This is a genomic window from Scandinavium sp., from assembly GCF_051650185.1.
Taxonomy (GTDB): Bacteria; Pseudomonadota; Gammaproteobacteria; order Enterobacterales; family Enterobacteriaceae; genus Scandinavium.
Window position 1 is genome coordinate 1 of record NZ_JBOFIN010000061.1, and the last position, 57,671, is coordinate 57,671.

51 protein-coding genes and 1 pseudogene (1 of these 52 running past the window's edge) are annotated in these 57,671 nt (G+C 55.3%); 27 read left to right on the plus strand and 25 right to left on the minus strand.

Annotated elements, in window-relative coordinates; translation table 11 throughout:
- Positions 1–155 precede the first annotated feature (155 nt).
- The 4 genes from ttcA to nifJ form a co-directional block, all read right to left on the minus strand.
- Positions 156–1,091, minus strand: coding sequence for a tRNA 2-thiocytidine(32) synthetase TtcA (ttcA, locus tag ACRCWW_RS07395; RefSeq protein WP_438681830.1), 936 nt, complete (start codon positions 1,089–1,091; stop codon positions 156–158).
- A 170-nt stretch (positions 1,092–1,261) separates the two neighbouring features.
- Positions 1,262–1,429, minus strand: a complete 168-nt coding sequence (locus ACRCWW_RS07400) for a hypothetical protein (RefSeq protein WP_438681831.1) — start codon at positions 1,427–1,429, stop codon at positions 1,262–1,264.
- Between the two features lie 195 nt (positions 1,430–1,624).
- The gene (gene ompC / locus ACRCWW_RS07405; protein WP_438681832.1) at positions 1,625–2,740 is read right to left on the minus strand and encodes a porin OmpC; all 1,116 of its coding nucleotides are present in this window, start codon (positions 2,738–2,740) and stop codon (positions 1,625–1,627) included.
- A 357-nt stretch (positions 2,741–3,097) separates the two neighbouring features.
- The gene (nifJ, locus tag ACRCWW_RS07410) at positions 3,098–6,625 is read right to left on the minus strand and encodes a pyruvate:ferredoxin (flavodoxin) oxidoreductase (protein WP_438681833.1); all 3,528 of its coding nucleotides are present in this window, start codon (positions 6,623–6,625) and stop codon (positions 3,098–3,100) included.
- A 274-nt stretch (positions 6,626–6,899) separates the two neighbouring features.
- Between nifJ and ACRCWW_RS07415 the strand changes: the two genes are divergently transcribed.
- Positions 6,900–7,166: a putative hemolysin gene (locus tag ACRCWW_RS07415; protein ID WP_330981810.1), complete on the plus strand. Its 267-nt coding sequence runs from the start codon at positions 6,900–6,902 to the stop codon at positions 7,164–7,166.
- A gap of 5 nt (positions 7,167–7,171) precedes the next feature.
- Here the strand turns inward: ACRCWW_RS07415 and hslJ are convergent, their stop codons facing one another.
- Both hslJ and ACRCWW_RS07425 read right to left on the minus strand, forming a co-directional pair.
- Positions 7,172–7,591: a heat shock protein HslJ gene (gene hslJ, locus ACRCWW_RS07420; RefSeq protein ID WP_438681881.1), complete on the minus strand. Its 420-nt coding sequence runs from the start codon at positions 7,589–7,591 to the stop codon at positions 7,172–7,174.
- Between the two features lie 116 nt (positions 7,592–7,707).
- Positions 7,708–8,697, minus strand: coding sequence for a 2-hydroxyacid dehydrogenase (locus ACRCWW_RS07425; RefSeq protein WP_438681834.1), 990 nt, complete (start codon positions 8,695–8,697; stop codon positions 7,708–7,710).
- A gap of 257 nt (positions 8,698–8,954) precedes the next feature.
- Between ACRCWW_RS07425 and ACRCWW_RS07430 the strand changes: the two genes are divergently transcribed.
- From ACRCWW_RS07430 to ACRCWW_RS07440, 3 genes are read left to right on the plus strand one after another with little or no spacing between them, the layout of a single operon-like run.
- Positions 8,955–11,594 (plus strand): YdbH family protein, encoded by a 2,640-nt coding sequence (locus ACRCWW_RS07430; protein WP_438681835.1) that lies wholly within the window; start codon positions 8,955–8,957, stop codon positions 11,592–11,594.
- A complete protein-coding gene (locus ACRCWW_RS07435) occupies positions 11,594–11,785 on the plus strand; it encodes a YnbE family lipoprotein (protein ID WP_438681836.1) in 192 nt (63 codons plus the stop codon). The genes ACRCWW_RS07430 and ACRCWW_RS07435 overlap by 1 nt, the downstream gene beginning before the upstream one ends.
- Before the next feature lie 7 nt (positions 11,786–11,792).
- The gene (locus ACRCWW_RS07440) at positions 11,793–12,116 is read left to right on the plus strand and encodes a YdbL family protein (protein WP_438681837.1); all 324 of its coding nucleotides are present in this window, start codon (positions 11,793–11,795) and stop codon (positions 12,114–12,116) included.
- 79 nt (positions 12,117–12,195) lie between these two features.
- On the opposite strand, the gene feaR is transcribed toward ACRCWW_RS07440, so the two are convergent.
- Complete coding sequence (gene feaR / locus ACRCWW_RS07445) at positions 12,196–13,107, minus strand: transcriptional regulator FeaR (RefSeq protein WP_438681838.1); 912 nt, start codon at positions 13,105–13,107, stop codon at positions 12,196–12,198.
- Between the two features lie 231 nt (positions 13,108–13,338).
- Here feaR and ACRCWW_RS07450 point away from each other — a divergent pair, with 231 nt between their 5' ends.
- Positions 13,339–14,838 (plus strand): aldehyde dehydrogenase family protein, encoded by a 1,500-nt coding sequence (locus tag ACRCWW_RS07450; protein ID WP_438681839.1) that lies wholly within the window; start codon positions 13,339–13,341, stop codon positions 14,836–14,838.
- 40 nt (positions 14,839–14,878) lie between these two features.
- Here ACRCWW_RS07450 and nadS read toward each other — a convergent pair whose 3' ends face one another.
- From nadS to ACRCWW_RS07475, 5 genes are all read right to left on the minus strand, one after another.
- Positions 14,879–15,163 carry a NadS family protein gene (gene nadS, locus ACRCWW_RS07455; RefSeq protein WP_438681840.1) on the minus strand — a complete coding sequence of 95 codons (285 nt, stop codon included), beginning with the start codon at positions 15,161–15,163 and terminating at the stop codon, positions 14,879–14,881.
- Between the two features lies 1 nt (position 15,164).
- Positions 15,165–15,497, minus strand: a complete 333-nt coding sequence (locus ACRCWW_RS07460) for a type II toxin-antitoxin system RelE/ParE family toxin (RefSeq protein WP_438681841.1) — start codon at positions 15,495–15,497, stop codon at positions 15,165–15,167.
- A gap of 178 nt (positions 15,498–15,675) precedes the next feature.
- Positions 15,676–16,296 carry a helix-turn-helix domain-containing protein gene (locus ACRCWW_RS07465; protein WP_438681842.1) on the minus strand — a complete coding sequence of 207 codons (621 nt, stop codon included), beginning with the start codon at positions 16,294–16,296 and terminating at the stop codon, positions 15,676–15,678.
- Positions 16,297–16,385: 89 nt separating this feature from the next.
- Complete coding sequence (dgcJ, locus tag ACRCWW_RS07470; protein WP_438681843.1) at positions 16,386–17,894, minus strand: diguanylate cyclase DgcJ; 1,509 nt, start codon at positions 17,892–17,894, stop codon at positions 16,386–16,388.
- Positions 17,895–17,950: 56 nt separating this feature from the next.
- Positions 17,951–18,832: a nickel/cobalt efflux protein RcnA gene (locus tag ACRCWW_RS07475; protein ID WP_438681844.1), complete on the minus strand. Its 882-nt coding sequence runs from the start codon at positions 18,830–18,832 to the stop codon at positions 17,951–17,953.
- A gap of 122 nt (positions 18,833–18,954) precedes the next feature.
- Between ACRCWW_RS07475 and rcnR the strand changes: the two genes are divergently transcribed.
- Positions 18,955–19,227, plus strand: a complete 273-nt coding sequence (gene rcnR, locus ACRCWW_RS07480) for a Ni(II)/Co(II)-binding transcriptional repressor RcnR (RefSeq protein ID WP_438681845.1) — start codon at positions 18,955–18,957, stop codon at positions 19,225–19,227.
- Positions 19,228–19,296: 69 nt separating this feature from the next.
- Here rcnR and ACRCWW_RS07485 read toward each other — a convergent pair whose 3' ends face one another.
- The 4 genes from ACRCWW_RS07485 to paaZ all read right to left on the minus strand — a co-directional run bounded on the left by ACRCWW_RS07485 (position 19,297) and on the right by paaZ (position 25,226).
- Positions 19,297–19,731 carry a hypothetical protein gene (locus tag ACRCWW_RS07485; protein WP_438681846.1) on the minus strand — a complete coding sequence of 145 codons (435 nt, stop codon included), beginning with the start codon at positions 19,729–19,731 and terminating at the stop codon, positions 19,297–19,299.
- 324 nt (positions 19,732–20,055) lie between these two features.
- Positions 20,056–20,538 carry a cold-shock protein gene (locus ACRCWW_RS07490; RefSeq protein ID WP_438681882.1) on the minus strand — a complete coding sequence of 161 codons (483 nt, stop codon included), beginning with the start codon at positions 20,536–20,538 and terminating at the stop codon, positions 20,056–20,058.
- A 215-nt stretch (positions 20,539–20,753) separates the two neighbouring features.
- Entirely contained in the window at positions 20,754–23,021 is a 2,268-nt protein-coding gene (gene tynA, locus ACRCWW_RS07495) for a primary-amine oxidase (protein ID WP_438681847.1), read from the minus strand.
- A gap of 165 nt (positions 23,022–23,186) precedes the next feature.
- A complete protein-coding gene (gene paaZ / locus ACRCWW_RS07500) occupies positions 23,187–25,226 on the minus strand; it encodes a phenylacetic acid degradation bifunctional protein PaaZ (protein ID WP_438681848.1) in 2,040 nt (679 codons plus the stop codon).
- A gap of 288 nt (positions 25,227–25,514) precedes the next feature.
- Here paaZ and paaA point away from each other — a divergent pair, with 288 nt between their 5' ends.
- The 13 genes from paaA (at position 25,515) to paaY (ending at position 36,694) form a co-directional block, all read left to right on the plus strand.
- A complete protein-coding gene (gene paaA / locus ACRCWW_RS07505; RefSeq protein ID WP_438681849.1) occupies positions 25,515–26,444 on the plus strand; it encodes a 1,2-phenylacetyl-CoA epoxidase subunit PaaA in 930 nt (309 codons plus the stop codon).
- An 11-nt stretch (positions 26,445–26,455) separates the two neighbouring features.
- On the plus strand, positions 26,456–26,743 hold the full coding sequence (paaB, locus tag ACRCWW_RS07510) for a 1,2-phenylacetyl-CoA epoxidase subunit PaaB (RefSeq protein WP_438681850.1): 288 nt from the start codon (positions 26,456–26,458) through the stop codon (positions 26,741–26,743).
- Between the two features lie 8 nt (positions 26,744–26,751).
- A complete protein-coding gene (gene paaC / locus ACRCWW_RS07515; protein WP_438681851.1) occupies positions 26,752–27,504 on the plus strand; it encodes a 1,2-phenylacetyl-CoA epoxidase subunit PaaC in 753 nt (250 codons plus the stop codon).
- 11 nt (positions 27,505–27,515) lie between these two features.
- The gene (paaD, locus tag ACRCWW_RS07520) at positions 27,516–28,013 is read left to right on the plus strand and encodes a 1,2-phenylacetyl-CoA epoxidase subunit PaaD (protein WP_438681852.1); all 498 of its coding nucleotides are present in this window, start codon (positions 27,516–27,518) and stop codon (positions 28,011–28,013) included.
- A gap of 7 nt (positions 28,014–28,020) precedes the next feature.
- Positions 28,021–29,091 carry a 1,2-phenylacetyl-CoA epoxidase subunit PaaE gene (gene paaE / locus ACRCWW_RS07525; RefSeq protein ID WP_438681853.1) on the plus strand — a complete coding sequence of 357 codons (1,071 nt, stop codon included), beginning with the start codon at positions 28,021–28,023 and terminating at the stop codon, positions 29,089–29,091.
- On the plus strand, positions 29,088–29,855 hold the full coding sequence (gene paaF / locus ACRCWW_RS07530) for a 2,3-dehydroadipyl-CoA hydratase PaaF (protein WP_438681854.1): 768 nt from the start codon (positions 29,088–29,090) through the stop codon (positions 29,853–29,855). The genes paaE and paaF overlap by 4 nt, the downstream gene beginning before the upstream one ends.
- Positions 29,856–29,857: 2 nt before the next feature.
- Positions 29,858–30,646, plus strand: a complete 789-nt coding sequence (gene paaG, locus ACRCWW_RS07535) for a 2-(1,2-epoxy-1,2-dihydrophenyl)acetyl-CoA isomerase PaaG (RefSeq protein WP_438681855.1) — start codon at positions 29,858–29,860, stop codon at positions 30,644–30,646.
- 2 nt (positions 30,647–30,648) lie between these two features.
- Entirely contained in the window at positions 30,649–32,073 is a 1,425-nt protein-coding gene (gene paaH, locus ACRCWW_RS07540; RefSeq protein WP_438681856.1) for a 3-hydroxyacyl-CoA dehydrogenase PaaH, read from the plus strand.
- Positions 32,063–32,488 carry a hydroxyphenylacetyl-CoA thioesterase PaaI gene (gene paaI, locus ACRCWW_RS07545; RefSeq protein ID WP_438681857.1) on the plus strand — a complete coding sequence of 142 codons (426 nt, stop codon included), beginning with the start codon at positions 32,063–32,065 and terminating at the stop codon, positions 32,486–32,488. Before paaH ends, paaI begins: the two co-directional genes overlap by 11 nt.
- Entirely contained in the window at positions 32,488–33,693 is a 1,206-nt protein-coding gene (gene pcaF / locus ACRCWW_RS07550; protein WP_438681858.1) for a 3-oxoadipyl-CoA thiolase, read from the plus strand. Before paaI ends, pcaF begins: the two co-directional genes overlap by 1 nt.
- 26 nt (positions 33,694–33,719) lie before the next feature.
- On the plus strand, positions 33,720–35,033 hold the full coding sequence (gene paaK / locus ACRCWW_RS07555) for a phenylacetate--CoA ligase PaaK (protein WP_438681859.1): 1,314 nt from the start codon (positions 33,720–33,722) through the stop codon (positions 35,031–35,033).
- 119 nt (positions 35,034–35,152) lie between these two features.
- Entirely contained in the window at positions 35,153–36,088 is a 936-nt protein-coding gene (gene paaX, locus ACRCWW_RS07560; protein WP_438681860.1) for a phenylacetic acid degradation operon negative regulatory protein PaaX, read from the plus strand.
- Between the two features lie 9 nt (positions 36,089–36,097).
- Positions 36,098–36,694 (plus strand): phenylacetic acid degradation protein PaaY, encoded by a 597-nt coding sequence (gene paaY / locus ACRCWW_RS07565; RefSeq protein WP_438681861.1) that lies wholly within the window; start codon positions 36,098–36,100, stop codon positions 36,692–36,694.
- Positions 36,695–36,717: 23 nt separating this feature from the next.
- On the opposite strand, the pseudogene ACRCWW_RS07570 reads toward paaY, so the two are convergent.
- Positions 36,718–36,783 (minus strand): annotated as a pseudogene (locus ACRCWW_RS07570) (Hok/Gef family protein); the annotation flags it as partial.
- 295 nt (positions 36,784–37,078) lie between these two features.
- The gene (gene azoR / locus ACRCWW_RS07575; protein WP_438681862.1) at positions 37,079–37,684 is read right to left on the minus strand and encodes an FMN-dependent NADH-azoreductase; all 606 of its coding nucleotides are present in this window, start codon (positions 37,682–37,684) and stop codon (positions 37,079–37,081) included.
- Between the two features lie 201 nt (positions 37,685–37,885).
- Between azoR and hrpA the strand changes: the two genes are divergently transcribed.
- Positions 37,886–41,788 (plus strand): ATP-dependent RNA helicase HrpA, encoded by a 3,903-nt coding sequence (gene hrpA / locus ACRCWW_RS07580; RefSeq protein WP_438681863.1) that lies wholly within the window; start codon positions 37,886–37,888, stop codon positions 41,786–41,788.
- Between the two features lie 201 nt (positions 41,789–41,989).
- Here the strand turns inward: hrpA and ACRCWW_RS07585 are convergent, their stop codons facing one another.
- The 3 genes from ACRCWW_RS07585 to ACRCWW_RS07595 are packed head-to-tail and all read right to left on the minus strand — an operon-like array spanning position 41,990 to position 46,114.
- Positions 41,990–43,357, minus strand: a complete 1,368-nt coding sequence (locus ACRCWW_RS07585) for an efflux transporter outer membrane subunit (RefSeq protein WP_438681864.1) — start codon at positions 43,355–43,357, stop codon at positions 41,990–41,992.
- Positions 43,354–44,436, minus strand: a complete 1,083-nt coding sequence (locus ACRCWW_RS07590; protein ID WP_438681865.1) for an HlyD family secretion protein — start codon at positions 44,434–44,436, stop codon at positions 43,354–43,356. Before ACRCWW_RS07590 ends, ACRCWW_RS07585 begins: the two co-directional genes overlap by 4 nt.
- 25 nt (positions 44,437–44,461) lie before the next feature.
- A complete protein-coding gene (locus ACRCWW_RS07595; RefSeq protein ID WP_438681866.1) occupies positions 44,462–46,114 on the minus strand; it encodes an MFS transporter in 1,653 nt (550 codons plus the stop codon).
- Between the two features lie 225 nt (positions 46,115–46,339).
- Here ACRCWW_RS07595 and ACRCWW_RS07600 point away from each other — a divergent pair, with 225 nt between their 5' ends.
- From ACRCWW_RS07600 to ACRCWW_RS07615, 4 genes are all read left to right on the plus strand, one after another.
- A complete protein-coding gene (locus ACRCWW_RS07600; RefSeq protein ID WP_438681867.1) occupies positions 46,340–47,155 on the plus strand; it encodes a YdcF family protein in 816 nt (271 codons plus the stop codon).
- Positions 47,156–47,365: 210 nt separating this feature from the next.
- Positions 47,366–48,805, plus strand: coding sequence for an aldehyde dehydrogenase (gene aldA, locus ACRCWW_RS07605; RefSeq protein WP_438681868.1), 1,440 nt, complete (start codon positions 47,366–47,368; stop codon positions 48,803–48,805).
- A 133-nt stretch (positions 48,806–48,938) separates the two neighbouring features.
- Complete coding sequence (locus ACRCWW_RS07610) at positions 48,939–49,349, plus strand: GFA family protein (RefSeq protein ID WP_438681869.1); 411 nt, start codon at positions 48,939–48,941, stop codon at positions 49,347–49,349.
- 94 nt (positions 49,350–49,443) lie between these two features.
- Positions 49,444–50,598, plus strand: a complete 1,155-nt coding sequence (locus tag ACRCWW_RS07615; protein WP_438681870.1) for an acyltransferase family protein — start codon at positions 49,444–49,446, stop codon at positions 50,596–50,598.
- An 85-nt stretch (positions 50,599–50,683) separates the two neighbouring features.
- Here the strand turns inward: ACRCWW_RS07615 and gap are convergent, their stop codons facing one another.
- Entirely contained in the window at positions 50,684–51,685 is a 1,002-nt protein-coding gene (gene gap, locus ACRCWW_RS07620; protein ID WP_438681871.1) for a type I glyceraldehyde-3-phosphate dehydrogenase, read from the minus strand.
- 192 nt (positions 51,686–51,877) lie between these two features.
- Here gap and cybB point away from each other — a divergent pair, with 192 nt between their 5' ends.
- Positions 51,878–52,408 carry a cytochrome b561 gene (gene cybB, locus ACRCWW_RS07625; protein ID WP_438681883.1) on the plus strand — a complete coding sequence of 177 codons (531 nt, stop codon included), beginning with the start codon at positions 51,878–51,880 and terminating at the stop codon, positions 52,406–52,408.
- Positions 52,409–52,497: 89 nt separating this feature from the next.
- Here the strand turns inward: cybB and ACRCWW_RS07630 are convergent, their stop codons facing one another.
- From ACRCWW_RS07630 to pcaH, 3 genes are all read right to left on the minus strand, one after another.
- On the minus strand, positions 52,498–53,424 hold the full coding sequence (locus ACRCWW_RS07630; RefSeq protein ID WP_438681872.1) for a LysR substrate-binding domain-containing protein: 927 nt from the start codon (positions 53,422–53,424) through the stop codon (positions 52,498–52,500).
- Positions 53,425–53,583: 159 nt separating this feature from the next.
- A complete protein-coding gene (gene pcaG, locus ACRCWW_RS07635) occupies positions 53,584–54,204 on the minus strand; it encodes a protocatechuate 3,4-dioxygenase subunit alpha (RefSeq protein WP_438681873.1) in 621 nt (206 codons plus the stop codon).
- Positions 54,201–54,941, minus strand: a complete 741-nt coding sequence (gene pcaH, locus ACRCWW_RS07640) for a protocatechuate 3,4-dioxygenase subunit beta (protein ID WP_438681874.1) — start codon at positions 54,939–54,941, stop codon at positions 54,201–54,203. Before pcaH ends, pcaG begins: the two co-directional genes overlap by 4 nt.
- A 252-nt stretch (positions 54,942–55,193) precedes the next feature.
- On the opposite strand from pcaH, the gene hglS reads away from it, so the two are divergent.
- Positions 55,194–56,537 (plus strand): 2-oxoadipate dioxygenase/decarboxylase HglS, encoded by a 1,344-nt coding sequence (hglS, locus tag ACRCWW_RS07645; RefSeq protein WP_438681875.1) that lies wholly within the window; start codon positions 55,194–55,196, stop codon positions 56,535–56,537.
- 43 nt (positions 56,538–56,580) lie between these two features.
- Positions 56,581–57,671, plus strand: partial view of a carboxylesterase/lipase family protein gene (locus ACRCWW_RS07650; protein WP_438681876.1) — the 5' portion only. It continues 418 nt past the right edge of the window; only the first 1,091 of its 1,509 coding nucleotides appear in the window; it begins with the start codon at positions 56,581–56,583; its stop codon lies beyond the right edge, outside the window.

Consider the following 57,671-nt stretch of genomic DNA (forward strand, 5'->3'; position numbering starts at 1 on the left):
CGGGTTCGGCCCAGGTTTGGGTATCGTCGAGCCAGGAAGAAAGCATAAAAAAGCCCCATCAGAAAATTGATGAGGCTATTGTCGTCTACCCGCCGGATCGTTCAACCGATCATTCTGCTTAACCGATCGGTGTTATCCATTCGGAGGGCTTCGCGTCATTTGATTTCGAGGATATCGAGCCGATTGGCGAGAATGTCGGTATCCTCGTCCTCTGGCTGCCAGCCTGCTGGCTGCAGCGGAATGTCTTCCCGGTCAAACGCCAGGTCGCCACCGTTTACGACTTCAGCGCCGTGAGTCAGGCCTTTGAAGTCGAACATTTCGGTGTCGCAGAGGTGAGAAGGGACAACGTTCTGCATCGCGCTGAACATCGTTTCGATGCGGCCAGGATAACGTTTGTCCCAGTCACGCAGCATATCGCCGATGACCTGACGTTGCAGGTTTGGCTGTGAACCACAGAGGTTGCACGGAATGATCGGGAACGCTTTTGCTTCGGCGAAACGCTCAATGTCTTTTTCACGGCAGTAAGCCAGTGGACGGATAACAATATGCTTGCCATCGTCGCTCATCAGCTTCGGTGGCATGCCTTTCATTTTGCCGCCGTAGAACATGTTCAGGAACAGCGTCTGCAGGATGTCGTCACGATGGTGACCGAGGGCGATTTTGGTCGCGCCCAGTTCTGTCGCTGTACGGTAAAGGATGCCGCGACGCAGGCGAGAGCAAAGAGAACAGGTGGTTTTACCTTCTGGAATTTTCTCTTTAACGATGCCGTAGGTGTTCTCTTCAACAATTTTGTATTCGACACCCAGCTCGTCAAGATAGGCCGGGAGAATATGCTCCGGGAAGCCAGGCTGCTTCTGGTCAAGGTTAACGGCAATCAGGCTGAAGTTAACCGGGGCGCTTTGTTGTAAATTGCGCAAAATTTCCAGCATCGTGTAGCTGTCTTTGCCGCCAGAGAGGCAAACCATAATGCGATCGCCTTCCTCAATCATATTGAAGTCAGCAATGGCTTCGCCCACGTTACGACGCAGACGCTTTTGCAATTTGTTAATGTTGTACTGTTCTTTCTTGCTAATATCTTGATTTTGCGACATTTAATGATGGCTCGGGTCGTTTGTAAATGGCAACCAGCGTCAGGGAAACTGACAAACATCGGGATTCACGACGGATTGTAGCAATAATCTGTGGCAGCCAGGACGATAATCTGGCGTGTATGGTACGGATTACGGTGACGAATGCCAGCCTGAATTATGTCGCAAGGTGTTTATCTGCCGGATTGCCGATCAGGGCTAATGGGCTGCATCAGCTCTTTCAGTAGCGCATAACGCTCGTCAGGGGTTAGCCAGAAGGGGGCTAATGCTTTGGCTGTGTCCGGCTCTTTCTGCCAAAAAGCGCGCATTGTCCTGAGGTAACTCTCGATGCTTTTGCTCATGATGTGATCTCCTGTAAGGGTGAGATAACTGTAGTGAACAAAAACCTGAAGAAAAAGGGATAGGTTGAAAGATAGACTTCCGGGTTTGTGCTGAGCGCTATTTATTTTTAGACATAAAAACAGAAAACTGCTGCATAAATAATAAACCCGCCACCAGGGCGGGTTATATTTACAACTTTTCCAATAATCGTCGACTTAGAACTGGTAAACCAGACCTGTCGCTACGATATTGTCAGTGCCGATACCGTTGTTTTGGTAGAAGCTGTCGTTGTTGTCCAGCAGGTTGATTTTGTAATCAACGTAGGTAGACATATTTTTGTTGAAGTAGTAGGTCGCGCCAATATCAACGTATTTAACCAGATCTTTGTCGCCATCTACGCCATTCACACCCAGATCCTGGCCTTTAGACTGCAGGTAGGAAATAGCCGGACGCAGACCGAAATCGAATTGATATTGTGCAGTCACTTCGAAGTTTTTGGTTTTATTTGCAATACCGTTGCCATCACCGTATGGGGTCATGTTACGGGTTTCAGAATACATGGTCGCCAGGTAGATGTTGTTCGCATCGTATTTCAGGCCAGCGGTCCATGCGTCAGCTTTCTCGCCCTGAGCGGTGCTGAGAGTCTGCTGGTCGTTAGTACGATCGGAAGACGCGTATGCCGCACCTGCGCTGAAGCCCATGCCCATGTCGTAGGTTGAGGAGATACCCCAGCCGTCGCCATTCGCATTACGGAATTTACGATCGCCGTTATTGGTCCCTTCACCCGTACCTGGGTTTTCGTTTTTACCCTGGTACTGAACAGCGAAGTTCAGACCGTCAACCAGACCGAAGAAATCGCTGTTACGGTAGGTCGCAACACCGTTAGTACGGCCAGTCATGAAGTTGTCAGTGTAGGTGTAGGAGTCGCCGCCGAATTCTGGCAGCACATCGGTCCAGGCTTCTACGTCGTACAGGACGCCGTAGTTACGACCGTAGTCGAATGAACCGTAGTCACCGAATTTCAGACCTGCGAAGGCCAGACGAGTCCATGCCTGATTACCGCTAGCGCTTTCAGCGTTGTTCGCCTGAACGTTGTATTCCCACTGGCCGTAACCGGTCAGCTGGTCGTTGATCTGAGTTTCGCCTTTGAAGCCCAGACGGATGTAAGACTGGTCGCCATCGGCGCTCTTATTGTCAGAGAAGTAGTGCAGACCGTCTACTTTACCGTAGAGATCCAGCTTGTTACCGTCTTTGTTATAAATTTCTGCTGCGTGAACAGCGCCTGCGGTTAATAACGCAGGGATCATCAGGGCCAGTACTTTTCTTTTCATTTAAATAATCCTTTAAGCTGTTTTTATACTTTTGCTTCCTTTGGGAAGTGCAGCAATCCTAATGTAGAGGTATCTAAAGAAGGTAAGTTTCAATTGTAACCATATGAGTAAAATCTCAATAAAATAATTCAGCTGAAATCATCATTCGCAAAATATATGAATGACGATTAACCATTCATGATAAAAATTATACAGTTTTGAAATATCCCGCTAGAATCAGACCGTTATATGCCTATATTGTCACACAAATTAAGCGTGTTGCTGTGTGTATTTGTTTAATTGTTATTTTGTCAATATTTAAAATGACAAGCCCGAACGGTTGTTCGGGCTTTTTTATTTAATTTTAAATCTTACATCTTATTCGTCGCTGGAGGCTTTCTCCGCTTTACCGGCCATTTGCGCGAGGAAGTCATACCGTTTTTGTAAATCCGCCGCAGCGTCCTGCCATAATTGCTCCGCGACTTCCGGCTGCTGTGCGTTCAGGCGACGGAAACGCTGCTCTTTCATCAATGTATCTGCGAGAGCATCAGAAGGTGGGCGTGAATCGAGCGCCAGCGGCAGTTTACCTTCATCTGCGCGACGTGGATCGAAGCGATAAAGCGGCCAGAAACCGGTGGCAGTAAGCTGGCGCATTTGATCATGACTTAACGCCAGATCGTAGCCGTGCTCTTCACAAGGGCTGTAGGCGATGATGAGTGACGGGCCAGGATAGGCTTCCGCTTCCTGAATCGCCTTCACGGTCTGATTAAGCTGTGCACCCAGCGAAATTTGCGCCACATAAACGTGACCATACATCATCATGCTGACGCCGAGGTCTTTACGCGCCTTACGTTTGCCGTGCTCACCAAACTTGGTGACCGCGCCCAATGGTGTCGCTTTTGAAGCCTGTCCACCAGTATTTGAATAACACTGGGTATCCAGCACCAGAATGTTGACGTTTTCGGTCAAGCTCAGGACATGATCGAGGCCACCAAAGCCGATGTCATAAGCCCAGCCATCGCCGCCAATCAGCCAGATGGACTTCTCGACCAAAGCGTCCGCATCGGTTAACAGTTCTTGCGCGCCTTCAACACCCTGTAAATGTTTACGCAAGGTGGCGACTTGCTCGCGACGAACGTCTGGCGTCGCGTCGGCATGCAACGCCTCATTGAGTTCAGCAGGCAGTTTATCCGCGAAGGTATCCAGCAGGCGCATGACTCGCTGGCGATGCTGGTCGACCGACAGGCGGAAGCCCAGACCAAATTCGGCGTTATCTTCAAACAGTGAGTTAGCCCAGGCCGGGCCACGGCCGTTGATATCCGTGGTGTATGGCGTTGAGGGCAGGTTGCCGCCATAAATAGAAGAACAGCCGGTGGCATTGGCAATCAGCATGCGATCGCCATAAAGCTGAGTCAGCAGCTTGATATAAGGGGTTTCACCACAGCCGGAGCAGGCACCAGAATATTCAAACAGCGGAGTGATGAGCTGCGAGGTGCGGATGTCGATACGTTCCAGTTTGCTGCGGTCGATCTCTGGCAGGTCGAGGAAGAAATCGTAATTCACTTTTTCTTCTTCCACATGCTCAAGACGCGACATCATGTTGATGGCCTTGATCTCAGGGTTCTGACGATCTTTCGCCGGGCAAACCTCTACGCACAGATTACAGCCAGTGCAGTCTTCCGGCGCAACCTGCAGCACGTATTTCTGGCCGCGCATGTCGCGAGATTTCACATCCAGAGAGTGCAGACTGGCTGGCGCGCTCTCCATATCTTCTGGAGAAACCACCTTGGCGCGGATCGCCGAATGTGGGCAAGCCGCCACGCAGTGGTTGCACTGGGTGCAAAGGTCTTCCTTCCAGATAGGGATCTCTTCAGCAATATTACGTTTTTCCCAGCGTGTCGTACCTACAGGCCAGGTGCCATCAGGTGGAAGGGCGGAAACCGGCAACGCGTCACCAAGTCCGGCAAGCATAGCCGCAGTGACTGTTTTAACGAAATCAGGCGCGGCATCAGAAACGACAGGCGGGCGGTTCGGGCTGTTGCCGTCGACAGGCTTTAGCGGCACTTCAGCCAGATTTTCACGTGCCATTGCCAGCGCCTGCCAGTTTCGCTCCACCAGCTCCTGGCCCTTACTGCTGTAGCTTTTCGCTATGGCCCCCTGAAGTTCTGCCAGTGCGCTGTCGCCGGGCAGGATTTGAGTCAACTGGAAAAACGCCATCTGCATGACGGTGTTGATACGAGCTGCAAGGCCACATTCACGGGCGATTTTGGCGGCATTCACCACATAGAACCGCGCTTTTTTCTGGTTCAGTACAGCCTGAACTTCCTGAGGCAGACGTGACCAGACTTCTGCAGCACTGTAAGGCGTGTTGAGCAGGAAAATCCCGCCAGGCTTCAGGCGTTCTGCCATCTGATACTTGTCGATAAACTGCAACTGGTGACAGCCGACAAAATCCGCCTGAGAAACCAGATACGCCGAACGAATGGGTTTCTCTGAGACACGCAAGTGGGAAACCGTCAGGCCACCCGCTTTTTTCGAGTCATAGACAAAATAGCCCTGCGCATACCACGGCGTGGAATTACCAATAATTTTGATGTTGTTCTTGGTGGCGGAAACGCTGCCATCGCTGCCAAGACCGTAAAACAGGGCTTCCAGCCGGGCCGTGGAAGGCAAGGTATTTTCTGGCAGCGGCAACGAAAGGTTGGTCACATCGTCGTAAATGCCCACGGTGAAACGTGGCTTCGGTTTTGCCGCGCTCAGTTCGTTGAAAATCGCCAGCACGCAGTCCGGGCCAAATTCTTTGGAAGACAAGCCATAACGTCCGCCAATGACTCGCGGTAAAAATTCACGCGTTCCGGCATTAAAGGCTTCGGCCAGGGCGCTCATTACGTCGAGATACAGCGGTTCTGCGTGTGCGCCAGGTTCTTTCGTGCGGTCGAGGACGGCAACGGTTTTTACCGATTGCGGGAGTTCAGCAATCAAATGTGCAGCGGAGAAAGGACGATACAGACGCACTTTAAGCACGCCGACTTTTTCCCCGCGCGTCAGTAATTCATCGACAACTTCTTCACAGGTTCCGATGGCCGATCCCATTAACACCACAACTCGTTCAGCCTGTGGGTGTCCGTAGTATTCAAACGGCTTGTACTGGCGGCCCGTGGCGGCGGCAAAATCATTCATTGCCTGTTCAACGTGTTGATACACGGCGTCGTACCACGGGTTGGTGGCTTCGCGAGACTGGAAATAAGTGTCCGGGTTGGCAGACGTTCCGCGTATAACCGGATGTTCCGGGTTTAACGCGCGTTCGCGATGAGCATCAATCTCCGCTTGTGGCAGCAAATTCTGAATAGTGTCATCTGCCAGCGGCACGATTTTGTTGATTTCGTGCGAGGTGCGGAAACCATCGAAAAAGTGAATGAAAGGCACGCGGCTTTTCAATGTGGCGATGTGGGAAATCAGCGCAAAGTCCTGCGCTTCCTGCACGCTGCCTGCACTTAACATCGCGCAACCGGTCTGGCGAATGGCCATCACGTCTGAATGATCGCCAAAAATGGAGAGGGCATGTGTTGCCACGGTGCGAGCTGCGACGTGTAACACAAAGGGAGTCAGTTGCCCGGCGAGCTTATACAGCGTCGGGATCATCAGCAGCAATCCCTGGGATGACGTAAACGACGTCGAGAGTGCGCCTGTTTGCAATGCGCCGTGCACGGCGGCGATCGCGCCCGCTTCTGACTGCATTTCAACCACCCGCGGCACGTCGCCCCAGATGTTTTTCAGCCCGTTACCCGCCCACGCATCAGCCAGTTCTGCCATGGTAGAACTCGGCGTAATGGGGTAGATGGCGATTACTTCACTGGCGCGAAACGCCACCGACGCGACAGCGCCATTACCATCAGTTGTAATCATGTGACACTCTTACATTGCGCAAGAAAAGGGACCCGTGATACGTCGACGAGTCCTGTAATTATCCTTTTATTTTAGCAAAGGGTCGGGAAGGCCATTTTTGCTTTTGTGTCCTTGGTGTTCTTTTGAGCAGAAGGGGGAGAAGGAGTTGGGCAGTAAAATTGCGAGAAATTGTTTCCAGGCCAGGATTTGCGCGTTTCGTCTCTCGACGGCAGGCCGCTTGCTGCCTATTATGAACAGGTTTTGCTAACGTTTTTGACAGGGGAGTGTAAAGAGAATGCGAGCAGCTTTTTGGGTAGGGTGCGCGGCACTGTTTTTATCCGCATGCAGCAGTGAACCAGAACAGCAGGCAACAGCGGCACATGTCACGCCAGGAATGCGTGCGGCGATGTCAGATTCCGGACAGGCCAACTGCGCGATGATTGGCGGCGCGTTGTCCGTTGCCCGTCAGCTTGATGGCTCAGCCATCGGGATGTGCGCATTACCCAATGGCAAGCGATGCAGCGAGCAGTCTCTTGCCACCGGGAGCTGCGGCAACTACTGAGCCACTCAGTTCACCAGATCGGCGAGGTTATACACCAACGAATCGTGAGATGTCGCGAGTGTTAGCTGATTGGCGGTCAAATCCACCTGAACGCCGTCATGCAGCATTGCGCTCAACAGGTTATCCAGTTGATTCATTTGTGGATCGGTGCAAAGCATGCGCGTCATTGCCAGGTTTTTCACCTTAAGCTCGCCGTCAGACAATTTCCCTTCGCCGGTGAAACGGTTGCACATGTTGCCGGAGACGTACATCTTCTCGCCAAAGCTTAACTCCAGTGGCTTATCGCTGGTGACATTCTTGCCATTGACGCTTTCCAGAACAAAACGATGATGCTGAAGCTGTTCAGGCTGGGTCGTGACATCACTGGTAGACACGCAGCCTGCCAGCAGCATTCCGGCCGCCAGCAGGGCGGCGCTCATTTTTATATGATTCATTAACTATTCACCAAATAAATAATACCAGACCAGAATGGCATTCTGGTACGGGGTGGGTTAATGGGGATTGTCCGAAAGTGCTCCCCGCGAACGGGGAGCAAAAAAGGTTAAACCAGAGCGTTCGGGCAGGTTTCGCCGTTGGCGATAAGACGCAGGTTTTCCAGCGTGGTTTCTGAAATACTGGTCAGCGCTTCGGCGGTCAGAAATGCCTGGTGGCCGGTAAACAGCACGTTATGGCAGGCGGAGAGGCGACGGAACACGTCATCCTGGATAACGTCATTGGACTTATCTTCAAAGAACAAATCGCGTTCGTTCTCATATACGTCCATCCCCAGCGCGCCGATTTTCTGGGTTTTCAGTGCTTCAATCGCGGCCTGCGAGTCGATAAGCCCACCCCGGCTGGTGTTAATCACCATCACACCATCTTTCATTTGCGAGAAAGCGGTGTGATTCAACAGGTGATAGTTCTCTTCGGTCAGCGGGCAATGCAGAGAAATCACGTCTGACTGAGAAAACAGCGTCGGCAGATCGACATATTCCACGCCCAGTTCAAGTGCTGCTTCGCTCGGATAGGGATCGAATGCCAGCAGCTTCATGCCAAAGCCTTTCAGGATACGCAGCGTAGCCACGCCGATTTTACCCGTACCGACGACACCCGCCGTTTTACCGTACAGGGTGAAACCGCAGAGGCCTTCCAGAGAGAAATTGGCGTCGCGGGTGCGCTGATAGGCGCGATGAATACGACGGTTCAGCGACATCATCAGACCAATGGCGTGTTCGGCGACGGCTTCAGGGGAGTAGGCCGGCACGCGTACCACTTTCAGCCCCAGCTCTTTTGCCGCGTCCAGATCAACGTTGTTAAAGCCAGCACAGCGCAGCGCGATATACTTAACACCATGATTTTTCAACTCTTCCAGAACAGGTCGGCTGCCGTCGTCGTTGACGAAAATACAGACCGCTTCACAGCCGTGAGCGGTTTTGGCTGTTTTTTCGCTTAAAAGGAAGTCAAAAAATTCAAGTTCAAAGCCAAATGCATCATTAACATCTTGCAGGTACTTTTTATCGTACTGCTTTGTGCTATAAACTGCGATTTTCATGAGACTTTTCTCCAGTGATTTTACCGTCACGGTAGCATATTTAAAATTATCCTACAAATATTAAACTTTACTTTAATCAGCGGGTTATATCAGTGAGTGTAGAGCATATTGGCGGGGTGATTTTGAGAAACGGCCTGCGCGTCAAAGCCGATCCTCTATGCTTATTACCTGACGGTGACTTTAACTGGTACGTTGAACATGCCACAATACGCGCCACTTCGGCTTTTAATCACAAAGAATCAGGATGTTAATCGCCCATGAAGGGTACCTGGAAAGCCGCGATTGCGCTACTGCTGTTGCTGATACTTCTGCCGCTTACGCTACTGCTAACGCTCACGCACTGGGTGCCGACGCTGGCGGGTATCTGGTTGCCTGCCGGTACGCGTATCGCTATCGATCATAGCCCGCGTTTCACACGTCATTCCATGCGCTTACCGGAACTGCGCTATCTGGTTGGGGATTGCCAGTTAGCGGTTCTCACCGACGCTGAGCTTTCGCATCCCAGCCGCTGGCGGCTTCACGTTGACAAACTGGACATTAACTCCGCGTGTCTGAGCAAGCTGCCAGAAAGCACACCCACCCCTGGCGCGCCGCGTACTCTTGCCGAATGGCAGTCCATGTTGCCCTACAGCTGGCTGACTATCGATCAGTTTCGCTTTTCGCCGTGGGAAAAATGGCAGGGCAAGCTGGCGGTGTCATTGACGCCAGCACAACAGGAACTGAGCTATAACGGGGACGCCGTCCATCTAAAAGCAAAATTACGCGGGCAGGCTCTGACCGTCAGCCAGTTTGAAGCTCAGGTTCAGGAAGACCGTCCGCCGATTAAGCTGGTCGGTGAGTTCACGATGCCGCTGGTGCCGGACGGACTGCCCGTAAATGGTCATCTGGTGTCGACGTTCCAGGTGCCTGAACCCGGCACGCTGGTGGATGCTGAACTGGAATGGCGTGAAAACCAGGGGCAGCTGGTGGTGATGGCGCGCGGAAACGATGATCCGCTGCTGGATTTACCCTGGGAACTGACGCGAGAAAGACTGACCATCAGCGACGGACGCTGGAACTGGCCGTGGCTCGAAGGCATTCCCTTGAGCGGCCGCGTGGGGCTGAAAATTGATAACTGGCAGCAGGGCATTGAGAAAATGCAGATTGCCGGGCGCCTGAACGTGCTGACGCAAGGCCAGGCAGGCAAGGGCAATGCCGTGCTGACCATCGGGCCGGGTACGCTGAGTATGGACAACAGCGCCATGCCGTTGCAGCTTACCGGCGAAGCCAAATATGACGACCTGGTGCTCTACGCTATTTTACCCGCCTCGCTAACGGGGCCGCTTACCGACCCACGCCTGAGCTTCGAGCCAGGTTCGCTGCTGCGCTCGCGCGGTCGTCTGATTGATACCCTGAATATTGATGAAGTGCGCTGGCCTCTGGCAGGCGTGCACGTCAGCAGCCAGGGCGTTGCCGGGCGTTTGCAGGCCATTTTGCGTGCGCACGAACAAGATACCGGCGATTTTGTCCTGCACCTCGACGGACAGGCCGACAACTTTTTGCCGGACAAAGGCAGCTGGCGCTGGCGCTACTGGGGCGACGGCAACTTTACCCCGATGCAGGCTCGCTGGGATGTGAAAGGGGATGGCGAATGGCGAGACAGTGCTATCGTGCTGAACAGCCTGTCGACAGGGTTCGATAAGCTGCAATACGGCACGATGACGGTCAGCCAGCCACGTCTGGTACTCGAACAGCCGATTCACTGGATCCGCGATGAACAGCATCCTTCCCTGACCGGCGCGTTATCGATGGATGCGGGCGAAACCCGTTTCAGTGGGGGCAGTGTGCTCCCGCCGTCAACGCTCAAGTTCAGCGTTGACGGGCGTGATCCCACCTGGTTCCAGTTTAAAGGCGATCTGCATGCGGCGAAAATTGGCCCCGTGCGGGTGAATGGCCGTTGGGACGGTGTACGCCTTCGCGGTGAAGCGTGGTGGCCGAAGCAGTCGCTGAGCGTCTTCCAGCCGCTGATCCCGCCTGACTGGAAAATGAATCTCCGTGATGGCGAGCTGTATGCGCAGGTGGCATTTTCTGCCGCCGCGGAGCAGGGCTTTGAAGCGGGTGGACACGGCGTGCTGAAAAATGGCAGCGCGTGGATGCCAGATAACCAAATCAACGGCGTGGATTTTGTCCTGCCGTTCCGCTTCCGGGAGGGCACATGGGATCTCGGCACGCGTGGCCCGGTGTCGCTGCGCATTGGCGAAATCGTCAACCAGGTGACAGCGAAAAACTTCACGGCGGATTTACAGGGCAGCTATCCCTGGAGTGAAGAAAATCCGCTGATCCTTAGCGATGTCAATCTGGATGTCATGGGCGGTAAGCTGTCGATGCTGCAACTGCGTATGCCGCAGCACGATCCGGCTTTGCTGCGGGTGCAGAATATCTCTACCAGCGAATTGATAAGCGCGGTCAACCCGAAACAGTTCACCATGTCCGGCCCGGTCAGCGGCGCGCTGCCGCTATGGCTCGACAACGAGAAATGGATAATCAAAGACGGCTGGTTGACCAACCCTGGCCCGATGACGCTGCGCATCGATAAAGACACAGCCGATGCGGTAGTGAAAGACAATATGGCGGCCGGGGCGGCCATCAACTGGTTACGCTACATGGAAATCACGCGTTCATGGACCAAAATCAATCTCGATAATCTTGGCGTGTTAACGCTGCAATCTACGGTGTCCGGCACCAGCCAGGCTGACGGCAAAACCGGCAAAGTGAATTTAAACTATACCCATGAAGAGAACGTGTTCGACCTGTGGCGCAGCCTGCGCTTTGGCGACAATCTTCAGGCGTGGCTTGAGCAAAATGCGGCCCTTCCGCAACCGAGTTGCCAGGCTGGCAAGGAATGTAAGGAGCAATAATGAAAACCACCGTCGCCCTGTTGGGCGGGATTGCCATATTGACGCTGAGCGGCTGCACGCCAAGGATCGAGGTGGCTGCACCGAAGGAGCCGATCACTATCAATATGAATGTCAAAATCGAACACGAAATTCATATCAAGGTCGATAAAGACGTCGAAGATTTACTGAAATCACGCAGCGATCTGTTCTGAGGCCATCATGAAGACATTACTGATTATGGTGGTGCTGAGTCTCAGCCTGATAAGCCAAAGCGCGTTCGCGCTGACGCTGGAGCAGGCTCGTTCCGAAGGGCTGGTCGGTGAAACGCTGAGCGGCTATCTGGCGCCACTCAGGCAAGATAAACAAACCCTGGCGCTGGTGAAGCAGATTAACGATGCGCGCAGTGAGAGCTATCAGCAACTGGCTGACAGCAACAATATTCCGGTGGATGAAGTCGCCAAAATGGCCGGACAAAAACTGGTGGCCCGTGCTCAGCCCGGTGAGTATGTGAAGGGCATCAACGGCAAGTGGCTGCGGAAATGACATTTTGCCTGGCGGCGCTGCGCTTGCACAGGCCTACATTCGGTGTCTGCCCGGTAAGCTTGCGCCACCGGGCGTTTTGTCAGCAACGATGACGCTTGCGGTATTCCCCTGGCGACACGCCAAAACGCTGGCGAAATGCGGTAGAGAAATGGCTGTGGTCGGTAAAGCCCCAGTTAAAACCAATACCCGCCAGCTTTTCGTCATCGGCGGCGCTGCGCAGGGCTTTGGCACACAGATCCAGCCGCCGGTTTTTAATGTATTGCGCCACCACCAGGCCTTTATCGGCAAACATGCGGTAAAGGCTTCTCACCGACATGCCTGTCTCATTCGCCAGCCATTCCGGACGCAAAAAGTCTGACTGAATATGGTCATCGATAAGCCGCACAATTTTGTCAAACTGCCGCTCACGCCGGGAGGGGTGCTGCTCCTGCTGCTGTAAGACCGGGCGCAGCAGGCAGACAATCGCCTCCAGCGCCGCTTCGCTTTCAATGCCAGAAAGCTCACGGTTGCTCATGCTCTCCTGTAACAACCGGTGGCTCATCTGCACCATTGGCAACGACTTCTCCAGACGCTGCACGCAGTGTCCTTCGCTGATCCGCAGTTGCTGCTCGACAAGGCTTCTTGGCAGTAATAAGGAGATTTGGCGTGAGGGCTGCTGCCACACTATTGAACAGGGGCGCGAAGCATCAACCAGGGTGATATCCCCCGGCTGAATCACTGTCTGACGTTCGTTTTGCTCAATGATGGCCTGGCCTTCCAGCTGAAAGACGGTATAGAACCAGCTGTCGTTGTAGCTTTTGATTTCGTTGGTGGTGCGGTACAGGTTGACGTTGGCGCTGGTGACGGTGCTGAGCTTCAGCGAACGGGTATAGCCGGTTTCCAGATGCCCTGAAAAGGTCCCTTCGAGTTGCCGTGCGGCAAAATTCCCGCATTCATGATTAATCTGCGCGAGCCACTGCTGGAACTGCTCTTCACCGGTTATCTGCGCCATAGTCAGCCTCAGTCAAAAAGTGCTATCACAATGTTGCATTTATGTTGCGCTAGCAAGGGTGTGCTGGTGACTATACGAAAGAACTATCACCGGCAACAGCAGCGAAGCCGACTATTGTCACTGTTTGCGAGGGCTGTCACAGGCGACAAAGCGAATGACAGAGAGACAAAAACAGAATCTGCGCTCCGGCTCTACACTGAAAAAAACCGTGAAGGGTAATAAGGAGCTGATATGTCTGATTCACAGGTCGCACTGCTTGAGAGCGTGCAACACTTTTTGGCGCGCCAGCACGGGCTTTATGTTGACGGCAAACAGCAGGCCTCGCTCAGCGACAAGCGCCTGACCGTCTGGGATCCGGCAACCGGAAAATCCATAGCGACAACCGCAGACGCCAACCGCGCGGATGTGGATGCTGCGGTTTCGTCTGCGTGGCGTGCCTTTGTCGATCGCCGCTGGGCAGGGCGTTTGCCTGCGGAACGCGAACGTATTTTGCTGCGTTTTGCTGATTTGGTTGAACAACATGCCGAAGAGCTCGCCCAGCTGGAAACCCTGGAGCAGGGCAAATCCATCAATATTTCCCGCGCGTTTGAAGTCGCCTGTACGTTGAACTGGATGCGCTATACCGCCGGGCTTGCCACCAAGATCACCGGGCAGACCCTGGATGTATCCATTCCATTGCCGGCAGGTGCACGCTATCAGGCGTGGACTCGCAAAGAGCCGGTGGGTGTCGTCGCGGGGATTGTGCCGTGGAACTTCCCGCTGATGATTGGCATGTGGAAAGTGATGCCCGCGCTGGCGGCAGGGTGCTCCATTGTTATCAAACCGTCAGAAACCACGCCGTTGACGCTGCTGCGAGTGGCAGAACTGGCGAGCGAAGCGGGCATACCGGACGGTGTGTTCAACGTCGTGACCGGAAGCGGGGCGGAATGTGGTGCTGCGCTGACTTCGCATCCTCAGGTCGCAAAAGTGAGCTTTACTGGTTCAACCCAGACGGGCAAACAGATTGCCCGCACGGCGGCAGACAGACTGACGCGTGTGACGCTGGAGCTCGGTGGCAAAAACCCGGCGATTGTGCTGAAAGATGCCGATCCGCAGTGGGTGATTGAAGGCCTGATGATGGGCAGTTTCCTTAATCAGGGGCAGGTGTGTGCCGCCAGCTCGCGTATTTATATCGAAGCACCGCTGTTTGACACCCTGGTCACCGGTTTTGAACAAGCAGTGAAATCGCTGAGCGTCGGGCCGGGGATGTCTGAAAGCGCACAGATTAACCCGCTGGCGTCTCGTGCACATTGCGACAAAGTGGCTGCGTTCCTGCATGAAGCCGAGCAGAATCATGCTGAACTGATTGGCGGTAATTCTGGGCCAGAAGGACAGGGTTACTACGTCCGCCCTACGCTGGTGGTCAATCCTGACGCGCGCTTGCGCCTGACCCGGGAAGAGGTGTTCGGCCCGGTAGTGAACCTCGTTCGCGTGGCAGACGGTGAAGAAGCGCTGAAACTGGCGAATGAGACTGAATATGGCCTGACCGCCAGCGTCTGGACGCAAAACATTTCGCAGGCATTGAGCTACACAGACCGCTTACAGGCGGGAACGGTGTGGGTCAACAGCCACACGCTTATCGACCCCAATCTGCCGTTTGGCGGCATGAAACAGTCCGGCACCGGACGTGATTTTGGCCCGGACTGGCTCGACGGCTGGTGCGAAACCAAATCGGTTTGCGTGCGTTATTAAAAGCTGGTGAGCTACCCCTCCCGTGCGGGAGGGGTAAGCCTCACAGGGCGGCAAGCTGATAAAAGAAGGCTGGGTTAAGTTGAATAGCGGCTAATACTTTGGCCGCGAGGCCCGTAGGATTGCGCCTTTTCGACTCCCAGCTTTTTATTGTATCTACGCTGGTTCCCAGCGCTCTGGCCATCTCGCTTTGAGAGACATTGAGCTGCTGACGAATCGCTTTGACATCAGCAATTTCATAGCGGGTGACGTGGGTGGGCGCTGCCTCACCGTTCTTTATCGCCACGGCCTGCTCCAGTGACGTTTTAAGCTCGTTATAAAAAGTCATATCACACCTCATCTTTCAGCCACGCAGTCAGTGTCTTCAACTGTGCTTTTTCTGCATCTGTTAGCGTTTCTTTTTTGGTTTTGGCGTAAGCCATGACCAGCCATACGCGTTCTCTGTTTGCCAGGAAGTAGATAACGCGGGCGCTTCCGCTTTTTCCTTGCGAGCCGGTCGCCATCCTGATTTTCCGCAACCCTCCGGTTTGGGGGATCAGATCGCCCCTTTCCGGGAACTGTATCAGTTCACGTTGCAGCTCTTTAAGTTCGTCATCCGTTGCCAGCTGTTTTATCTGTCGTGTAAACATCGGCGTTTCGATGAACTCGATGGCATGAAACATACGCGCTCTCCCTGAGCAGGTACATAGTACTCCTTTAAGGGGTACTATGTACATCGTTGTTGAGTAAATTTCCAACATGCTACGGGGATTTTTTATGTCGTGCCGATCTCGTTTACGCTTTTGCGTAGTGGCTCGTAAATGGCTGAAAGTCGAGGGCATCGTACGGCAGATGCCAGCGCTACTCGGGCAGGTTATTAATACGCAACTGATAGCCACCGCGAACAAAATCAATATGGCGATCTGTTTTAAGCGACGAAATAACATTGAGAATGCTGCTGCGCGAAAGCCCGGTACGCTCCTGGATAAAGCTCAGAATATTGACGCGCTCCCTGGTTTCTTCAGACAGGGCGCCGAGCTCCCGTAAGTAATGGCAAACAATAGGGTAAGTTCGCTGGTTAACGATTTGCAGATCGCGACAGATCATCGTGTGTGTATGAAAGGCCAGCAGCTCCGCCACATCCCGCCACAATCCCCGCTGCTCGATCGCCTCTTCGGCGACTTTGGCCTCCACCTGCGTCAGTACGCAAGGCGTTTCAGCCCGCAGCACGTTGCTTCTCATCTGATGAAACATTTCAGAGAAACCGAAAATATGAGGTTCGACGACGGTAGCCACAAGAAGCCCATCGGAGACGCGGGAAACGGACAGCTCACCCTGAAGGAAGAGATAGACCACCGGTGCTGCAATAGGCATCTGGGGCAGGCGTCTGCGGGCCGCAATGTCGACGGTTTTCCCCAGCGGCTGGAGTTCGGCAATCAGACGCTCGATAGCGCCCTTCGGCCTGACGGGATAAGTGATCATGAATTACCTGATTAAACGTATAACTGAGCGGTATTTTATAAGGAAAAAAACCGTCATGGGTAAACATCTAGGGCTATTGGCCGTCAGGTTCAGGTGCGGTATTTACTCTGTTTGTGTTCGTAAAGGCGTTCATCGGCCTTGATAAAGGCTGTTTCAAAGGTGTCCTGCTCCGTCATCTGATAGCTACCCCACGAAAAGGCGACCAGTCTGGTGCTATCGATCTCCTGCAGTTTATCTTCAATTCGCACAATGACTTCCCGGGCTTTAGTCAGATTCGCATCCACCAGAATGATAGTGAACTCATCACCGCCCAGCCGAATGCCGAAATCGCTTTTACGAACAGAGGACTCGATAGCCTTGCCCAGCAGCTTGATGGCTCTGTCGCCCATGGCGTGTCCGAGCGTATCGTTAATACGCTTCAGGCCATCACAATCGATGGCCACGACCGTGACGGCAATGTTTTTAGCCAGCAACGTTTTCGTACTCTCTTCCAGTTGACGGGACATAATTTTACGGTTAAACAGCCCGGTGAGCGGGTCGGTGACGTTATCGCGGGTCAGTGAAGCATGGCGATTGAGCTGATAGCGGGCGTACTGGCAAAGCAGAAGGGTTGCCACAATCCACAGCACGAGCAGCCAGAGATTGGTCAGCACAAAATAGAGAAAATCGAGGCTGGCATGAAGCGTGTAATAACGGGTGATCGCTTCCTGATGACCAATAAAATCAAAAGAGGCCACTTTCGGTTTGTGGAAATGGATAACCTTATGGCTGTTGTTATCCTCCACGTACATCGTTAAAAACGTCCATAAAATGGGGCGGTCGGGGGTATAAAACGAGGTAACCAGATCGCTGATGCTAAAATCGGTCACAATCACTCCGCGTATTTTCCCGTTGGAAAACACCGGATTAAGCATGCTGATGATATTTTTCTTCGTATAACCGTCGCGATAGATGTGCGACACAATACTGTTTCCGCTCTGTAAATCCTTCAGCGCATCCCGGTCGATATTGATAGAAATCGCACTGGTATCAATATCGATATCGCTGCTGCCTGCCACCAGCCAGTTCTGGAACGTGTAATGCCGGCTGTCGACCAGGCGGTTGATATAGATGTAGTTATGCACCAGGTCGATGTAATAGCGCTGGTTATTAAAGGCATAGCCGGTGTAATTCGAGAAGCTGTATTTCGGGGAAGGGCTGGCGTTGCTGTCGAGCAGTACCGCAAGTTCCGGCACATCATAAGCCCAGTCAAGGCAACGCGGATCGCGGGTTTGCAGCGTGCCGTTAAGCGCGGTAAAGGTTTGTCCGGCCAGGTTCAGGCCATAAACCCCATTAATATGTTCGACATGCTTGCAAACGGTATCCGGATCGTTGATGCCAGTTTTTCCCGGCATGGTAGCCGAGAACGCCGTTGACAAGCTGAAGGCAACGCGCTGGTTAATATACTCTTCATGAAACAGCGCGGATTTTCCGTTTTCCGCGATGTAGGCCATGTATTTTTTCAGCGCCTGATATTCCCGGTAGAGCAGGCCAGAGAACACCGCGGTGCTGAGAATGACGATCGCCGCAAAGGTGGCTGTCCGTTTGGGGTTAAACACGATGGGCTATTCCTTTCACTACCCTGATGCGGCGAATTATAGCATGTGTGAATACTTTAACCGATAAGGCCGGAAAGGCCATGGATCCCCATGTAAACCCCCACAATGGCGATCAGGGTGCCGGAAAGCCAGGGCGCTTTGCGGGCGAGGTTGTTGAATCCGCTCCAGCGTTTAGCCGCATGTCGCATGCTCAGTGCCGCAGCGGCCCCCACGCTCACAAGGGTGACCGCAAGTCCAATACTGAAACTGATCACCATCGTCGCACCCAGCGCCAGCGCTTTGAGCTGAATACAAATCAGCATCACGGTGACCGCAGCAGGACAGGGGATCAGGCCTCCCGTCAGGCCAAACAGGACGATCTGCCCATTGCTCACCTCCGTGCCGGTGAATTTGCGCTCTATTTCACTGGCATGGTAACGCTCATGGGCATCCTGATACTCCGGCGTACCTTGACCCAAGTGGGCCAGTTCACCATGCTGATGGTCATGGTCATGGTCATGGTCATGGTCATGGTCATGGTCGTGATGGTGGTCGTGGCCGTGATGATGATCGTGGTGGCTATCGTGATGATGCGACTGCATCTCCTGCATCCAGCCTTGTTCCCCTTTCCAGGTTCGTCTGAGCATCCAGAAGGCGGTCGCCAGAATAATGATCGCAGACACGATCTGTATCCACGGCTCTACCGACTCCGCCGTAAAGCGTTTACTGATATACATTCCGCCAAAGGCAATCAGCCAGACGATCAGTGTATGGCTTACGGTAGCCGCTAAACCCAGCATCACAGCCTGTTTCACCGTGCCGCGAATGGCCACGATAAACGCCGCCATCATGGTTTTGGAATGGCCCGGCTCAAGGCCGTGCAGGGCGCCCAGAAGTATGGCGCTGGGAATAAAGAACCAGGCATTTCCCTGATGAAACAGCGTGGTGAAATCCGTCATGGTGATGAACTCGTGAAAGGTGAAGTGGGCGAAATTCTACTCCCCCCCAGTACCAAATACTACCCCCCAGTAGAATGCCGGTGCTATGATCTTCGTTTCTGAACGCCGTGGAGGTTTAAGCCGTGTCCCATACCATTCGTGATAAACAGAAGCTGAAAGCCCGAAGCAACAAGATCCAGGGGCAGGTGGCTGCGCTGAACAGAATGCTCGATGAGCCGCACGAGTGCTCAGCTGTCCTGCAGCAAATTGCCGCCATTCGCGGCGCAGTCAATGGCTTAATGCGGGAAGTGATCAAGGGACATCTGACGGAGCATATTGTGCATCAGGAAGATGAGGCGCAGCGGGAAGCCGACCTGGACGTCATTTTGAAAGTGCTGGATTCGTATATCAAGTAACCCTCCATGCTCTGGAGTTTTTATAGAAAGCAATGGCCCCCTTCAGCAGGAAGGGGGAAGTTAGCACCATTACACCAGTTTGGCCGTCACCCACTGCGGGGCCTTCAAATCGGCGGCAAACATCCACACCAGCTCACACAGCAGCCCTTTCAGCGACATTTCCGTTTCCGGCAGCAGCGACTGCTGGCTCAGCACCTGGGTAAGGGACTGGCAATATTCACACAGCGCTTCTGAATCGGGTTCAAAATTCATCGGCGGATCGGGCAGCTTTTCGGCGGTGAAGCGGGCGACAAGATGGGCCGGAATGGGCTGACCGATCATCGGTCGCAGTAGCGCCAGACAGGTGCTGATGCGACCTAAAAGCGCCATTTTGTAGAGGGGCTCGTGGCTCTCGATCAAGTCCTGGGCGAAGAGGTCGCAGTAGTCGGCCAGCACGAAAAAATCCGTCGCGGCGTTAAAGGGAAGGGACAGTAAATCGCAGTCGGTATTGCGGATTGTTGTCATCAGACAGCCTCCACTAAGGGGAAAAATTCCGCCAGCGGAGAGGTCAATCTCACGGGTGGCGGATCCGGGCGAGGTTGACCTTACCGGCCTTAGTGGACACCGGCGCGTCTTGCGACGCCCCCGCCCGGTCCGCCATTGTAGCGTAGCCGTGCGCACGACACAAAAAAGGCGCTGACGCGCCGGTATGTCGTCACTAAGGTTTTTCAGGAGGTCAATCCCGGCACCTGATTTTGCAGGTGCCGGAAGAGAATACTGCGATTAGGCGGGCTGAAGAAGGTCTGTTTCCGGAAGGAGAATGACATTATGGAATGGTGCTGCCGGGCATCACTTCTTCAGCATCTTAATCGTGGCTTCAATATCAATCTCATCTTCCGAGAAGATGGATGTGGTGCCCTGGAACGTGGTGATCGCCAGTTTCTTCACCGAGCGCGTTTCGCCCGGTTTAACGCTCTCTTTTGGGCGAATGCTGTTCATCAGCAATCCAACAGAAAGCACCGCGTTTTCTTTGTCGATTTTGCTGTCGACCGGCTCGTCTTCACTGAACACGACATACGATTTGATGGCGGTGAGCTTCATGCGCTCGCCTGCGATGTAGATGTATTTGCTTTCAGGCAGCACTTTCACCGCGAAAGCTGACAGGCCTTTGTTGTTGGTGCCTGGCTCGAAAGTGACCGCTGCGTCTTTCTTGATAAGCTCGGGGTTGGCGACCTTAATCACATGAAAATAGCGGTTTTCACCGTTTTCATCTTTGATAAAGCCAAAACCTTTATCTTCAAACCAGGTTGTGATTGTTCCGTTCATCGCCAGTACCTTCTGAGTCATCTTTAAACAGCATCAAATTTTGCAGCGCGCAGTGTAATGCACAATGCCCGCTCAGGCCATCCTTTGAGTTTAGCTTAATGAGAGAATTGCCCGGCGGCACTGCGTTTGCGCGGGCCTACAAAGACGCAGTAGACCGGGTAAGCGCCAGCGCCACCCGGCAACAAAAACTAAAAAGAAAAGGGGCCGAAGCCCCTCAGGTATTACTGTTTCTTCTCGCCAAGCGTCGGCGTCTCATCGAAGAAGTTCCACGGCTTGAGCAGCGCGTGAACCCATTCGGTTGGCATAATCGGCCACTCTTCGGCGCGGGCGACGTGCGTCGTGCCTGTGGTTACCCAAACCACATCATCCTGATTATCGATGGACTCGTTGTCTTTGGAGTATTGCCCTAAACCGGTGTCGTGCGTTGAACGGTTCGGGTATTTCCCTTCCGGATAGCGTTCATCAGCCTTATAACGCGTCACCCACAGCTGTTTATCCATAAAGTTCAGACGATGGTAAATCCACTCGTCCGGCGCAAATTTCGCCCCGGTCGCCACCGGATGTGTGCCGCCTGCGTACGGGATAATCTGGTACGAAACCGGGTTCCCCATACGGTTCTCTTTGCTGGTGTTGCTCAGCAGGCGAATGGTGCCCGGGTCGAATTTCTGCGCGGCTTCCTGCTCGGTCTCAATCGTATGCTGGTCAATCTGCATGGTACTGGTACGCGGGCCGCCTGCGGTGTTGGGCTTCACATCAGGATCCATCGCCACCAGACGGTTGTTCTCGCCATCCACGTCCATATCGAGACGGAAGTTGTAGATATGCTGGTGGGTGGTGCCGACGATGTTGTGATCGATAAGTGTGCCGTATTTGGTGTCGTCTTTCGCGCTTGGGTCATGCATGGTTTTAGCCTGCACGCCTTTCACCGCTTCAATCCCTGTTGCGCCAGCATCGATGCCGATCACGCCGTTGTCGTGGAACACCCAGTCAAAGATGTAGTCGTAGTTACCCACTGTGCTTATCCAGCGCACGACCAGCTCGCGGCGCTCGGTGCTGACGTTCGGTTTACCCATTTCCTGATGCTTATACTCTGGCCCGGCGTAGCGCTCGAAAATGGCGATGGCGTGCGGAATGTCCATTGGGGCGCCGGTATAGTCGGCGATGGTTTCATCCAGCAGCACGGCGTTCGATGGCGCATCTTTGCCACGGGCAATCGAGGAGGTCAGGGTACCCATACCGTAGTCGCCAGAATCCAGATACGCTTTGAAGTACCAGCCCACATCCGGATCGCCGTAAGGCACAATCATGCCGCCGAGCGAGCCTTCATACATCACTTTGCGTTTGGTGCCGTTATCGTTATACGTCACGGTCGACAGAATCGGCCCGACGCGAGAATCCAGACGCAGATGGAAATCCCAGTTCTGCCAGTGGATCATGTCGCCGGTGATGGTGTAGTTCTTACCTTCCGGCTCGATGATATCCAGCGGTTTGATTTTCGGTGCGACGCGGTCACGACCGTCATACGGGCGTGGAGCCAGCGGCACAGGAATAACCGGGCCTTCTTCAATTTTGATGATTTTTTTCTGCTCTAAATCGACGACCGCCACCAGGTTCTCAATCGGGTGCGCCCAGTAGTTGCCGTCGCCGGTATCGAGATAGCTGACCACTTTCAGCAGGCGGTCTTCCTGCTTCAGGCCATCTTTGCCATCGAAATAACCGACGGTCAGCGGGGTGGTGATCACTTTAGTCGGGTCGGTAATGCCGTGTTTTTTCAGCGCATCGGCATACTCTTTGCTTGCGTTAATCACGTTCTGTACGGTGGAGAAATCGTCCAGCAGCACCATGCCGTGCGCGTCTTTAATCGGCTCCCAGTGCAGCACTTTCTTGCTCTGCAAATCGACCTGGCTCTCGATGATGTGTTTGCCATCCAGCATGGTGACATTCGCCATACGCGGTTCGTCCACGGCTTTACCGCTCATCACGAAATCCCACACTTTGGCTTTCTCAGGTTCGGCGAGGGCAATCTGGGTGAATCGGGTGTTCGGTTTGAAATCCGGGGAGGCTTTGACTATCTCCACGGCTTCTTTGATTTCTGCCGCTGTCAGCGCATTAAGCGGGTGTGGTTTCTTCTCAACCTGGAAAGTCTGATCCAGGCCGGACTGGAAAACGTCGTTGATAAAGGTATCGGAGATATAGGCTTTGTTGTGCTTCATCACCACCGGCACCTGAAGCGACAGGGTTTTGCCGTTCACCACTGCGGTTTTCGCGCCCGGTCTAACCTTCACGTAAGCGCCATCTTTGGCGATGGTGAACATCTGGGCATAATCATCCCACTGCACGTCAGCGCCAAAATCCTGCAACGTTTTGTCCATCGGCACCATGTGGGCTTCGCCGCCGTGGGCGAATACGGGTGCTTGCCAGCTACACATCAGGGCCACTGCCACAGCCAACGCCGTTTTACGGGCGGAGAAAGAAGTAAGGCTTGCCATTGTTAACCTCATCTTATTTATAGGTTTGGTGTTGTGTTGCGTCATGCTCACCCTAACAGCGGCAGACTCACGGTGTTTGTCTGCACCTGCCAGGTGTTTTGTCAGATTTGCCAGATTGTGTGTGAGGTTTAGTGCCGGGTGGAGCCGCCACCCGGCAATGCGGAATTAAAAATCCCCGTGTTGACGAGCGACCAGCGTCAGAATGGAATACAGCGCGACGGCCTGCTGGTGCTGGTTAAACACTTCCACCGCCCATTCGACCACGCCTGTGGCTTTGTCTTCGGCGGTTTTCTGGCGTTTGACGGTTTTGCGCTTCACCGTCAGACGCACCTGAAGCGTATCGCCCGGTTTCACAGGTTCGATAAAGCGCAGGTTTTCCATGCCGTAGTTAGCAATCACCGGGCCAACGCCCGCATCCACAAACAGACCCGCAGCGGCAGAAATCACAAAGTAACCGTGAACCACACGCTCTCCGAACATCGATTCGGCAGCGCCGATTTTGTCCATATGCGCGTAGAAGTGATCGCCACTCAGGCAGGCGAAGTTGACGATGTCGGCTTCGGTCATGGTGCGGCGAGCGGTCAGCAGGCTGTCGCCCGGTTGCAGCTCTTCGAAGTACTTGCGGAACGGGTGAACCCGATCTTCCTGCACCTTCGCACCGCGCACCCATTGTTTACTGATGCTGGCGAGCATCGTCGGGCTGCCCTGAACGGCGGTGCGTTGCAGATAGTGTTTCACCGCCCGCAGGCCGCCCAGCTCTTCGCCGCCACCCGCGCGACCCGGTCCACCGTGCAGCAGCTGCGGCAGAGGGGAACCGTGTCCGGTGGACTCTTTGGACGACTCTTCGTTGAGGATTTGAATACGCCCGTGCGCGCGTGCTGCACCCAGAATAAACTCGCGAGCGATGTCGGCGTCAGCGGTAACAAGTGTACCCGCGAGGCTGCCTTGTCCGGCACGCGCAAGCGTCAGCGCGTGTTCACGGTTCTGATAGGGCATCAGCGTGGCAACCGGACCAAAAGCTTCCGTGGCGTGAACGGCTGGCGTTTCATCAGGCTGTGGGCAGAACAGCAGAGTAGGTGGGAAGAACGCGCCAGCGGCCTGCAAATCTGCTTTGCCACCCAGACGCACTTCACAGCCAGCCGCAATCAGCGAATCCACTTTTTCCTGCACGTCGGCACGCTGTTCAGCGTTGACCAGTGCGCCCATCTTGACGCCTTCAACCACCGGATCGCCCACCTTCACGCCTTGCAGACGGGCAATCAGCGCTTCGCTGACCGCATCGATTTGCGCCTGCGGCACGATGATGCGGCGGATGGCGGTGCATTTCTGGCCCGCTTTGGTGGTCATCTCACGCACGACTTCACGAACAAACAGCGCGAACTCCGGCTGCTCAGGCATCACGTCTTCGCCCAGTACGCAGCAGTTGAGGGAGTCAGCTTCCATGGTGAACGGAATGGAATTTTTAACGATGTTCGGGTGAATACGCAGCAACTGGCCGGTTTGTGCCGAGCCGGTGAAGGTCACCACGTCCTGGAAATCGAGCTGATCCAGAAGGTCGCCCGCACCGCCGCAAATCAGGCTGATAGCGCCGTCTGGCACCAGGCCGCTGTCGACAATCGCTTTGACCATTGCCTGCGTCACCTGGGCGCTGGCGGTGGCGGGTTTGATGATTGCAGGCATTCCGGCAAGCCAGGTGGGAGCCAGTTTTTCCAGCATACCCCAGCAGGGGAAGTTAAAAGCGTTGATATGGACAGCCACGCCGGATTTGGCGGTCAGCACGTGGCGCGCTGCAAAGCCACCGTTTTTCGACAGCGGGATCAGCTCATCTTCAGGCCACAGCACATCATCAGGCAGCTCACGCGCACCCAGACCGGCATAAGTGAAGAGGGTGCCGATACCGCCTTCGATATCTACCCAACTGTCGGCACGGGTAGCGCCTGTTTGCGCGGAGAGGGCGTAGAAGTGCTCTTTCTGCTCCAGCAGATGTTTAGCGACAGCTTTCAGCATCGCGGCGCGTTCCACGAAGGTCATCTTGCCGAGCGCGGCGCCGCCGTGCTCAATCGCATAACGGCGAGCATCAGCCATATCCAGGCCTTCGCTGGTCACTTCAAAGAGGGTTTCACCGGTAATGGCGTGCTGGATGGTACGTGTGCGGCCCCGGCCTGACTGCCAGCTGCCGGATAAGAAACTGGTTAACTGCTGCATGGTTCTTCTCCGTAAAATGTTACGTCGTTTCGCTCTATATAGTTTGATTGTGAATCATAAAAAGCAATCCTCAATTTAATAATTTATTAACAATGCGATCGTGGTCTTCTTCGTTAAGCGGGTTATTACGTTGTTAAATAAGCTTTTGTTGATTTACTCTGCGACGACGCTCACAGAATACACAAACCGTTCTTGGGGTTTTAGTTAACCATTATGTAACTTCTCATAAACAATATGATTCACAATAAAGTTAAAAGTGAATCAAATGGGAATCATAAAGGTGACAATGTGACTGAAGAACAACGCTTTGAAGCGCGCATCGCCGAAGAGACGGCCATCGAGCCGCAGGACTGGATGCCCGAGGCGTATCGCAAAACCCTGATCCGCCAGATCGGTCAACACGCCCATTCCGAGATTGTCGGCATGCTGCCGGAAGGCAACTGGATCACCCGTGCGCCGACACTGCGCCGCAAGGCGATTCTGCTGGCGAAAGTGCAGGATGAAGCAGGCCATGGCCTCTATCTCTACAGCGCTGCGGAAACCCTCGGCTGCGCCCGCGAAGATATCTACCAGAAGATGCTCGACGGCCGCATGAAGTACTCCTCCATCTTTAACTATCCAACCCTGAACTGGGCCGACATCGGCGTGATTGGCTGGCTGGTCGACGGTGCCGCCATCGTTAACCAGGTGGCGCTGTGCCGAACTTCCTACGGCCCGTATGCCCGCGCGATGGTGAAAATCTGCAAAGAAGAGAGCTTCCATCAGCGCCAGGGGTTCGAAGCCTGCATGGCGCTGTCTCAGGGCAGCGAAGAGCAGCGTGCGATGTTGCAGGACGCGATCAACCGCTTTTGGTGGCCTGCGCTGATGATGTTTGGCCCGAACGATGACAGCTCTCCGAACAGCGCCCAGAGCCTGGCGTGGAAAATCAAACGTTTTGGTAACGACGAGCTGCGTCAGCGTTTTGTCGACAACACCGTGCCGCAGGTGGAAATGCTCGGCATGACGGTGCCGGATGAAGATCTGCATCGGGACGAAGCCACCGGGCAGTACCGTTTCGGTGAAATCGACTGGCATGAATTCAATGAAGTGATTAACGGGCGTGGCATCTGTAACCACGAACGTCTGGCCGCGAAACGCAAGGCCTGGGAAGAGGGCGAGTGGGTGCGGGAAGCTGCACTGGCGCACGCTGAGAAACAACAGGCCCGCAAAGTGGCGTAAGGAGAATAACGATGAGCAATGTCTACTGGCCTTTATACGAAGTATTTGTTCGCAGCAAACAGGGGTTATCCCACCGTCATGTGGGCAGCCTGCATGCCGCAGACGAGCGCATGGCGCTGGAAAACGCCCGTGATGCCTACACCCGTCGCAGCGAAGGTTGCTCCATCTGGGTGGTGAAAGCGAGTGAAATCGTGGCGTCACAGCCGGAAGAGCGCGGTGAGTTTTTCGACCCGGCAGAAAGCAAAGTCTATCGCCATCCGACGTTCTACAACCTGCCTGACGGCATCGAGCATATGTGAGGCAGAAGATGAATCAGGATCCAATCGCCACTTATGCCCTGCGTCTGGGCGACAACTGCCTGGTGCTGGCGCAGCGTCTGTCAGCCTGGTGCGGTCACGCGCCGGAGCTGGAAATCGACCTGGCGCTCGCCAATATCGGCCTCGACTTACTCGGGCAGGCCCGCAATTTCCTTAGCTATGCCGCAGAGCGTCAGGGCAAAGGCGATGAAGACACGCTGGCATTCCACCGTGACGAACGCGAGTTTCGCAACGTGCTTTTAGTCGAACAGCCGAACGGGAACTTTGCCGACACGATCGCCCGCCAGTTGCTGATGGACGCGTGGCACGTCGCACTGTTCAGCCGTCTGGTGAATAGCCAGGACGCACAGCTTGCAGCCATCGCCGCAAAATCGATTAAAGAAGCGCGTTATCACCTCCGTTTCAGCCGTGGCTGGACGGAACGTCTGGGAGGTGGCACCGAGCTTTCCGCTAAACGCATGCAAACGGCCATTAACAACGTGTGGCGCTTCACCGCTGAACTGTTCCATGCCGATGACCTGGAAATCCAGCTCAGCGAGCAGGGCATTGCGGTCGACCCGCGCGAACTGCACGAAGGCTGGCTCGCAGAGATCACCAGCGCGCTGACAGCCGCAGAGCTCAGCGTGCCGCAGGAACAGCCTTACCGCACTGGCGGTAAAGATGGTCTGCACACCGAACATCTGGGGCCGATGCTGGCAGAAATGCAGTATTTGCAACGCGCTTACCCCGGTCAGCAGTGGTAACGGAGGTCGCTATGCAACGTCTCGCTGAAATCGCTCCGGCAGAAGTTCACCAGATTTGGGCGCTGTTAAGTCAGATCCCCGACCCGGAAGTGCCGGTGCTGACAATCACCGATCTGGGCATGGTCCGCAGCGTTACGCCACAGGGCGAAGGCTGGGTGGTGGGCTTTACGCCAACCTATTCAGGCTGCCCGGCGACGGAGCACCTGATTGGCGAAATCCGCAACGTGATGACGGAGCATGGCTTCAGCCCGGTGCATATCGTTCTGCAACTCGACCCGGCCTGGACAACAGACTGGATGACGCCGGATGCCCGTGAGCGCCTGCGTCAGTACGGCATCAGCCCGCCGCAGGCACACGCCTGCCACGCCGGATTGCCGACAGACGTTGCCTGCCCGCGCTGCGGAAGCACGCACACCACCATGATCAGTGAATTCGGCTCCACGGCCTGCAAAGCGCTTTATCGCTGCGACAGCTGCCGGGAACCCTTTGATTACTTTAAATGCATTTGAGGTTGCCATGACGACGTTTCATTCGCTAACGGTGGCAAAAGTAGAACCGGAAACCCGCGATGCCGTGACCATCACCTTCGCGGTCCCTTCAGAATTACAAACGGCGTATGCCTTCCGTCCGGGTCAGCATTTAACGCTGAAAGCCCGGCTGGCAGGCGAAGAGCTGCGCCGCTGTTACTCCATTTGTCGCCGTGCCGTTCCCGGCGAAATCAGCGTGGCGGTGAAAGCCATCGAAGGCGGGCGCTTCTCCCGCTATGCCCGCGACGAAATCAAAGCCGGGATGAACCTGGAAGTCATGATCCCTCAGGGGAATTTTGGCTATCAGGCACAACCTGAACGCAACGGTCACTACCTGGCGATTGCCGCCGGTTCGGGCATCACGCCGATGCTGGCGATTGTGGAAACGACTCTGGAAGCAGAGCCGCAGAGTGAGTTCACCGTTATCTACGGTAACCGCAGCAGCCAGAGCATGATGTTCCGCCAGTTGCTGGCTGATCTGAAAGACAAGTACCCGACACGCCTGCAGCTGCTGAGCATCTTCAGCCAGGAAACGCTGGACAGCGCGCTGCTGCATGGGCGTATCGATGGCGAAAAACTGAAAGCCCTTGGTCAGTCTCTGCTGAACTTCAGCCAGTTTGACGAAGCCTTTATCTGCGGCCCGGCAGCAATGATGGATGAGGCTGAAACCGCGCTGGTTGATCTGGGCATGCCAGCGAGAGCGATTCATCTGGAACGCTTTAACACGCCGGGCAGCACCGTTCGCCACGCCTCCAGCGTTCAGGCTGAAGGGCAAACCGTCACCATTCGTCAGGACGGACGCGACCGCGCGATCACGCTTTCCGGTGAAGACGAAAGCATTCTCGACGCGGCGCTGCGTCAGGGCGCGGATCTGCCGTATGCCTGCAAAGGCGGCGTGTGCGCCACCTGCAAATGCAAAGTGCTGCGTGGGGAAGTGTCGATGGCGACCAACTACAGCCTGGAGCCCGACGAACTGGCAGCGGGCTATGTGCTGAGCTGCCAGGCGCTGCCAACCACGCCAGACGTGATCGTCGATTTCGACGCGAAGGGGATGGCATGAGCGAGTTGACTTTAAGCCAGCACGGTCGCGTGCTGCTGCTGACGCTGAATCGCCCACAGGCGCGAAATGCGTTGAATAACGCGCTGCTGACCCAGTTTGCCGAAGCGCTGGAAAATGCCCAGCAGGACAGCAGCATCGGGGCAGTGGTGATCACTGGCAACGAACGTTTCTTCGCGGCAGGGGCGGATTTGCAGGAGATGGCGGAGAAAGATTTACCCGCCACGCTCAACGACATTCGCCCGCGTTTATGGGCGCGCATAGATGCGTTCACTAAACCGCTGATTGCGGCAGTTAATGGCTACGCGCTGGGCGCTGGTTGTGAACTGGCCCTGCTTTGTGACGTGGTGATTGCGGGGGATAACGCATCCTTCGGTTTACCTGAGATCACGCTGGGCATTATGCCGGGTGCGGGCGGGACTCAGCGTTTGATTCGCTGTGTCGGCAAATCTCTCGCCACGCAAATGGTGCTTACGGGCAAAGCCATTGACGCACCGCGCGCGCAGCTCGCCGGGCTGGTGAGCGACATTCATCCGGTTGGTCTGACCGTTGAATACAGCCTGAAGCTCGCGGCTGCGATGGCGGAGCACTCCCCACTGGCATTGCAGGCGGCAAAACAGGCGCTGCGTCAGTCGCAGGAAGTCACGCTGTCGGCGGGCTTAGCTCAGGAACGCCAGCTCTTTAGCCTGCTCAGCGCCACCGACGATCGCCGCGAAGGCATCGCCGCGTTTCTGGCGAAACGTCAACCCGACTTCAAAGGACGCTAATCATGGAAGCCTTCATTCTCAGCCACGTTGAACACGGGGTGATGACCCTGACGCTGAACCGCCCGGAGCGACTGAACAGCTTTAACGACGTGATGCATCAACAGCTTTCGGAATGCCTGAAACAAGCCGAGCGCGATGAAACCATTCGTTGCCTGCTGATAACCGGTGCAGGGCGTGGTTTTTGCGCCGGCCAGGATCTGAATGACCGCAACGTTGACCCGAACGGGCCAGCGCCGGATCTCGGTTACTCCGTTGAAACGTTTTACAACCCGCTGGTACGCCGCCTGGCGAAACTGCCAAAACCGGTTATCTGTGCGGTGAACGGTGTGGCAGCAGGGGCTGGAGCCACTCTGGCACTTGGGTGTGACATTGTGATTGCTGCCCGATCGGCCAATTTCGTGATGGCCTTCAGCAAGCTCGGCCTGATCCCTGACTGTGGCGGCACCTGGCTGCTGCCGCGTGTTGCCGGGAAAACGCGTGCCATGGCGCTGGCGCTGCTGGGCGATAAGCTCAGCGCGGAGCAGGCGCAGCAGTGGGGCATGATCTGGCAGGTCGTTGACGACGCACAGCTCAGCGATACCGCCGGACAACTGGCGCGTCATCTGGCGACGCAACCCACTTACGGATTGGGGCTGATCAAGCAGGCCATCAACGCAGCGGAAACCAATACGCTGGATGCGCAGTTAGATCTGGAGCGCGATTACCAGCGTATGGCGGGACGCAGCGCCGATTATCGCGAAGGCGTCAGCGCCTTCATGAACAAACGCCAACCACAGTTCAGCGGGAAATAACCATGAGCCAACAGATTCGAACCGTGGCAGTGATTGGCAGTGGCACCATGGGCGCTGGCATTGCCGAAGTGGCGGCGATGGCGGGCCAGCAGGTGCTGTTGCACGACATCTCTGCCGAAGCGATGAGCCGTGCGATTGCCGCCTTGCGCAGCCGCCTGGAAGCGCGAGTGGCGAAGGGCAAACTCAGCGCTGAAGCCTGCGAGCGTGGACTGGCGCGGATTGTGCCCGTCACCGACATCGCCGCACTTGCCGCCGCTGATTTAGTGATTGAAGCGGCTGCTGAAAATCTCGACATCAAAAAAGCGCTGTTCATCCAGCTCGGTGAGATTTGCCAGCCTCAGGCGCTGCTGACCAGCAACACCTCATCCATTTCGATTACGGCCATTGCGGCAGGGGTGAAGCACCCGGAACGCGTGGCGGGGCTGCACTTCTTTAACCCGGCACCGGTGATGAAGCTGGTGGAAGTGGTGAGCGGCGTCGCGACATCAGACGAAGTGGTGACTCAGCTCAGCCAGTGTGTACTGGCGTGGGGCAAACAGCCGGTTCACTGCCAGTCTACGCCGGGGTTTATCGTCAACCGCGTGGCGCGTCCTTTCTACGCCGAAGCGTGGCGTGCGCTGGAAGAGCAGGTGGCTGCCCCGGAAGTGATTGATACCGCGTTACGCGAAGCGGGCCGTTTCCCGATGGGGCCGCTGGCGCTGACCGACCTGATTGGTCAGGACGTTAACTTCGCGGTGACCTGTTCCGTCTTCAATGCCTTCTGGCAGGAACGGCGTTTTCTGCCTTCGCTGGTGCAGCAGGAGCTGGTGCTGGCGGGGCGTTACGGCAAGAAAACCGGGCAGGGCGTTTATCGCTGGCCAGAAGGGGCTGCGGAAGTGGCTTTCTACCCGGACGTTCCTGCACATTGCAAGGCCTCACAGACTAACAAAGAGCGTGACGTTGTCACTCTTGATGAGGTGCTGTTACTCGAAACCACTGGCGAAACCGCGCAGGCTGCTGCCACGCGCTTACAACGTCCTGTTGTGGTGATGGACCGTAGCGAGAGCGACGTGGTGGTGATTGCTGCCGCCGCAAGCAACCGTCTGGAAGAGAGTGAAAAAGCCATTCACTGGCTGCAACAACAGGGGAAAAAAGTGCTGCTGGTCGCGGATTATCCGGGGCTGCTGGTGTGGCGCACCGTGGCGATGCTGGTTAACGAAGCGCTGGATGCGCTGCAAAAAGGCGTTGCCAGCGAAGCGGACATCAATATCGCGATGCGTCTTGGCGTGAATTACCCGCGTGGGCCGCTGCAATGGGGCGAACTGCTGGGCTGGCAGCGCGTGCTTGAAGTGCTGGAAAACCTGCAACGTCATTATGGTGAAGAGCGCTATCGCCCTTGTTCCCTGCTGCGCCAGCGTGCGCTTCTGGAGAGTAGCTATGAGTCATAACAGCGCCTGGCATAACGCCCGCGTGATGTACGAGAAAGATACCTGTGCGCAGGCGCTCGGCATCGACATCATTGAAATGGACGAAGGGTTTGCGGTGCTGACCATGACTGTCACACCGCAGATGCTCAATGGCCATCAAACCTGCCACGGCGGGCAGCTGTTCTCGCTGGCTGATACGGCTTTTGCTTATGCCTGCAACAGCCAAGGGCTGGCGGCGGTTGCTTCTGCCTGCAATATCGATTTTCTGCGTCCGGGCTTTGCCGGGGACAAGCTCACTGCCACCGCGCGGGTGAAGCATCAGGGCAAACTGACCGGCGTGTATGACATTGAAATCGTTAACCAACAACAAAAAACTGTCGCCCTGTTTCGCGGGAAATCACACCGCATCGGCGGCAGCGTAACAGGAGAAGCCTGATGCGTGACGCATTTATCTGTGAAGGTGTTCGTACCCCGATGGGTCGCTACGGCGGCGCGTTGTCCAGCGTCAGGGCGGACGATCTGGCGGCTGTGCCTTTGCGCGCGCTGCTGGCTCGCCTGCCGCAACTGGATGCGGAACGTATCGATGATGTGATTTTCGGCTGTGCTAACCAGGCGGGTGAAGATAACCGCAACGTGGCACGTATGGCGGCGTTGCTGGCAGGACTGCCGCAGTCGGTTTCAGGCACCACCATTAACCGTTTGTGCGGTTCCGGGCTGGATGCGATTGGCTTTGCGGCTCGTGCTATCAAAGCGGGCGATGCCGATTTACTGATTGCCGGCGGTGTGGAATCTATGTCCCGTGCGCCATTTGTGATGGGCAAAGCCACTACGCCTTTCCAGCGTCAGGCCGAGATGTTCGATACCACTATCGGCTGGCGTTTTGTGAACCCGCTCATGCAGCAACAATTTGGTACTGACAGCATGCCGGAAACGGCGGAGAATGTAGCTGAATTGTTAAAAATAAGCCGGGCCGATCAGGATGCGTTTGCGCTCCGTAGCCAGCAGCGCACGGCAATCGCTCAGCAGAACGGCATTCTGGCGCAGGAAATTGTGCCGGTCAGCGTGAAGGGCAAAAAGGGTGCCGTGACGGAAGTTTCAGAAGATGAACATCCCCGCGCGGACACCACCCTGGAGCAGCTTGCCGCCCTGAAAGCGCCATTTCGTGCGAACGGCGTGATCACTGCGGGTAATGCTTCCGGCGTCAATGACGGCGCTGCCGCTGTGATTATCGCCAGCGCTGAGATGGCTAAACAGCAAGGCTTAACGCCGCGTGCTCGCATCGTGGCAATGGCAACCGCAGGCGTGGAACCACGTCTGATGGGCCTTGGCCCGGTGCCCGCTACCCGCAAAGTGCTGGAGCGTGCCGGCCTGAGCATTAACGATATGGATGTCATCGAGCTGAACGAGGCGTTTGCTGCCCAGGCGCTCGGTGTCCTGAGACAACTGGGGTTACCGGATGATGCCCCGCATGTAAACCCCAACGGTGGGGCCATCGCCTTAGGCCATCCGTTGGGCATGAGTGGTGCCCGACTGGCGCTTGCCGCCAGTAATGAACTGCACCGTCGCGGCGGGCGTTATGCCCTCTGTACGATGTGTATCGGTGTGGGTCAGGGCATTGCCATGATCCTGGAGCGCGTGTGAGCTGATTAACCTGCGAGTACCCTACAATGACAACAACAAAATTAGACCCAATCGAAACCGCGTCCGTTGATGAACTTCAGGCTCTGCAAACCCAACGCCTGAAATGGACGCTGAAACACGCTTACGACAATGTACCCATGTACCGCCGCAAGTTTGACGAGGCAGGCGTACACCCTGACGATTTTAAAGAGCTGAGCGATCTCCAGAAATTCCCGTGCACCACCAAGCAGGATTTGCGTGATAACTATCCTTTCGACACGTTTGCCGTGCCGATGGAGCAAGTCGTACGCATTCATGCCTCATCGGGCACAACCGGCAAGCCAACCGTGGTCGGGTATACCCAGAATGATATTGATACCTGGGCCAATATTGTTGCGCGTTCTCTGCGTGCGGCGGGCGGCAGTGCGAAAGACAAAATTCACGTGGCGTACGGTTACGGCCTGTTTACGGGCGGTCTCGGCGCACACTACGGCGCAGAGCGTTTAGGCGCGACGGTTATCCCGATGTCAGGTGGGCAAACCGAGAAGCAAGCTCAGCTGATTCGTGATTTTAAACCTGACATGATCATGGTCACGCCATCTTATTGCCTGAATCTGATTGAAGAACTGGAACGCCAGATGGGCGGCGACGCCAGCCAGTGCTCGCTGCGTGTCGGCGTCTTCGGCGCAGAGCCGTGGACCATGGCGATGCGTAAGGAAATTGAGCGTCGTCTGGGCATTACCGCGCTGGATATCTACGGTCTGTCTGAGGTCATGGGGCCGGGCGTGGCGATGGAATGTATCGAAACCGCTGACGGCCCAACCATCTGGGAAGACCATTTCTATCCGGAAATCGTTAACCCGAACGATGGCACACCGCTGGCGGACGGCGAGCAGGGCGAACTGCTGTTCACCACGCTGACCAAAGAAGCGCTGCCGGTTATTCGCTATCGCACCCGCGATCTGACGCGCCTGCTGCCAGGTACCGCGCGTACCATGCGCCGCATGGACCGTATCAGCGGGCGCAGCGATGACATGCTGATCATCCGCGGCGTGAACGTCTTCCCGTCACAGCTGGAAGAAGAGATCGTTAAGTTCGAGCACCTGTCGCCACACTATCAGCTGGAAGTGAACCGTCGCGGTCATCTGGATTCGCTGTCGATTAAGGTTGAGCTGAAAGAGAGCAGCCTGTCGCTGACGCATGAACAGCGCTGCCAGGTGTGCCACCAGTTGCGTCATCGTATTAAGTCGATGGTAGGTATTTCCACCGATGTGATGATCGTTAACTGCGGCAGTATTCCGCGTTCCGAAGGCAAAGCCTGCCGCGTGTTTGACCTGCGTAAAGTGGCGGCCAACGGCTGATGATTTGCTGCCGGGCGGCACGGTGTTTGACCGGCCTACAAGACTTCGTAGGCCGGGTAAGCGCAGCGCCACCCGGCGAGTCTGTGCTATGATTCATCAGGGATGAAAATAACAACAGAATGAATCAGATGAGTAAACTCGATACCTTTATTCAGCAGGCCGTCGCGGCCGTGCCCATCAGCGGAACTTCTTTAATCTCCTCTCTCTATGGTGACGCATTATCCCATCGTGGCGGGGAGATCTGGCTTGGCAGCCTGACCGCATTGCTTGAGGGGCTGGGCTTTGGCGATCGCTTCGTTCGCACGTCTCTGTTTCGACTCAATAAAGAGGGCTGGCTGGATGTCGATCGAATCGGAAGGCGCAGTTTTTATCGCTTAAGCGACAAAGGGTTGCGGCTCACGCGTCGTGCTGAAGGCAAAATATACCGCGCTGAGCCTCCGGCCTGGGACGGCACCTGGCTCCTTTTGCTGTCGGAAGGCCTCGATAAAGCCACGCTTGCCGATGTCAAAAAACAGCTCATCTGGCAGGGATTCGGCACGTTAGCCCCCAGCCTGATGGCATCACCTTCGCAGAAATTGGCGGATGTTCAGGCACTGCTGCATGAAGCCGGTGTTGCCGATAACGTGATCTGTTTTGAAGCGCAGTCTCCGCTGGCGACGTCCGTCAGCGCATTGCGAGCGCGGGTAGAAGAGTGCTGGCAACTGACTGAACAAAACCACCTCTATGAAAATTTCATTAATACGTTCCGACCCCTGCTGCCGCTGCTGCGTGATGCGACCCCGCAGGAGCTAACGCCTCAGCGCTGTTTTGCCATTCAGCTTTTAGCCATCCATCTCTATCGCCGCGTGATCCTCAAGGACCCGTTACTGCCGGAAGAGCTGTTGCCTGCGCACTGGGCAGGACAGGCGGCGCGTCAACTGTGCATTAACATCTATCAAATCGTGGCGGCAGGAGCCCTGGCGTGGGTCAGCGAAAAAGGGGAAACCTCTGTCGGGCCCTTACCTCAGCCCGCATCGCCGTTTTATCAGCGTTTTGGTGGTCTGAACCTCAAATAAGGAGCGCAAATGCCTGTTTATCAAATTGATGGCTTAACGCCTGTGGTACCGGAAGAAAGCTATGTGCATCCGACAGCGGTGCTGATAGGCGATGTGATCCTCGGCAAAAGTGTCTACGTTGGCCCGAACGCCAGCCTGCGCGGTGATTTTGGCCGCATCGTGGTGAAGGACGGCGCAAATATTCAGGATAACTGTGTGATGCACGGTTTCCCGGAGCAGGACACAGTAGTGGAAGAAGATGGCCACATCGGGCATAGCGCAATTCTGCATGGCTGCGTGATACGCCGCAATGCGCTGGTCGGTATGAATGCGGTGGTGATGGACGGGGCGGTGATCGGCGAGAACAGCATTGTCGGTGCGGCGGCCTTTGTGAAAGCGAAGGCTGAAATGCCTGCAAATTACCTAATCGTCGGCAGCCCGGCCAAAGCCATTCGTGAGCTGAGCAGCCAGGAAATTGAATGGAAGAAGCGCGGCACGCGGGAATATCAGGTGCTGGTCGAGCGCTGCAAGATGACGATGCATCAGGTTGAGCCATTACGTGAAGTGGAAGAAGGGCGCCAGCGTCTGACTTTTGATGAAAATCTGAGACCCAAATCGGCGAATTAAAAGAAGTTGGCCCTCCTCTTGCGAAGCGTGAACATCAGTACTGTGAGACACAGCACAATGATTGCCACCAGGGCGTATTTTGTCAGCATGTTATTGCCTCCGTGCTTTGGAAGGACTAACATCCAACTTGCGAGGGTTGGAATGTTAGTCCCCCCAGGTTGATAGAAATATCTCCTGGGGTTTTAACTTTCCGGCCTCATACAAGTACCGCTCATCCCATGCCTGAGACCAGACAGCCTCAAACACCCGCCGCCATACTAAACTTCTTTGTTGTGACTGACAGACTGACGTGCCGAATTCACGAGCAGGCTCGTAATTATTCGTAGAGATTAGGAATTTGACGGGGAAAAGAACCCTCCCACCGGGCGGTGAGAGGGGAAAATCTTAGGCTGCAACCAGGCTGTTGATGGCGGCTTTCGCGTCAGATTGCGCTTTTGCTGCCACTTCAGGACCGTATGCCACGCCTTCAGCGAACACGAAGTTCACGTCGGTGATGTCGATGAAGCCCAGGAACAGCTTCATGTACGGTGCCAGCAGATCAGTTGGGGTATCTTTATGGATACCGCCACGGCTGGAAACGACGATAGCGCGTTTGCCTTTCACCAGACCTTCCGGGCCGTTTTCGGTGTAACGGAAAGTCACACCAGCGCGTGCTACCAGGTCGAAGTAGTTTTTCAGCTGAGTCGGGATGTTGAAGTTGTACATCGGAGCTGCAATCACAACCACGTCGTGAGCCTGAAGCTCAGCAATCAGCTCATCGGACAGCGCCAGCGCTTCCTGCTGACGTGGAGACAGTGGCGCATCACTCGGACGCAGAGCGCCTACCAGTTCACCATCCAGGACGGGAATCGGCTGTGCGGCCAGGTCACGAACGGTAATCTGATCTGCCGGGTGTTTTTCAGCCCACTGATCAACAAAATAATCAGTCAGCTGACCAGACTGAGAGTACCCTGCCAGAATACTGGATTTGAGAACTAATACCTTGCTCATGGGTGTTTCCTTATATGAGATTGACGGGCCCGTGCCCTGTTGCTTGTTGACACTCTATTCACAATCCTGCCGCAGGGATAGCGCAATATATCGAAGCCTTCGTTCAAATTTATTGATGAAGGAAAGCGAAGCAGCGATGTGGTACTCTAACACTAATGAAAACAGAGACATTTTTCCGGCAGTGCGCTGCCCGATAACGATATGACAGAACAACAGAAAATCACCTTCTCTCAGCTTCATCATCAACTGGACGGCCTGATGCTGCGCGACAAGACGCGCTTTTCCCGTCGGTTGCACGGCGTGAAGAAGGTTAAAAATCCTGAATCACAACAGGCCATTTTGCAGGAGATGGCAAAAGAGATTGAACAGGCGATAGGGAAGGTTGTGCTGCGTGAAGCCGCGCGGCCGGAGATAACCTATCCGGAAAACCTGCCCGTCAGCCAGAAAAAACAGGACATCCTTAACGCCGTTCGCGACAACCAGGTGGTGATCGTTGCCGGTGAAACGGGGTCCGGGAAAACCACTCAGCTGCCGAAGATTTGTATGGAGCTGGGGCGTGGTGTGAAAGGGCTGATTGGTCATACCCAGCCGCGTCGTCTGGCGGCCAGAACCGTCGCCAACCGTATTGCCGAAGAGCTACAAACGGAGCCGGGTGGCTGCATCGGGTATAAAGTCCGCTTTAGCGATCATGTCAGCGATAACACCATGGTCAAGCTGATGACCGACGGGATCCTGCTGGCGGAAATTCAGCAAGATCGCATGCTGATGCAGTACGACACCATCATCATCGATGAAGCTCACGAACGCAGCCTGAACATCGATTTCCTGTTGGGCTATCTGAAAGAGTTGCTGCCGCGTCGTCCTGATCTGAAAATTATCATCACCTCGGCGACGATCGACCCGCAGCGTTTCTCAAAACATTTCAATAACGCGCCAATTATCGAAGTGTCGGGCCGCACCTACCCGGTAGACGTTCGTTATCGCCCGATTGTCGAAGACGCGGACGATACCGAGCGCGACCAGTTGCAGGCCATTTTTGATGCGGTTGATGAACTGGGTAATGAAAGCCCTGGCGATATCCTGATCTTCATGAGCGGTGAGCGTGAGATCCGTGACACCGCGGACGCGTTAAGTAAGCGCGACCTGCGCCACACGGAAATCCTGCCGCTGTATGCCCGCTTATCTAACAGTGAACAGAACCGCGTGTTCCAGTCGCACAGCGGGCGGCGTATCGTGCTGGCGACCAACGTCGCAGAAACCTCGCTGACCGTGCCGGGCATTAAGTATGTGATTGATCCGGGTACGGCGCGAATCAGCCGCTACAGCTATCGCACCAAGGTACAGCGCCTGCCGATTGAACCGGTTTCCCAGGCATCCGCGAACCAGCGTAAGGGCCGCTGTGGGCGTGTTTCCGAAGGCATCTGCATTCGTCTTTATTCGGAAGATGACTTCCTGTCGCGTCCGGAATTTACCGATCCGGAAATCCTGCGTACCAACCTGGCATCCGTCATTCTGCAAATGACAGCGCTGGGTCTGGGTGATATCGGCGCGTTCCCGTTCGTTGAAGCACCCGATAAGCGCAATATCCAGGACGGTGTGCGTCTTCTGGAAGAATTAGGCGCGATTACGACCGACGAGCAACAAACGGTCTATAAACTGACGCCGATGGGCCGCCAGTTAAGCCAGCTCCCCGTTGACCCGCGTCTGGCGAGAATGGTGCTGGAAGCGCAGAAACACGGCTGTGTGCGCGAGGCGATGATCATTACCTCAGCGCTCTCGATTCAGGACCCGCGCGAGCGTCCAATGGACAAACAGCAGGCTTCTGATGAAAAACATCGTCGCTTCCACGACAAAGAGTCTGACTTCCTCGCCTTCGTAAACCTGTGGAATTATCTCGGCGAGCAGCAAAAAGCGCTCTCTTCGAACCAGTTCCGTCGCCTGTGTCGTACAGATTATCTGAACTACTTACGCGTACGGGAATGGCAGGATATTTACACCCAATTGCGCCAGGTGGTGAAAGAGCTCGGCATTCCTGTAAACAGTGAACCGGCTGAGTACCGTGAGATCCACGTTGCGCTGCTGACGGGCTTGCTCTCGCACATCGGCATGAAAGATGCCGATAAGCAGGAATTTACCGGCGCGCGTAACGCTCGTTTCTCCATCTTCCCGGGCTCCGGTTTATTCAAAAAGCCACCAAAATGGACGATGGTCGCCGAACTGGTTGAAACCAGCCGCCTGTGGGGGCGAATTGCGGCACGTATCGATCCGGAATGGGTTGAGCCCGTCGCCCAGCATCTGATCAAACGCTCGTACAGTGAACCGCACTGGGAACGTGCGCAGGGTGCGGTGATGGCGACGGAAAAAGTCACTGTTTACGGCTTGCCGATCGTGGCGGCACGTAAGGTGAACTACAGCCAGATTGACCCGGCGCTTTGTCGCGAACTCTTTATCCGTCATGCATTAGTAGAAGGCGACTGGCAGACGCGTCATGCTTTTTTCCGCGATAACCTGAAATTACGCGCGGAAGTGGAAGAGCTGGAACACAAATCCCGCCGCCGTGACATCCTGGTGGACGACGAATCGCTGTTTGAGTTTTACGACCAGCGCATCAGCCACGAGGTTATCTCAGCTCGCCACTTCGACAGCTGGTGGAAAACGGCCAGCCGTGAAACGCCGGATCTGCTCAATTTCGAAAAGAGCATGCTGATTAAAGAAGGGGCGGAAAACGTCAGTAAGCTCGACTACCCGAACTTCTGGCATCAGGGCAATCTTAAACTGCGTCTGAGCTATCAGTTTGAGCCTGGCGCTGACGCCGATGGCGTAACGGTGCATATTCCGTTGCCGCTACTGAATCAGGTCGAAGAGGCCGGTTTCGAATGGCAAATCCCTGGCTTGCGTCGGGAACTGATCATCGCGCTGATTAAGTCCTTGCCAAAACCGGTTCGCCGTAATTTTGTGCCCGCGCCGAATTACGCTGAAGCATTCCTTGGCCGCGCAACGCCGCTGGAATTGCCGTTACTCGATTCAATGGAGCGCGAATTGCGGCGTATGACGGGCGTCACCATTGACCGTGAAGACTGGCACTGGGATCAGGTGCCCGATCACCTGAAAGTCACCTTCCGCGTGGTGGATGATAAAAACAAGAAGCTGCAGGAAGGTCGCGACCTGGCAGCGCTGAAAGATGGTCTGAAAGGGAAGGTGCAGGAAACCCTCTCTGCGGTGGCTGACGACGGTATTGAACAGAGCGGGCTGCATCTGTGGAGTTTCGGCACGTTGCAGGAGAGTTACGAGCAGAAACGCGGTAACTACAAGATGAAAGCGTGGCCTGCGCTGGTGGATGAACGGGACAGCGTGGCAATCAAACTGTTTGATAACCCGCAGGAACAGCAGCAGGCGATGTGGCGTGGCTTGCGCCGTTTGCTATTGCTGAACATTCCCTCGCCTATCAAATATCTGCATGAAAAACTGCCCAATAAGGCCAAGCTGGGCCTCTATTTCAACCCCTACGGAAAAGTGCTGGATTTGATAGATGACTGCATCTCTTGCGGCGTCGATAAGCTGATTGACGAAGCAGGCGGCCCGGTGTGGACCGAAGAGAACTTTGCGAAGCTGCACGAGAAAGTGCGCGCAGAACTCAACGACACCGTGGTGGATATTGCGAAGCAGGTCGAACAAATTCTGACGGCTGTGTTCAACATCAACAAACGGCTGAAAGGGCGCGTTGATATGACCATGGCACTTGGACTGTCCGACGTGAAAGCGCAAATGGCTGGCCTGGTGTATCGAGGGTTTGTTACCGGGAATGGCTTTAAGCGGCTTGGCGATACACTGCGTTATCTGAATGCGATTGAGAAGCGGCTGGAAAAACTGGCCGTCGATCCGCACCGCGATCGCGCGCAAATGCTGAAAGTCGAAAGCGTTCAGCAGGCCTGGCAGCAGTGGCTGAACAAGCTCCCGCCAGCGCGCCGTGATGATGCCGATGTGCAGGAGATCCGCTGGATGATCGAAGAGCTGCGAGTCAGCTACTTTGCGCAACAGTTGGGTACGCCATACCCGGTTTCGGACAAGCGTGTGCTGCAGGCGATGGATCAGATTAGCGGGTAATCCTCTGCGCTTTTCCCCTCACCCTGACCCTCTCCCCAAAGGGGCGAGGGGACTGACCGGAGCGGATTTTGAATTTCTCCCTCTCCATTCAGGGAGAGGGCCGGGGAGAGGGGGAGCTGGCGACGCCAAAACTACCCTCTTTTTCTATCCGTTCACCCACGCCAGCGTAAATCCATCCCAGCCTTTAAGCCGCTACCCTGACTAAGCAGACCAGCCGCCTCCCAGCGACCGGTAAAGATCGATTTGTGCCAGCAGCAGATTATTTTTCACTTGCACGACGCTGAGCTGGGTGGAAAACAGCGTGCGCTGCGCGTCCAGCACATCCAGATAGGAGGAGTAGCCGTTGCGATAGCGATTCTGCGCAATTCTGAGCGTATCGCTGGCCACCTGTTGCTGTTCCTCAAGCGCTTCGAGCTGTTCCCGATAGCGGGTAATGGCGTCCAGGCTGTCGTTCACTTCGCCAAAGGCACTGCGAACGGTTTTTTCATATCCGTACAGCGCCTGATTTCGCTGAGACATTGAGATGTCCACCTGCGCATTCAGTGCCTGGCGGTTAAGCAGCGGGGCGAGAATACTGCCGCCGAGGCTCCATAAGCGTAGTGGATTGTCGAGCAGGCCTGGCAATGTCGCATCCTGATAGCTGCCCGTGGCGGTCAGGTTGATGGAAGGTAGCAGTTGTGCCTCAGAGGAGGCCAGCGTTTCATCGGCAGCCAGCAGTGCTCGCTGCGCCTGAACGATATCCGGTCGGCGATTTAACAGGGTTGAAGGCAGTTGCGAGGGCAAGGTTAGCGGTGTCAGCGCGTCAAAGACCTGGCGTTCAACACTGGCGGGGTTTTGTCCGAGCAATAAACTGAGTGCATTTTCCTGCTGAGCGATTTGGTGCTGCAACAGCGGAACCTGTGCCCGCGTGCCACGCAGTTCGGAATCAGCCTGCATCAGCTCCAGCCGTGATGTGTAGCCTGTTTCATACTGGCGTTTTGCCAGCTGATAAGCTTCCTCACGAGATTTCAGCGTATTCTGCGTGACCTGCAGCTGTTCATCGAGAGACAGCAGCGTCACATAACCTGCTGCTACGCTGGATGCGACGGTCAATTCTGCCGCAGAAGCCGCTGCTTTCTGTGCCGCCAGCGACGCTTGCGCTGCGCGCGATGCCGAGCGGTTCGCTCCCCATAAATCCACATCGTAGCTGGCGGTCAGGCTGCCTTTATACAGCGTGCTGTGGATGGGCAGGTCCGTTGCGGCCGATTGCGCGCGAGCTCGCGCCCCGCTGACATCCGCATCAAGTGACGGGAAGAGAGAACCTTCTGTAGCGTAAGCCCGGGCCTGATATTCATTCACGCGTTCGCGGGCGATTAACACGTCGCTGTTGTAACGCAGCGCCTGATCCACATAACGATTCAGCGAACTGTCATGAAACTGCCGCCACCAGACGCTTTCAGCCGGGCTGGCTGGGCCAATGCTTTGCCGCCATTGCGTTGGGATCACCAGTTGTGAGTCAGCTTTCTGCACATCAACGGCATGGCATCCTGCCAGCAACAACGCAACCGCTACGGACGTTAAGCGTCTCATTGTTTCGCCTCGCGGGTATCAATCGTGACCTGAACAGACATTCCTGGGCGCAGGCGTTCGGCATTTTTTTGTCCTTCGTTGACGGTTATCCGTACCGGAATTCGCTGGGCAATTTTCACAAAGTTGCCGGTGGCGTTATCCGGCGAGATAGCGCTGAACTCCACGCCCGTTGCAGGCGAAATGCTCTGCACGGTGCCGTGGAATTGTTCATCATTGAGTGCATCGACGGTAAAGGTAGCTGGCTGTCCGACTTTCAGTTCAGCAAGCTGAGTCTCTTTAATATTGGCAATCACCCAATGCTGCGGCGGAACCAGCGTCGTCAGGTGCGTGCCTGCGGTGACGTAAGCGCCCAGGCGCACGCTGATTTGCCCCAGTTGGCCCTCACGAGGCGCAATAATTCGGGTGTTTTGCAGATCGATTTGCGCCAGTTCGAGCGAGGCTTTGGCGTTCGCCACATCAGCTTCCAGCGAAGCGCGATTGACGATAGTGGACTGCAAATCCTGGCGTGACATCTCAAGAGTGGCTTTCGCCTGAGCGATATCGGCATTTCCCTGAGCCGCACTGGCCAGGGCGGCGTCGCGTTCGCGAATCGAAAGCGAGCCATCGGAAGTCAGCTCTTTAACGCGCTTGAGGTCGGCCTGCGATTTTAAATTCTGTGCTTTGGCGTTATCCAGCGCCGCGATGTTGCGGGCGATCACGGCCTCCGCGCTGTTACGCTGCTGAAGGTTATTGTTCAGTGCGGCCTGTTTCATCGCCAGTTGTGCCTGTGCCTGATGAACGCGCTGGCGGTAAATGCGGTCATCAATCTGAATTAACACATCGCCTTGCTTAACGTGGTCGAAGTCTTTCACGTTGACGGCGGTGATATAGCCGTTGACCTGCGGGCTGATAAAAGTGGTCATGCCGCGCACATAAGCATTATCGGTAAACTGGCTGTGGCGCGTGAAGGGCGGCAGTTGCCAGGCGTAGAGAATAACCAGTACCCCGACAAGCCCAATCGCCGCAGCGGTGAAAACAGATACCACGCGCAGGTTATTGCGCGTGTGGGCCTGCTCGGTGGCGGCATCCTGCTGACTCATAAAGACTCCTGTAAACAGAACTTAATCATTTGCTTCCCGTGGCTTTTCTTAATGCCAGATGGGCGGTCACGCGCAGGCGCAGCAACCGCCATAAGATCCACACCAGCGTGGTGCCCGCAATCGCGGCGGTCAACAGGTAGGTGTCGTTGTAGGCCAGGATGTTGGCCTCCAGCGTACTGAGGGTCTGGAGCTGCGTTAGCGCCTGGACGCCCAGCAGCGAGCTGTCGCCAATCTGGCTTTGAAACAGTTGGGTGTATTGCTGAAGGCGTTCGCTGACCAGCGGGTTGAGGGTAGTGAGCTGCTCGGCAATCAGCGCCGAATGGTATTTTTCGCGCCAGGTCTGGAAGGTGCCGAGAAGGGCTGAGCCCAGCAGGCCACCGATATTCTGGCTCATGCCAAACAGCACCGAGAAACTGACCAGATTGCGTGGGTCGGCGATCACACCGCCAATGCCAGCCAGCATAGACGGGGCGATGAAGAAAGCGCTGGCAAATCCCAATAAGAACTGGCTGACCATCAGCTGGTCCGGGCGGGTCAGGCTGCTGGACTGGCTGTCCATCAGTGAGGCCACAATCATCAGTGCCAGCGAGGTGACGATCGGCCATGCCAGTCGCTGAGGTTTGAGCGTCAGGCAACTGGCGACAATCCCACAGCTGATCCCGGCAAATATAGACCATGCCAGCGGGATCATTTGTTCGTTTTGCAGGCCGACATACTGTAACCAGCCAATGACACCGGTGTTCTGTTCCGCCAGCACGATGCGGATCAGCAGCATAATCAGCCCTAATCGCAAAATACTGCCGCTCGAAAGCCAGCGCGTATTGAGCAGCGGGTTGCTGCGGTTATGCTCAAAAGCAATGGCGCTGATGATAAGCACCGTCGCCAGCGCCAGCGACCAGCCAATCCACGGTGCTTCAAACCACCAGTCGAGACGACCGAGTGACAGCACCGCGCACAGCAGCGCCATGCCGGGTGCAAGCAGGAAGAAGGTGATGAAATCTTTCTTCTCGAACACCTTTTTGCGATCGCTGGGCGGGAGCTTGAGCGCAATCACGCAGGCCAGACAAATCAGCGCCAGCCCGAGCTCGAAGAAGTAGAGCCCACGCCACTCATCAAGCTGCAACAGCTCGGTGGAAAACAAACGGGCCAGCGGTATGGCGAGCGACGACCCGGTAATGCCAATCGTCAGGCCTTTAAGGCGGTGGCGAGCGGGCCAGGCCTGGATCTGGTAATAAATGCCGAGCGAACTCAACGCCGCGGCCACCATGCCGTGAGCGGCGCGAACCATCAGGGCGCTGTTCAAATCGTTGACGAAAAGATGGAAAAACGTCACCAGCACATACAGCACCAGAAAGCCTTCGGTGAAAGCCCGCAGCCCGAACTGCTGGCGGAATTTTACCAGCAGCAGGTTAATGGAGACGTTGGTCATCACATAAACCGCTGGCAGCCAGGCAATCTCCGTCGACCAGGCCGCGAAGGTGCCTTGCAGGTTTTGCAGATTCGCGGTGACGACGGCGTTGCCCAAAGCCCCGGTCAGGCACACCAATAAACCGACAATCCCATAGGCGATGCGCCTTGGAACAGGATGCTCCGGCGTGGACGGTGAGCCGAGAAGGGCGGGCTTTTCGTGAGGTGCCCAGTCGTGCGGTGCGTATGGATCGCGTTTGGGCAGGCTCATGCTATCCCTTAGATCTTGCAGAAAATGACTTCATCATGTGAATTGTTAGCAGGCTAACGAGTGTAATGCGCTTTTAAGACATTACTCAAGTGAATATCTCAATATTGTAACAAAATCAGAGTGAATGAAAGTGCGAAAGGAGAGGTCAGAAACAGGGGCAATTGCTCGCTTTCGGAGTGATCTACTGTCATCATCGCCGGCGACCGTTACCCTGTAGGAAGACACATGAAAGAAGGGAACATTATGCTGACGACCTTTCCCCATCTGAATGACGACACGTTGCAGGCCGCCAATAGCGTAGGTGAGTGGCTGGCACAGAACGATTTTTCCACACCGCCTGTCAATGTTGAGGCCGATCTGGTGGTGCTGGCTGGCAACGCCGTGATGCCAACGATTGATGCCGCTTGCCGACTGGCGGCGGAAAACCGCACGTTGCTGATCAGCGGCGGCATTGGGCACTCCACCACGTTTCTCTATGCGGCCGTTGCCCGTCATCCACGTTACAACATACTCCGCACCACCGCCCGGGCGGAAGCCTCGATTCTGGCGGATATTGCTCATCAGTACTGGAATATTCCCCTCGATCGCATCGTGGTGGAAGACCGCTCCACCAACTGCGGCGAAAATGCCCGTTTCACCCGTGAAGTGATGCAGGAGCGCGGCATCCCTTGTCAGAGCGGCATTGTGGTGCAGGATCCGACCATGCAGCGCCGGACCATGGCGACTTTTGCGCACGTGTGGCAGGACGCCCCCCAGGCGCCACAATGGCGGAGCTATCCGGGCTACCTGCCGGTGTTGCGTAACGCCACCCACGGGCTGACCTTTACCGATGAAGCCGATGCTGTCTGGCCGGTGGAGCGCTATTTGTCACTGCTGCTGGGTGAATTGCCGCGTTTGCTCGACGATGAAAACGGCTACGGCCCACGTGGTAAAGGGTTTATTGCCCATGTCGATATCCCCGACAGGGTGATGGCGGCCTGGCAAACGCTGCAAGAAGATTCGCGCCTGCGTGAGGCACTCACCAGTCGTTCACTGCTGTAAAAGCGAGACATAAAATGCCCGTTTGCGACAGAAACAACGCAAACGGGCAAAACGTGTTACGAAAATGTTTAAGCTGAATCGCGTCCATAAGCCTGCTTTTATGATATATCTCACAAATACAGCATCATAGGGTAGGAATCAGCCCCCTTAAATCTCGATATTTAACATTAAGTTTACTTATTAAAAACGATGCATTTACAGGAGCGATTCATGACGGCACCCGTACAACACCCAATGTATATCGATGGTCAGTTTGTGTCCTGGCAGGGCGACAGCTGGATTGATGTGGTCAACCCTTCCACTGAGGCGATCCTCTCCCGCATCCCTGATGGTTCCGCCAAAGAAGCGCAACAGGCGATTGATGCCGCAGAACGCGCTCAGCCGGCCTGGGAAGCTCTGCCAGCTATAGAGCGTGCTGGCTGGTTACGTAAGATTGCCGCGGGTATTCGCGAGCGCGCCGCTGAAATCAGTTCGCTGATTGTGGCGGAAGGCGGCAAAATCCAGCAGCTGGCCGAAGTGGAAGTCTTCTTCACTGCCGATTACCTCGATTACATGTCCGAATGGGCTCGTCGCTACGAAGGGGAAATTCTGCAAAGCGACCGTCCGGGCGAAAACATCTTTGTCTTCAAACGTGCATTGGGCGTCACCACCGGTATTCTGCCGTGGAACTTCCCGTTCTTCCTGATTGCCCGCAAGCTGGCTCCTGCGCTGATCACCGGTAACACGATCGTTATCAAGCCAAGCGAATTCACGCCAAACAACGCTATTGCGTTTGCGCAAATCGTGCATGAAATCGGCCTGCCAAAAGGCGTCTTCAATCTGGTGTTGGGCCGTGGTGAAACCGTCGGTCAGGAACTGGCGGGTAACCCGAAAGTGGCGATGGTCAGCATGACCGGCAGCGTGGGCGCAGGTGAGAAAATCATGACCGCCGCCGCCAAAAATATCACCAAAGTGTGCCTGGAACTCGGCGGTAAAGCGCCAGCCATCGTGCTGGATGATGCGAATCTGGATCTGGCAGTAAAAGCGATTGTCGACTCCCGCGTGATCAACACCGGGCAGGTCTGTAACTGCGCAGAGCGCGTCTATGTGCAGAAAGGCATTTACGATCAGTTTGTGAATCGTCTGGGTGAAGCGATGAAAGCCGTACAGTTTGGTGACCCGGCGCAGCGAAATGATATCGCCATGGGGCCATTGATCAACGCCGCGGCGCTGGAACGCGTTGAACAGAAAGTCGCAAAAGCGGTTGAGCAGGGCGCGAAAGTGGTACTTGGCGGGAAAGCGGTGGAAGGGAAAGGCTATTTCTATCCGCCGACGCTGCTGCTTGATGTGCGTCAGGACATGACCATCATGCACGAAGAAACCTTCGGCCCGGTGCTGCCCGTCGTGGCGTTTGATACGCTGGATGAAGCGCTGGCGATGGCCAACGACAGCGAGTATGGTCTGACGTCCTCTGTTTACACTCAGGATCTCAATAAGGCGATGAAAGCCATCAAAGGGCTGAAGTTCGGCGAAACCTACATCAACCGCGAAAACTTCGAAGCGATGCAGGGGTTCCATGCGGGCTGGCGTAAATCCGGCATTGGCGGCGCAGATGGCCGTCATGGCCTGGAAGAGTATCTCCAGACGCAGGTGGTTTATTTGCAGTCCTGATACCTCTGGGGCGATTGCCCCAGATCTCGTGCAGGCCGGGTAAGCGCCAGCGCCACCCGGCAATTCGCACCCGGCAAAAATGCAAACGCTGTGCTACAAATTAGGGCTCACCTGAAAAAGTCGAGGTTTGCCCGTGACTGAAAAAGTAAATGCCCGGTGCCACTGTGGAACAGTGAAATTTACCGTCGAACTGGCGGATGGATTCAACACCATCAGACGCTGCAACTGCTCTTTTTGCCGGATGCGCGGCGCGGTGGTGGTTTCTGCACCGCTCTCGGGAATAACCGTTACGCAAGGCAAGGACAAGCTGACGGAATATCGCTTCAACACCCACACTGCCGCCCATTATTTCTGTTCCGTTTGCGGGATTTACACCTTCCATCAGCGCCGTTCGAATCCCAACCAGTTTGGCGTCAACGTGGCCTGTATCGAGGGCGTCTCACCGTTTGATTTCCACGAAGTGACGGTGGCCGATGGCGTGAATCATCCCTCTGATGGCGGCGGTGGCACGGCGGGAATTCTGCGTTATAGCCCCGTAAAATAAGGGGCTGGCGTTAATCTGAAAAGCCTTAGCCACTGCGACATTCGGACTTAACGTAGCGAGCATATTGCTATGATCCCCTTTTAACGAGGTGATTATGGCAATAGCAAAAAACTGGTCTCCGGAATTAGAAGGCATGCGCGGGGTCGCATCGCTGTGGGTCTTTCTCGGGCATATCGCCCTGTTGGTCAACTGCAAAATCCCGATAATCGCGGTGCCGAAACTCGGCGTCGATTTGTTTATTTTGCTGTCCGGCTACCTGATGGCCAAAAACTATATTGAACGTCAGGACAAAGAGCCCTGGAGTGCCTGGCAGACGATAAAAACGTTCTGGATGCGACGTTATTTTCGTATCGCGCCTCTGTATTACGTGATGCTGTTTATCGCGCTCGTCAGCGGGCATTTTATGGGTGAGATGCGCCAGATTATCGGTGAAGCCTTTCCTTCAACGGTGACCGAAACGTCGCGCTACAGCGATATCTCTTTCATGAATTTGCTCACCCACGTGACGTTTGTCTTCGGTGATTTGCCGCAGTATGCCTATAACACCGCGCTGCCAGACTGGAGTATCGGGCTGGAAATGCAGTTTTACCTGTTATTCCCGTTCATCATGCTGCTGACGATGCGTTGGGGCTTTGCGACGACGCTGGTGGTGTTGATGGGGCTGGTGGCGGTAGGGCGCTATTTGCTGCCGGGCATGTACGAGGCGTTCCCGATGCCGTCGATGATCCTGATTAAACTGCATATGTTTATCGCCGGAATGCTAATGGCTGAAGCGGTGAGACAACGTCGTTTGCTGTTTGTTTTACTGGCGCTGCTTGCACCGGTCGTGAGCGCCATCATGAACATTCGCATGGATTCGGTGCAGATTTTCTTTGAAGCGTTCATGATTGTCGGCATGACGGGCGTGCTGTGGCGCTATCAGCAACCGGGCATCGTGGCAAAAGTCTTCAGCGTGCCGCGTTGGTTGTTGAGCCATCGGCTGTTCACCTGGCTTGGCGATGTGTCCTATTCCGTGTATTTGCTGCACCTGCTGATTGTCATGCCGGTCATTGCCTTCCTGCTGAACCATTCCCCTATTGCGCAGCATTCGAGCGGAGCCCGTTATCTGCTGACCGTCGGGATTTGCCTGCCCATCGTTTACTTGCTCGCCACGTTGCTTCACCGTTATATCGAAATGCGGGGCATTGACCTGGGTAAACGTATTATCAAAAATCGCGCGGCCAACGAAAAGGCGCTTAACCTCTCTTAAAAAAGCAGGGCATAAGACTGAGCTTATGCCCTGGCTTTCGTTCATCGCAGAAAGGAAAGCGAGAGGATTGACGTGCGGCGAAGGGTTACAGTTTTACAAACTTCTCCAGCACGCGAATAAGCTGGGTAACGAAGCCGTATTCGTTGTCATACCACGACACGGTTTTGACCAGTTGCAGATCGCCAACCTCTGTGATTTCAGTCTGAGTGGCATCAAAGACTGAACCAAAATGGCTGCCAATCACATCGGAAGAGACAATTTCTTCGTCGGTGTAGCCAAACGACTCGTTACCGTCGGTGGCTTTTTTCAGCGCCGCGTTCACCTCATCAGCCGTGACCTTTTTACCCAGAATCGACACCAGCTCCGTCACTGAACCGGTTTTTACTGGCACGCGCTGCGCATGGCCTTTGAGCTTGCCGTTCAGTTCAGGGATAACCAGGCCGATGGCTTTCGCCGCGCCAGTGGTATGAGGAATGATGTTCTCCGCTGCGGCACGTGAGGCACGCAAATCTTTACCGCGAGGGCCATCGACCAGCGCCTGAGTGCCGGTATAGGCGTGGATGGTGGTCATGGTGCCGACTTTAATTTCAAACGCATCGTGTAGCGCTTTCGCCATCGGCGCCAGGCAGTTGGTGGTGCAGGACGCTACAGAAATGATGGTGTCCTTGCCGTCCAGCGTATCGTCATTGACGTTAAACACGATGGTTTTCATGTCTCCGGCAGGGGCGGAGACCAGCACTTTTTTTGCCCCGGCATCAAGGTGAGCCTGAGCTTTGTCCGTGGCGGTATAGAACCCGGTGCATTCGACAATCAGTTCCGCACCCGCTGTTTTCCACGGAATATTTTTTGCGTCTTTTTCGGCATAAACGGCGATTTTTTTGCCGTCGACAATTAGCGCATCGTCCGTGTGATCGACGCTCCACGGGAACGGACCGTAGTTGGAATCATGCTTCAACAAATAGGCCAGCACTTTCGGCGACGTTAAGTCATTAATGGCGACCACTTCCTGCGCACTGTTGACTTCCAGCAGACGACGCAACACCAGACGGCCAATACGCCCAAACCCATTAATACCCATCTTACTCATTACGTATCTCCTTTGAGAGGCTCAATCACGACGTGAATAAACTCCTCCAGGCTTAGACCAACCGGTCAGATTGGGCAAACGTTCAGTGTGAAGTCGCGGCTAACGGTTTGAAAATCTATACAGAAAAGTTAATGAATTTTTAAGACAACGCCGCTATGTTAACCCTCTCACGGTTTTGACGCGGACATCATGATGCGAGAAAAATACTCTGGCCTACAGATTGGCATTCACTGGCTGGTCTTTCTGCTGGTTATTGGCGCTTACTGCGCAATGGAATTGCGCGGTTTCTTCCCGCGCACTTATCGACCGTATTTCAACATGGTGCATGTGTCGTGCGGCATTTCGATTCTGGTGTTGATGGTGGCCCGTCTGCTGGTGCGCCTGAAACAGAAGTCGCCGCCGATTGTGCCTAAACCGAAGCCATGGATGACCGGCATGGCGCATTTAGGCCATCTGGTGATTTACCTGCTGTTCATTATTCTGCCGATTATCGGCCTGGTGATGATGTACAACCGCGGAAATCCGTGGATTGCCTTCGGTATTACCATGCCACATGCGGCAGAGGCCAATTTCGATTTGGCCGATAATCTGAAGGAGTATCACGTCCTGCTGGCAACCATCGGTTATTACGTGATTGGATTGCACGCCCTGGCGGCGCTGTTGCATCACTATGTCTGGAAGGACAACACGCTGCTGCGCATGATGCCGCGTAAGAAGCAGTAAGGCGTTTCTGGGTAGGCCGGATAAGCGTTAGCGCCATCCGGCAATTGTTGCCCGGCGGCACTGTGTTTGCCGGGCCTACAACAAATGCGTTAACTCCCCGGCATTGATTTACGAATGGCACTCAACAACGTCTGTGCGCCAGCTGAAAGCTGGGTATCGACCCGAGTCAGAATGCCGATCGGTTCTCCCGCCACCTGAGTGGTCACCGGCAACGCTGCCAGCGTACCGCGTCGCAAATCATCTTTCACCGCGCCGGACGGCACAAACCACACGTAGTCGAAATCTACCGTGAGCTGGCGAGAGAGCGATGCCGAGAGCGTTTCAATACAGCCCGCCGGAAGTTTACACCCCTGACTTAACACCAGCGCTTCCGCGTTCTGGCGCGGAACTGTCCCTTTCGGCGAAACCACCACCGGCCATTCCATCACTTTGCTAAGCGTGACCGTCTCCTGCAACAGCGGGTGATCCGGACGCACAACCAGCTTCAGCGACTCCAGAAACAGCAACTCATAGTTCAGGCCACTCATGAGTTCCGGGTCGGACATCCGGCCAATACCCAGATCGATCTCCCCGGATTTCAGGCCTGCCAGCAGCATGGTGTTATTCATGGTCGCCACTTGCAGGGTGATATCTTTTTGCTGTTTGTGAAACTCACCGATCACCGCAGGCAGTATGCCCAACGCCGCCGTGGGCAGCGCGCCAATTCTCACCACATCATTGCTGATGCCTTCTTTGCGATTCAGCGCCTGTCCTGCGGTATTCAGGGCATCCAGCACTTTCACCGCATGGGTCAGAAACTGTTCGCCAACCAGCGTGAGCTGAGCGCCCATTCGCCCGCGATCGAAAAGGCGAGTGCCGGTAAGCTGTTCCAGTTCATTGAGGGTTTTCGACAGCGCAGGCTGGCTAAGATTGAGCGTTTCCGCCGCGCGCCCCAGCGTTCCCTGTTGAGCGACGGCGACAAAGGTATGCAAATGGCGCAAGCGAATGCGCTGACTGAAGAGACCGTTTTTTTCCATAACCGGATGTTAAAGACAGAACAAAGCGGTTTACAAGACAACTTGTTTAATTTTGATAACTTGATAGCAAAATAATATTAACATATGAGCCATTTGAGTGACATGTGGTTATGGAATGCGCAGTGATATCCCGGCAGCCAGGCGCTGCCGGAAGGGCGATCACAGGTCGAAAAAGACGGTTTCCTTGTCGCCTTGCAGATAAATATCAAAGCGATACACCACTTCATCACCGCGCTGTTCGCGCTGACCGATCAGCGTCTGACGGTGAACTTCCCATTCAATCAGGTTGAGTACCGGGTCGCGCTGGTTGGCGTCCTGTTCATCAGAGAAATACATCCTCGTGTTCAGGCCAATATTGATGCCACGAGCGACAATCCACAGGTTGACGTGAGGGGCCATCAGGCGTCCGTCGCGCCCGATAACTGCGCCCGGCTTGATGGTTTCGAAGCGCCAGGTACCTGAATCAAAATCGGAACAGCTGCGTCCCCAGCCGCGAAAATCCTGGTCGAGCGGTTTCTCTGCCTGTTGATCCGCCGGATGGTTGTAGCGTCCGTTGGCGTTAGCCTGCCAGATTTCCAGCAGCACATCGCGCACCGGAGTGCCTGAGCCGTCAAAAACGCGCCCCTCAAGGGTGATTCGTTCGCCTTCGGTGTGGCTGTTCACCAGAATCGGGCCGAAGTTTTTCTCGAAGATGTGAAAGCCTGCGGCTTCTGGTGCGAGGCCAATATGGACATAAGGCCCGGCGGTCTGTGAGGCGGTTTCCGCTAAATAGTCTTTCATCGTGCAGCTCCCTGAGTGCGGTTTTCAAACAGCGTGGCGCGATGGCCGCGCAGCACCAAATCAAAACGGTACGCCAGGCAGTCCAGCGGCACGGCGGCATGGGTGTCCAGCTCGGCAATCAGGGTACGAATGGCGTCGTCATTATTGATGGTTTTGACGATAGGGCATTGCTTGATCAGCGGGTCGCCTTCGAAATACATCTGGGTAATTAAGCGCTGAGCGAAAGCCTCACCGGAAAGCGAGAAGTGAATGTGCGAGGGGCGCCAGTCGCTGGCCTGATTGCGCCACGGATAAGGGCCGGGCTTAATCGTGCGGAAGAAGTAGTAGCCGTTTTCATCCGTCAGCACACGGCCACAGCCGCCAAAATTGGGGTCGATAGGGGCCAGGTATTGGTCTTTTTTATGACGATAGCGCCCGCCAGCATTGGCCTGCCACACTTCGACCAGCGTGTTTTTCATCGGGCGGCCAAAGCCGTCACGCACGTAGCCATGGACGATAATGCGCTCGCCAATCGGTAAGCCTTCTTTGGCGTAATTCATGATCAGGTCGTTATCTGACGGGCCTAAATCGGCGCTGCTGAAGACCGGGCCGGTGATCTCAGACAAGGAGTTTTGCAGCGAAATAAGGGCATTGCGCGGCGAGCGAAGCACGCTGGTTTTATAGCCTGGTGCGAAAGCCGGTGGGTGGCTGCTGTAGTCGCGATGCACCACTTCGCGTGGTGTCCATTTTTCGGTCATAGGGCGCTCCGGGTAAGAGGGTGTTGTTGTTATGTGCTGGCGTTATGCCGGATTGACCCCTGGCAGTGTGTGTAATCATATTGTTAATTTAAAGTGAATTTATGCGGTTTTTTCCATAACAACAGGTTATTGCCTGCACAAAAATAAGGGAAAATCACGGAGGTTATCCGCGATCACAATTCGGAAATTCTTCCTCCCGACGGCAAATGGCTTATGTACACTCCAGGTAATATTCACTGGAGACATGACATCATGGCGAACACCATCACGGCTGATGAGATTCGGGAAAACTTTTCGCAGGCTATGTCAGCGATGTACCAGCAGGAAGTTCCGCAGTACGGCACGCTGCTGGAACTTGTGGCGGACGTGAACCTGGCGGTCCTGGAGCATAATCCTCATTTACATGAACAGCTGGCGAACGCTGATGAGCTGTCGCGGCTTAACGTGGAGCGTCACGGCGCGATCCGCGTGGGCACTGCCGAAGAGCTGAACACGCTGCGCCGGATGTTTGCGATCATGGGGATGTACCCCGTCAGCTATTACGATCTTTCTCAGGCAGGCGTGCCAGTGCATTCCACCGCGTTTCGTCCGGTGGAGGATGTGGCGCTGGCTCGTAATCCTTTCCGCGTGTTTACTTCACTGCTGCGTCTGGAGCTCATCGAAAATCTCGCCCTGCGGGAGAAAGCCGCTGACATCCTGGCGAAGCGTCAGATTTTCACCCCTCGCTGTCTGGATCTTATTGCTCAGCATGAAGTGCAGGGCGATCTGAGCGAAGCGGAGGGCAAAGAGTTCGTTAAGGAAGCGCTGGAGACGTTCCGCTGGCACAGCCATGCCACGGTTGATCAGGAAACCTATCAGGCGCTGCACAATGAACATCGGCTGATTGCGGATGTGGTGTGCTTCCCTGGTTGCCACATTAATCACCTGACGCCGCGCACGCTGGATATCGACCGCGTGCAGCAGCTGATGCCGGAATACGGCATCGAACCGAAGATCCTGATTGAAGGCCCGCCGCGTCGGGAAGTGCCCATTCTGCTGCGTCAGACCAGTTTTAAAGCGCTGGAAGAGCCGGTGTTGTTTGCAGGCGAACACCGGGGCACGCACTCGGCGCGCTTTGGTGAAATTGAACAGCGTGGTGTGGCGCTGACGCCCAAAGGGCGCGCGCTGTATGACTCTTTACTGACGGAAGCGGGCACCGGAAAAGACAACGTCAGCCATCAGCACCATCTTGCGGAGATGTTTAAGGCTTTCCCGGACAGCGAGATGTTTTTACGTCGCCAGGAGCTGGCCTATTTCCGCTATCGCCTGACGCCCGCCGGGGAAGCCCATCGCCAGGCGTTTCGTCCGGGCGATGATCCGCAGCCCCTGATTGAGCGTGGCTGGCTGGTTGCGCAGCCTGTCACCTACGAAGATTTCCTGCCGGTCAGCGCCGCGGGCATTTTCCAGTCCAATCTGGGGAACGAAACGCAGGCGCGTAGCCACGGTAATTCCAGTAAAGCCGCCTTTGAAGCCGCGCTGGGCTGTGAAGTACTGGACGAGTTTCAGCTTTACCAGGCCGCAGAGGAACGCAGCAAACGTCGTTGCGGGTTACTGTAAAACCTGAATACACTGGGAGCCTTGCAGAGAAAGGATCGCACGTATGCAAACTCCCGTTTTACCGCTAGTGCAGACCCGGCAGGGCGACCTGCTGGGTTTGGTTGAAGACGATATTCATCTCTGGCGAGGCATTCCCTTCGCCACCCCTCCCGTTGGTTCGCTCCGTTGGCGTTCGCCTCAGCCCGTTCTTCCCTGGCAGGGCGTGCGTGAGGCGCATCAGTTTTCTCCGTCAAGCTGGCAGGATATCAACTATTGCCGTGAACTCGGCGGGGGCGATCCGGGTGCCTTTTCCGAAGATTGTCTCTATCTGAATGTCTGGGCTCCGGCTCAGCGAACGCAGCCGTTGCCCGTGATGGTCTGGCTGCACGGCGGCGGGTTTGCCATTGGGGCGGGAAGCCTGCCTCCGTACGACGGTAAAGCACTGGCAAAACGGGATGCGGTGGTGGTTACGGTCAATTACCGACTCGGGCATTTGGGCTTTTTCGCTCATCCTGCTTTGAAAGGGGAAGAAGACGAGCGAGTGTGCAATTTTGCACTGCTGGATCAGATTGCCGCGCTGAAGTGGGTACAGGAAAACATCGCCGCTTTCGGCGGTGACAGTGACAACGTCACCTTATTTGGTGAATCCGCTGGCGCTCGCAGCGTGATGTCGCTGATGGTTTCACCGAAAGCAAAAGGCTTGTTTCATAAAGCCATTATTCAAAGCAGCTACACGCTGTCCGATCAGACGCTCGAACACGCTGAAGCCAAAAGCCAGGCGATTGCCCGCCATTTCGACCTGCACAACGCCACGGCAGAGCAGCTACGGGCGATCCCCGCAGAAAGCCTGTGGCCGCTCGACGGCGAACTGAAACAGGGCCCGGTTCCCATCTGCGGGGATGCCGTATTGCCACAGCCGATGCTGGACATGTTCTTCGCCGCCCGCCAGTATCCGATGCCGGTGATGGTGGGCTCAAACAGCGATGAAGCGAGCGTGATGGCGGTGTTTGGCGTCGACCTGGCCGGGCAAATTCAAAAACTGCGTCGCGAGCGGCGACTGGGATTAGGGCTGATTAAACTGCTCTATCCTGGCGTGAAAGACGATGTGGAGCTGGGCCGACAGGTGTGTCGCGACATGGCGTTTACCACCCTCGG

Bases quoted from the DNA above. Each gene is read 5' to 3' on its own strand.
- ttcA (WP_438681830.1), bottom strand. From the start codon at position 1,091: ATGTCGCAAAATCAAGATATTAGCAAGAAAGAACAGTACAACATTAAC.
- ACRCWW_RS07400 (WP_438681831.1), bottom strand. From the start codon at position 1,429: ATGAGCAAAAGCATCGAGAGTTACCTCAGGACAATGCGCGCTTTTTGG.
- ompC (WP_438681832.1), bottom strand. From the start codon at position 2,740: ATGAAAAGAAAAGTACTGGCCCTGATGATCCCTGCGTTATTAACCGCA.
- nifJ (WP_438681833.1), bottom strand. From the start codon at position 6,625: ATGATTACAACTGATGGTAATGGCGCTGTCGCGTCGGTGGCGTTTCGC.
- ACRCWW_RS07415 (WP_330981810.1), top strand. From the start codon at position 6,900: ATGCGAGCAGCTTTTTGGGTAGGGTGCGCGGCACTGTTTTTATCCGCA.
- ACRCWW_RS07425 (WP_438681834.1), bottom strand. From the start codon at position 8,697: ATGAAAATCGCAGTTTATAGCACAAAGCAGTACGATAAAAAGTACCTG.
- ACRCWW_RS07430 (WP_438681835.1), top strand. From the start codon at position 8,955: ATGAAGGGTACCTGGAAAGCCGCGATTGCGCTACTGCTGTTGCTGATA.
- ACRCWW_RS07435 (WP_438681836.1), top strand. From the start codon at position 11,594: ATGAAAACCACCGTCGCCCTGTTGGGCGGGATTGCCATATTGACGCTG.
- ACRCWW_RS07440 (WP_438681837.1), top strand. From the start codon at position 11,793: ATGAAGACATTACTGATTATGGTGGTGCTGAGTCTCAGCCTGATAAGC.
- feaR (WP_438681838.1), bottom strand. From the start codon at position 13,107: ATGGCGCAGATAACCGGTGAAGAGCAGTTCCAGCAGTGGCTCGCGCAG.
- ACRCWW_RS07450 (WP_438681839.1), top strand. From the start codon at position 13,339: ATGTCTGATTCACAGGTCGCACTGCTTGAGAGCGTGCAACACTTTTTG.
- nadS (WP_438681840.1), bottom strand. From the start codon at position 15,163: ATGACTTTTTATAACGAGCTTAAAACGTCACTGGAGCAGGCCGTGGCG.
- ACRCWW_RS07460 (WP_438681841.1), bottom strand. From the start codon at position 15,497: ATGTTTCATGCCATCGAGTTCATCGAAACGCCGATGTTTACACGACAG.
- ACRCWW_RS07465 (WP_438681842.1), bottom strand. From the start codon at position 16,296: ATGATCACTTATCCCGTCAGGCCGAAGGGCGCTATCGAGCGTCTGATT.
- ACRCWW_RS07475 (WP_438681844.1), bottom strand. From the start codon at position 18,832: ATGACGGATTTCACCACGCTGTTTCATCAGGGAAATGCCTGGTTCTTT.
- ACRCWW_RS07485 (WP_438681846.1), bottom strand. From the start codon at position 19,731: ATGACAACAATCCGCAATACCGACTGCGATTTACTGTCCCTTCCCTTT.
- tynA (WP_438681847.1), bottom strand. From the start codon at position 23,021: ATGGCAAGCCTTACTTCTTTCTCCGCCCGTAAAACGGCGTTGGCTGTG.
- paaZ (WP_438681848.1), bottom strand. From the start codon at position 25,226: ATGCAGCAGTTAACCAGTTTCTTATCCGGCAGCTGGCAGTCAGGCCGG.
- paaB (WP_438681850.1), top strand. From the start codon at position 26,456: ATGAGCAATGTCTACTGGCCTTTATACGAAGTATTTGTTCGCAGCAAA.
- paaC (WP_438681851.1), top strand. From the start codon at position 26,752: ATGAATCAGGATCCAATCGCCACTTATGCCCTGCGTCTGGGCGACAAC.
- paaD (WP_438681852.1), top strand. From the start codon at position 27,516: ATGCAACGTCTCGCTGAAATCGCTCCGGCAGAAGTTCACCAGATTTGG.
- paaE (WP_438681853.1), top strand. From the start codon at position 28,021: ATGACGACGTTTCATTCGCTAACGGTGGCAAAAGTAGAACCGGAAACC.
- paaF (WP_438681854.1), top strand. From the start codon at position 29,088: ATGAGCGAGTTGACTTTAAGCCAGCACGGTCGCGTGCTGCTGCTGACG.
- paaG (WP_438681855.1), top strand. From the start codon at position 29,858: ATGGAAGCCTTCATTCTCAGCCACGTTGAACACGGGGTGATGACCCTG.
- paaH (WP_438681856.1), top strand. From the start codon at position 30,649: ATGAGCCAACAGATTCGAACCGTGGCAGTGATTGGCAGTGGCACCATG.
- paaI (WP_438681857.1), top strand. From the start codon at position 32,063: ATGAGTCATAACAGCGCCTGGCATAACGCCCGCGTGATGTACGAGAAA.
- pcaF (WP_438681858.1), top strand. From the start codon at position 32,488: ATGCGTGACGCATTTATCTGTGAAGGTGTTCGTACCCCGATGGGTCGC.
- paaK (WP_438681859.1), top strand. From the start codon at position 33,720: ATGACAACAACAAAATTAGACCCAATCGAAACCGCGTCCGTTGATGAA.
- paaX (WP_438681860.1), top strand. From the start codon at position 35,153: ATGAATCAGATGAGTAAACTCGATACCTTTATTCAGCAGGCCGTCGCG.
- paaY (WP_438681861.1), top strand. From the start codon at position 36,098: ATGCCTGTTTATCAAATTGATGGCTTAACGCCTGTGGTACCGGAAGAA.
- azoR (WP_438681862.1), bottom strand. From the start codon at position 37,684: ATGAGCAAGGTATTAGTTCTCAAATCCAGTATTCTGGCAGGGTACTCT.
- hrpA (WP_438681863.1), top strand. From the start codon at position 37,886: ATGACAGAACAACAGAAAATCACCTTCTCTCAGCTTCATCATCAACTG.
- ACRCWW_RS07585 (WP_438681864.1), bottom strand. From the start codon at position 43,357: ATGAGACGCTTAACGTCCGTAGCGGTTGCGTTGTTGCTGGCAGGATGC.
- ACRCWW_RS07590 (WP_438681865.1), bottom strand. From the start codon at position 44,436: ATGAGTCAGCAGGATGCCGCCACCGAGCAGGCCCACACGCGCAATAAC.
- ACRCWW_RS07595 (WP_438681866.1), bottom strand. From the start codon at position 46,114: ATGAGCCTGCCCAAACGCGATCCATACGCACCGCACGACTGGGCACCT.
- ACRCWW_RS07600 (WP_438681867.1), top strand. From the start codon at position 46,340: ATGAAAGAAGGGAACATTATGCTGACGACCTTTCCCCATCTGAATGAC.
- aldA (WP_438681868.1), top strand. From the start codon at position 47,366: ATGACGGCACCCGTACAACACCCAATGTATATCGATGGTCAGTTTGTG.
- ACRCWW_RS07615 (WP_438681870.1), top strand. From the start codon at position 49,444: ATGGCAATAGCAAAAAACTGGTCTCCGGAATTAGAAGGCATGCGCGGG.
- gap (WP_438681871.1), bottom strand. From the start codon at position 51,685: ATGAGTAAGATGGGTATTAATGGGTTTGGGCGTATTGGCCGTCTGGTG.
- cybB (WP_438681883.1), top strand. From the start codon at position 51,878: ATGCGAGAAAAATACTCTGGCCTACAGATTGGCATTCACTGGCTGGTC.
- ACRCWW_RS07630 (WP_438681872.1), bottom strand. From the start codon at position 53,424: ATGGAAAAAAACGGTCTCTTCAGTCAGCGCATTCGCTTGCGCCATTTG.
- pcaG (WP_438681873.1), bottom strand. From the start codon at position 54,204: ATGAAAGACTATTTAGCGGAAACCGCCTCACAGACCGCCGGGCCTTAT.
- pcaH (WP_438681874.1), bottom strand. From the start codon at position 54,941: ATGACCGAAAAATGGACACCACGCGAAGTGGTGCATCGCGACTACAGC.
- hglS (WP_438681875.1), top strand. From the start codon at position 55,194: ATGGCGAACACCATCACGGCTGATGAGATTCGGGAAAACTTTTCGCAG.